The following is a 57,671-nucleotide window of genomic DNA, read 5'->3' as shown; positions in this document are numbered from 1 at the left end:
TCTGATGCATCATCTACAAGAAGTTCAATTAAGGCTTCAATCGTAATTCCTTGTTTTGATTTTTGATACACTAGCGTTAAAAGATCTGTTTTTCTTAGTGCTGCAATACTGTGTTCCCTTTTGGTTCCCTTATAACGATACTCCACATATCGGTAAAAAGACCCCACTTCATAAAGGCTTGTATTGGGTCTGTAACTCAAAGTGTTCTTGACTTCTTCTTGCTTCGCCAATTCTTGTAACAACGCAATCCAAAATTGCATATCTAATTGTGTATGACGTTTGAATAGCTCCTTATGGTCCATCACTATATTGGTGGTTTGGCCTCTTTCTCCAACAGTGCAACCCGCAAATAACCCAAATGGAGTACTACGAGACGCCATCCTAGCACCATATTTCAAGACACTAAAAGCCAAAGCAGTTGCCTTTTTATTAGAGAAGGATTGGGGATTTTCCCAATATTTTTCTACCATTACAACTAGTTCAGGAGAAGCCAATTGGAGCGCCTCGTATACTAAGGGATCTTGTAGAAGGTCAAACACGGTAATTACCGCTTCCTTTTCCATTATTTTAGTATAAAAAGAAAGCGGTAACAAAGGAGTTCTCAAAACATGTGAAAAAAAAGGACGAATTTGATAGTGGTGCATTATCGTTTCTTTTTACTCACTTTTTCAGCGAGTTGCATCGCGTTATAGACATTTAATACTTTTCCTGATTTAGAGAGTTCAGAAAATTTGGCTTTCTTACCTTGACCACCAGGGACCAAAACCTCAATATCATACGCCGTTCCCGATTCTAGAATAATCTCCTTGACTTGCTTAGCAGTAAGTTTTGGATAATACGACCAAATCAAAGCAGCTGTACCAGAAACCATAGGTGCAGAGAATGAAGTACCTGATTCAAACCCATAAGTATTATTCGATGCAGTGGTATAAATCTTTGCTCCGGGTGCAAATAAATCTACATTCTTTTTCCCATAATTTGAAAAAGAGGCTACAAACGTACTGTCTGCTTTTGCAGTAGTAGCTCCTACATTAATAAAATTCTCTACGACTTCATTTGGATTTTCATAATCAACATCATTTGGATAATAGGGGTTTTCATCTACATTAAAACTATTATTTCCTGAACTATGTACCAATAAAACATCATTCTTTTCTGCATATTTATAAGCATCTATTACCCATTTTTTATGCAATGAAAATTCTTTTCCAAATGACATATTAATAATTTTAGCTCCATTATCTACTGCATAACGTATAGCTAAAGCAATATCCTTATCGTGTTCATCTCCCGATGGTGAAATACTCAAAGGCATTATCTTAACATTACTCGTTATTCCTTTAACGCCAATTCCATTAAATCGATTGGCGGCTATTATACCTGAAACTCTAGTACTATGATTATTAATGGTTATCCCTGATAAATTAGAACTCACATTGTTATTTCCATATCCCTTCTTAAAAAGGTGTTCATTCAAGTCAAAAAAGTGCCTCTCGTTATACGACATATTTAAATTTCTATTTACAATAGAATCTATCTCTTCTTCCAAGTTTTTTATATCACTCAAGCTATTTTGGTTTACCTCTAATGCAGACATCAAAACTTCAATTAATGCCCCAAAATCGCTATCATTATCATCTCTTCTCTGTATGTATGACTTATCATTAATTTTATGTTTTTTATACATACTATCCAATTGCTGATAGGTGTAATTCTCTTTTGGAAAATACTTTTTAAGGCTGTCTTTAGCAATTGGAAACTTCGCAGTTTTATATTTTAATGATTTTAACCAATTCCCATAAAACTTTTTTTGTTGATTTTGTAAGTTAAATGCCCTAATAAACTCTTTATAATTATTTAAATCTCTATTCAATATTTCTGATTCCTTACTATTTTTGAATTGCTTTTCATATTCTCTTACAATACGAACATATTCAAAATTAGACCATACGATGCTCCCTCCTTTTGTTCCTATAAAGTTCCAACCATTACTATCATCTGTATAGCCATTGTTGTCATCGTCAATACCATTATTTGCAACTTCTTTTGTATTATTCCAGATTTGGCCTAACAAATCTTCATGTTTTAAATCGATTTGAGTATCAATAACCGCAACCACTATATTCTTATTTTTTGGCTTTTTTTTATCTAGACTATACCATTTATCTAACGAAATTCCGGGAATCGTATCTTGTTGATTATCTTTTTGATGCCAAAGTTTTACACTAGACTGCTGTATTTTATTTACTTCAAATTCAGATTTGTGTTCTCTCTTATTAAGGTGCTTAACCTTACAATTAGTAAAAAAAACAACCATTAATAAAAAAACAAAAAATCGCATATTTTTATAGATATTTAATTGGAGAGTTTGAACCACCACCACCGCAATCTTTTGATGAAGTCCCTTTATCTTTATCTGTAACTGTACCGGGATCATCTCCTTTATCAAATCCATAACTATCACCGCCATTTATCAGATACAAATTATCTAATTGGGCTACTTTCATTTTTTCTAAATTAAACTTTGGATGCGTTTTTGCTTGTTTTTTTTCTGTTTTCATGTGATAATAAATTTGGTTACTATTTTAATCCCAAAAGTATAAGGTTGCCCTGATAATAGCTAAAAAAAATTAAAAGTTATTGTCGGAATTCGCGGAATTCCGATAGCCACAAAAAACATAATTAACTCAAAACAAAATAGTTATGATTGTTTTTCGTTTCCTAATTCCTTTATGAAAAAAGTAGGTTTTATCTTGTGTTTTTTATAAAAAGCTGCAGAAAATGCTTCCGCAGAATTGAATCCAAACTCCTTCGCCAAGGAAGGCATAGTGTAATTTTGCAAAATAGATTGTGCTTGTAATTGATCTACCGCATACATAATTCTCAAATCGTTTATATATTGCACAAAGGTTTTTCCTTTTTGTTCATTAATGACCTTAGACAAATATTTAGTATTGGTATTCAATTGTAAGGCTACTTTTTGGATAGTAATTGTATGCTCTAAATATCCTTTAGTACGTTCGAAGTCAGCTAACTTCTCTAATAATTGCTTCACAACTTCTGCTGCTATACCAAATGATTCTTGTGGTTTATTTTCTTCTAAAGAACTATCTTCATTTTTTATAGTTCTTGAAGCTAGAACATCGGGTGAAACGGGATGAATAATCGCTTCAAATCGTTTGCGGTATTGTTTTTTTAAATAAAACTGATAGCCTCCAAAACCACCAACGCCTAACACTAAAATTCCTAATACTAAAATTCCTGCAGAAGAAACGGACTGCTTTTTCTGTAAAGATTGTATTAAAGCTTCTTTTTCAGCAAACAAATGAGGCGTATCGTATTCCGTGCGCAACACTTTATTCAAGTGTTTGTAATTTTTTTGTAACACACTATCGATTTCCATATATGTGGTTAAATATTTCAACTGCTTCTCTTTATCCCCGATTTGTTTATAATACTCAATCAAAAAGGCATAGCCGCCTACAAATTCTGGAGTAATTTTTTTTCTAATGCGGTACATGGAATCCACTTTTATAAAATTTTGAACCGCCAATAATTTATCCCCTAAACCTGCATAAGATCTGCCTAAATAAAAATACGAAGCTAAAACATTTCCTGTATTTTTTACTTTTATTAAACCTGGTAATGCTTTTTTGATACTGTCTAAAGCAGCTCTAAAATTTCTTTTATCGACTTGATTGGCCCCTTCATTCAAAGTAAACATCAGCTGATATCGTTTGTTTTTAGTAATCGTTGCTTCTTTGTAGCCTAAATTATTATAAAACGTAGTAGAGTCTGTTTGCTTCAAAGACTTATGACAATCTGCCAATCCAAATATGGTGTTTTGAAACCAATAGGAATAATAATTCCCTCGATAATCTTTAGTTTTGTAATATTTATAGTTTTCGTGATACAGTTGTAACGCTTCCTCCACTTCCCCCATTTCTTCGGATTTCGTGGTCCCAATATAGTCCCGAACCACATAATAATAATCAATATTAGTTTTTAAAGCGACTTGTTCAGCCAAGTTAAAATTAACTAGTGCTTCATCAAACTTACGTAGGTCTACCAACAGACCTGCTTTTTCGCAATAAGCCGCAGCAGGAAAGAATTTATTAGGGTCTATTTTGGAGTATTTGATAACACTATCTAGATATTGAATGGCTTTGAGCGGTTGATCTGCATAATAAAGAATAGCATACAAGTAATACCCTCTCGCTTTTCGAATTCCCTTATTATCTTTTTTAGCTTTGTCAAGATAGACTTTAGCCCATGCCAATTGCTTTTTTACATTTCCCTCGTCTTTAAAATAATTATCGTCAATTGTATTATAGGACAATGAAGATGTTGTTGTAACCGTTTGCGACCATAAAAAAAACGGACACAGTACCAAAAGCACTAGTTTAATCGATTGTAGGTTAGTCATTATAGTAGGGTTTTGCGCAAAAATAGGGTAACGTATCTAAATTAGTAGTAAAAAACTACGTTTTTTAACTTTTATTTAAATTACTCTATACCAATTAATTAAAAAACAACATTCTCGGAATTCGCGGAATTACGACACGGAATTCCGCGAATTCCGAGAACAACTGTTTGCACAACAACAATTACTGCCCTAGTTTTGACCTCAGGAAAGTGAAACGGTTTTGTAGTAAGACGTCACGCAAAGCCCTTTGCTTTTCAAAATCTATAGTAGCTACTATGAGGGAATACTTCAGCTGTACTGTAACCCTATAAAAAACAGAGCAAGGAGTTTATAAAGCTATGGTCTCCCAAAAAACAAGCCTAAAAGTTCTCGAGAAACTTTTTATTAAAATGAAATGTGTAATTTTAAAAACGTAAAAAAATGAATTTAAATAATTTGAATTTAGTAGAGCTGAATGCTCAAGAAGTACAAGAAGTTGAGGGTGGATACTGGGGACTTGCAGCAGCAGCAGTGGGCGGCTTAGCTTTAATTGCAGTAGCAGGTGGAATCTTTGCTTTGGGTGCTTACAACGGGTATCATTCAGCAGCAAAATAATAACTAAACAAAAACAATTATGGAAATTACTAATTATAATATAGAAGAATTAGAGAATAAAGAACTAATCAATATTGAAGGTGGATTCTTGCAATTTGTTTTGGCAGGGATAGCAATCGCTGGAGCGCTTTATGGAGCAGGCCATGCAGTTGGTGAAGCTTATTACCATTATACTCATAGTAAGTAATATTCTGCTTGTTAATAATATTAAATTTAATGACAATCTGAAATTAAAGTTTATTTCAGATTGTCACAATTAACTAAAAAAATAAAATTATGAAATTTTTCAAAGACATAAATGATACAACTAGTATGACTATTATTCTGATAATTGGTTTTTTTTTCTTTATCTATTTTTTAGGCCACGCCATTGGTGAGGCTTATTATAATTTTACCCATAATTAACTACTTGATATTTTAGTTTTGTGAAATTTACAATTGCGTTTTTAACCATAATAAAAACCACTCTCTACTTTCCGACATCTCTCGATTTAGTAAGAATTATTTTTTAATTTAAAACTAACCATCAGAAAACTTTAAACTCAAAATAATGAATCTTTCCAAAAACTTTTATTTATTCTTTGGAATTGCCTTTACTATCAACTTTATTTATTCCTTTTTTGAGACCAAAGACAGTTATGAATTATTCTCTGTCCCAGTAAATATTTGGATTTATAGAGGTTATCGGTTATTGATTGCAATGGTATTTATCAAAATATATTTAAGTAAGAGAGCTAGCGCTGCAAAAAATTAAACTCATGAACTTCAGTTCGGACCCCATCAATACCTTAGAAAATCTTATCGCCAAAAACAAAACCAAAAGCCTTTCTATTTACTTAGTAATAGTGATGGCTGTATTGGTTTTTATAGCGTTGCTTCCTGTTATCAAAATAGACATTAGCAGTCAGAGTCGCGGTATTATTCGTTCTAAAACAGATAATGTGCCAGTTACCGCCATTGTGAGCGGTCGTATACGTTGGTTGGCACTCAAAAATAATGCGGTAGTCAACAAAGGCGACACGCTTATCAAAATCGTAAAAGACGGTTTAACCACCGAAAAAACCACGCAAAGCGAATTATCAAGCACGCTTATAGCACTGCATGAAGATGTAACCGCTGTTTTGAGAGGTAAAACATCCAATCTAAAAACAGCTGCTGCTAGAGAGGATTTCTACAAATTTCAGTCCCAAAAAGACGAGTTGCAATCCAAAGTTTCGCAGGCACAAATCAACTACAATCGTAGCAAAACACTTTTCGACAAAGGTATCATTGCCACAGCAGAATATGAAAAACAATTGTATGAGTTGCGTTTTGCTAATCAAGCCCTGCGAAGTTTTATAAGCCAACAAAAAGCCAGTTGGGAAACTCAAAAAAGAGAATTAGAAGAACGATTGAAGAATATTCAAGGGAGCATTTCGAAAATTAAAATTGAAGAGAACAATTATGTAGTTGTAGCGCCTATATCAGGTACTATAGAAAGTTTTTCAGGACTTCAAGTAGGGTCCTTTATTAATGCTTCACAACCTATTGCTAACATTTCTGCCACAGATAGGTTGATAGTTGAAAGTACTATTTCTCCAAATGACATAGGATTGATTAAGAAAAATCAAGCGGTGAAATTCCAAATAGATGCCTTCAATTACAATCAATGGGGTTTACTGGAAGGAAAAGTAATCGATATTGATCGTAACATTACGATTCAAGGGGAACAAGCTTTTTTTAAAGTACGTTCTATAATGAATACCACAGAAATGCGTTTAGACTCGGGTTACAAAACCAAAGTGTCCAAAGGAATGACGTTGACCACGAGATACACCATTGCCCGACGCAGTTTGTATGATTTACTATTTGACAAGATGGATGATTGGCTCAACCCTAAACAAATGGCATCAAGATCTTAAACTAGTAAAATTTTATAAAATAACTTTCCTTTTTGAGAAAAGTCTAAAGTCTTTTTTCTATCATCTATACTCTTATAATGGCTTCTATAAAAATAAAACAACATGATATTAAAGATTGCGGTGCTGCTTGTCTCGCTTCTATTGGCAATCATTACAAGGTTAATTTACCAATAGCTCGAATTCGCCAGTACGCCAATACAGATAAACGCGGTACCAACGTACTAGGTATCATTGAAGCGGCTGATAAAATGGGCTTCACCGCCAAAGGAGTAAAAGGCGGCATAGATGCAATTGATAAAATTCCACTTCCTTCAATAGCACACGTAGTGGTCAAAGAACAATTGCATCATTATGTGGTGATTTATTCCGTAAGCAAAGACAAAATAGAAGTTATGGATCCCGCCTTTGGAAAAATGGAAACCTATACTTTTGAGGCTTTTCAAAAAATATGGTCTGGCGTATTAGTGCTTTTTGCTCCTAACGACGAGTTTAAAACCTATAACGAAAAAATAGCTCCTATACGACGCTTTTGGCATTTGGTACAACCTCATAAAATCATTTTAATTCAGGCTTTGGTGGGTGCCATCCTTTTTACGGTTTTAGGATTAGCAATGTCAATTTATATTCAAAAAATAACAGATTATGTTTTGGTAGAAGGCAATCGAAAACTACTAAATTTGTTAAGCTTTTCCATGATTGTTATTATTGTTTTACAAGCTTACATCGGCTCTAAAAAAACAATTTTTGTGATGAAAACAGGTCAATTAATCGATGCCAAACTAATCCTAGGATACTATAAACATTTATTACATCTACCCCAACGCTTTTTTGATACCATGCAAATTGGTGAAATAACCTCAAGAATCAATGATGCTGTTAAGATACGTTCTTTTATCAATGAAGTAGCTATCGAGATGATCGTCAATATTTTCATTGTACTGTTCTCATTTACTTTGATGTTTACGTATTATTGGAAATTGGCTTTAGTCATTTTATTAGTGATTCCGTTTTATGCTCTAATTTATTTTCTGCTAAATAAATTCAATAAAAAAGTAGAAAGAACCATCATGGAAAATGCGGCCGAATTACAAACTCAATTGGTCGAAAGTGTTACACATGTTAGAACGGTGAAGGAATTTGGCATAGTAGAATTTTCTAACTTAAAAACAGAAAACAAGTTTGTCAAGCTATTATTCACTACTTATAAATCTGGATTGAATAGTATTTTTGCTGGAACTTCTACACAGTTTTTGGCTTCTCTCTTTACTATAATTCTAATGTGGATAGGTTCTGGTTATGTAATTGACAGAGCCATTACACCAGGTGAATTGTTTTCGTTTTATGCCTTAATCGGCTACTTCACCTCTCCAGTTGCTTCCTTGATTGGAATGAATAAAACCGCTCAAAATGCTTTAATTGCTGCTGATCGTCTTTTCGAAATTATGGATTTAGAAAGAGAAGAAACTGAGAACAAAGTCGAATTACAAAAGGAAAATATCGGAGACATTAAATTTGAAAACGTAAGTTTTAGATATGGTTCCAGAACAGAAGTTTTTAAAAATTTTAATGCTATATTCAAAAAAAATGAAACCACAGCCATTGTTGGCGAAAGTGGAAGCGGTAAAACTACGTTAATTTCCCTTTTGCAAAATCTATACCCCATAAAAGAAGGTAAAATTTACATTGGGGATTATGACGCGCAATTTATTCACTACCAAAGTTTACGAAATGCAGTTGGAGTAATACCTCAACAACTCAATTTGTTTTCAGGAACAATTATAGATAATATTGCTTTAGGAGATTCATTTCCTAATATTCAACGTGTATTAGATTTATCCAAACAATTAGCCATAACTGAATTTGTAGAGAAATTACCCAATGGCTTTGAAACACAAATAGGAGAAAATGGAGCCATGCTTTCTGGTGGCCAAAAACAACGTATTGCAATAGCCAGAGCACTTTACAAAAATCCTGAAATTCTATTGATGGATGAAGCTACTTCATCCTTAGACACCCATTCAGAAAAAGTAGTAAAAGAAGTGATAAACAATTTTAAAGCACAAGGAAAAACAGTAATTGTAATTGCACATCGCTTAAGTACTATCGCTAATGCAGATACTATTTTGGTTTTAGAAAATGGAACTGTGGTAGAAAATGGAAACCACAATACACTACTAAAACAAAAAGGCAAATACTTTGACTTATGGCAAAAACAAGGTTTGGTTTAATCTTAAAAATTTGATGAAAATTCAAAAAAGTAAATTTAGTTCTCGGAATTCAAGGAATTTACTATCCGAATTCCCTGAATTCCGACAACAAGTGTTTACACAACTACAATAGTGAGACTAATTTTGAACTCAGAAAAGCAAAAGTTTTTTCTATTAAAATTTATTAAAATATAGTTACTGCTCTGAGGGATTGATGCAGCTGTCGTGTAACCCTATAAAAAACAGAGCAAGGAGTTTATAAAGCTATGGTCTCCAAAAACCAAGCACAAAAGTTCTCGAGAAACTTTTTTTAAAAAACTGGATTAAAAAAAATGAAAAATGAATTTAAAACAATTTTTAGGTCAACTAAATAGCACAAAAGTAAAAACTCTTAAAGGACCTACTTTTACTGCATTTTTAGTGCTTATTGCAGCGGCAATAGAGATAATTTCTGATTGGGCCAATTTTATGGCTGGACTAATGGGTACACTACCTAACAATCACTAACAAATGAAACTACCCAAAAACTTCTATTTTTTCTTTGGAATTACCTTTACCATAAACTTCATTTATTCCTTAATTGAAACCAAAGACACTTACGAATTATTCTCTTTCCCAGTAAATATTTGGGTATACAGAGGCTATAGATTGTTCATTGCCGTAGTATTTTTAAAGATATATTTAAAAATGAGAACCAACGATATGACACAACTCAATCAATAAATATGAATTCAGACTTCAGTATTCTAAAATCTAAAAAATTGTTTAAAAGTATATCTTTTCAGTTACAACTAGTTTACTGAAAATTAAAAGATACATCTAATGAAATACTTTATCTCTCAAACGATACAAAACATACTCTTAATTGTCTTTTTTTTTATTGTACTAAATATTTTTAGAGACCATAAAAAAAATACCCTATACAAACTCTTAGATTTAGAGCATATTCTCTTAATCCTAGTCTTTTCAGTAGCAAAAGCTACTTATGATACTTACAAAAAGAAGAAACAATAATCCAAAAAAACATGACTTCTCTTATTCTAAAAATTATAAACGAATGGATTATCCAAATTTTAAATCTAATTCTTACGGTTTTAAACTAAAAAAAAAGCCATTGGCACAATTTTAGTTACAGTACAGACAAACTAACCCAAAATTAACAATGCATAAAAAATTACTTTCTTTACTACTATTTTCCATACTTTCTACTTTAGCTTATTCACAAAAAAAAGGAAAGATGGCCTTACCCATCATAGAAGAAGAAATAGCAACTTCTCTATGGGAAAATAAAAAATCAAAATCTTATTCTTGGTTAGTCATTTATGACCAGAAAAAATTGGATTCTATTTTAGCAATAAAAAGGGTGGTTACGATAAATGAAAAACCAAAGCAAAAACAACAAGTATTAAAGTGGAATCATAAGAAATATTAAAAACAAAAAGAGCCAACGTCTGTTGGCTCTTTTTGTTTTTATGTATAGAACAACGGATTAAGCGTTCAAAGCTTCTGCTCCACCAACGATTTCTAAGATTTCGCTTGTAATTGCAGCTTGACGGGCTTTGTTATAAGTTAACTTCAATTGGTCACGTAATTCTGTAGCATTGTCTGTTGCTTTGTGCATAGCAGTCATACGAGCGCCATGTTCTGAAGCGAATGAATCTCTAATTCCTTTATATAATTGCGTTTTCAATGATTTAGGTATCAAAGTCAACACGATTTCTTCTTTTGAAGGCTCAAAAATATAATCTCCAGGAGTAACCGCTTTATCAGCTTTAATTGGTGCTAAAGGTAAAAATTGTTCCGTTTGAACGATTTGAGTTGCAGCATTTTTAAATTGGTTGTAAACCAATTCAATTCTGTCATAATTACCAGCAATAAATTGTTGTGTTAAATTATCAGCAATTGTTGCAACGTTCTCAAAACTTAAGGCATCAAAAACTTTACTCTCGTTACCAACTACTGCAAAACTTTTACCCAAAACGTCATTTCCTTTTTTACCAATAGCAAAAACATCCACTTGTTTTCCTGCATAATAGTCTGCACGTACTTTAACTTCCTTGATTACGTTAGAATTAAAAGCACCACACAAACCACGGTTAGAAGTAATAGCTACCAATAACACTTTTTTGATTTCTCTTTGTGTAGTATACTCACCTCCTACATCACCGTCTAAGGTAGCAGAAAGGTTTTGTAGTAACTCCGTTTGTTTTTCAGCATAAGGACGCATCGCAGTGATGGCATCTTGTGCTTTTTTCAACTTTGCAGCAGAAACCATTTTCATCGCCGATGTAATTTGCATCGTAGATGAAATGGAAACAATTCTATTACGGATTTCCTTTAAATTAGCCATTGTATTTTTAAGTAAATAGTAATAAGTAATTAGTGACTAGCTATTGACTAATCACTAATTACTATTCACTAGATTAGTTATATTTTGCTGAAATTTCTTTTGCTGCTGCTTCAATTACATCTGTAATTTCATCTGTAAATTTACCAGCTTTAAGAGCATCAAGAGTAGCTCTGTTTTTATTGTTCATGTACTCGATAAAATCTTTTTCGAATTCTTTCACTTTATTTACAGGAACATTTCTCAACAAGTTTTTAGAACCAGCATAAATAATTGCTACCTGGTCTTCAACAGTATAAGGATCATTCAAACCTTGTTTCAAGATTTCAACGTTTCTTTTTCCTTTTTCAATTACGTTTAAAGTAACTGCATCCAAATCAGAACCGAATTTAGCAAACGCTTCCAATTCACGGAATTGAGCTTGGTCTAATTTTAAAGTACCCGCTACTTTTTTCATTGATTTAATTTGAGCGTTACCACCCACACGAGATACAGAGATACCTACGTTAATCGCTGGACGAACCCCAGAGTTAAACAAATCTCCATCCAAGAAAATTTGACCATCTGTAATCGAAATTACGTTTGTTGGGATATACGCAGATACGTCACCCGCTTGTGTTTCGATAATTGGTAAAGCTGTTAATGAACCACCACCTTTAACGATTCCTTTTAATGAATCTGGTAAATCATTCATATTTTTAGCGATAGAGTCATCAGCAATTACTTTACAAGCTCTTTCTAGCAAACGAGAGTGTAGGTAGAAAACGTCACCTGGGTAAGCCTCACGTCCTGGAGGTCTTCTTAATAAAAGAGATACCTCACGGTAAGCAACCGCTTGTTTAGATAAGTCATCATAAACGATTAACGCTGGACGACCTGAATCTCTAAAATATTCACCAATTGCAGCACCTGCGAAAGGAGCATATACTTGCATTGGCGCTGGGTCAGAAGCATTAGCTGCAACAATCACTGTATAAGCCATTGCTCCTTTTTCTTCTAACATTTTTGCAATTCCAGCAACAGTAGAAGCTTTTTGACCAATAGCTACATAAATACAGAATACAGGTTGACCTGCATCGTAAAATTCTTTTTGATTTAAGATAGTATCGATACAAACTGTTGATTTACCAGTTTGACGGTCACCAATAACCAACTCACGTTGTCCACGTCCTACAGGAATCATAGCATCAACTGCTTTTACACCTGTTTGTAATGGTTCAGTTACTGGCTGACGGAAGATAACTCCAGGAGCTTTTCTTTCTAATGGCATTTCGTATAACTCACCTGTGATTGGTCCTTTACCATCAATTGGCTGACCTAAAGTGTTTACTACACGTCCTACCATTCCTTCTCCTGTTTTAAGAGAAGCAATACGTTGTGTTCTTTTGGCAGTAGAACCTTCTTTGATTCCAGTTGATGGTCCTAAAAGTACCACCCCTACGTTGTCTTCTTCTAGGTTCAAAACGATTGCTTCTAACCCATTTTCAAATTCAACTAACTCACCATATTGAACATTAGATAGCCCGTAAACACGAGCAATACCATCTCCAACATTAAGTACTGTTCCTACTTCTTCTAGTGTAGCACCAGATTCAAAACTTTCAACTTGCTTCTTTAATATTGCTGAAATTTCAGCAGGTTTGATTTCCGCCATCTTACTTTATAATTTAGACACTTAAATGTGTGATAAAACTAGTTATTTAATTCTCTTTTTAAAACTTGCAATTTGTTAGCAACAGAAGCATTGTATTGCTTGTCACCTATTCTTAAAATAAAACCTCCAATGATAGCAGGGTCTATTGTATTTTCAATTTGAATCTTTTTATCAGAAAGAGTGGCAATTTTAGCCAACACTTTAGCTTCTAAAGCAGCATCCATAGGAATTGCTGTAGTAACTTGTGCCACTTCAACACCATTCATGATATCAAATAATTTAGTGTATTCTGAAGCAATACCTTCTAGAATTTCGAATCTTTTGTTTTCGAATAATAGATGAAATAAACTTTTAGTTACACCATTTGCAGAAGCAAAAACTTCTAAAAGGGCTTGTTCTTTAACCTCTACTTTTAATGTTGGGTTTTGAATGAAAGTGCTTAATTCTAGATTAGAAGCAATAGTATCACCTATCAACTTCATGTCATTGTTCACTGCATCCGCTACTTGCTTTGCATTGGCAATGTCTAGAATTGCTTTCGAATATCGAATTGCTGCTCTTGTACCTGCCATGATTAGTTCAATTTAACGTCTCCTAACATTTTCTCAACTAATTTAGTTTGAGCTTCTTTGTTAGATAATTCGTCTTTTAATACTTTTTCTGCAATACTCAATGACAAAGTAGAAACTTGTAATTTCAACTCATTCATAGCCGCATTTTTTTCACTTTCGATTGCCGCTTTCGCTTGCTCGATCATTTTTTGACCTTGAGCTTGTGCTTCATTTTTGGCATCAGCAACGATTTTTTCTTTCATTTCACGAGCTTCTTTAAGCATACTGTCACGCTCTAATCTCGCTTCTTGTAAAATACGTTGGTTGTCTGCTTGCAAATCTTGCATTTCTTTCTTTGCATTTTCAGCAGATTCTAATGCATTTTTGATTCCTTCTTCTCTTTCGTTTACCGCATCAAGAATTGGTTTCCATGCAAATTTTTTCAACAAAAGAATCAATCCAACAAATATTACTATTTGCCAAATAAACAAACCAAACGAAAAATCATTTATTAACTTATCCATTTTTATCTCTATTATATAATTTTAATGTTTTAATTTTAAAACAATAGTCACAACCAACCGTTGTAACTATTGTTTTTTTAGTCTTTAATTAAGATGCGAACAACGCAGCGAAACCAATACCTTCAATAAGTGCAGCTGCAATAAGCATAGCTGTTTGGATTTTTCCAGAAGCTTCTGGTTGACGAGCAATAGCGTCCATTGCTGAACCACCAATTTTACCAATACCTAAACCTGCTCCGATTACAATTAATCCTGCTCCTACAATAGTTGGAATTTGCATAATATATATATTAAAAATTAAACATTCAATTTGAGGTTAGAGGTTAGAAATTCGAGATTAGAAAATTTCTAACTTCTCACTTCTAATTTCTAACTTTTAGTGGTGTGCTTCTTCGTGGTGGTGTTCTTCGTTACCAGCTCCAAAATAAAGAGCAGACAACATAGTGAAGATGTACGCTTGAAGAAACGCTACTAATATTTCTAGAATAGAAAGAGCAAATGCCAATCCGAATGACAAAGTACTTCCAATCCAGCTTTTGAAAATAAACATCAATCCAATGATACTCATCAATACTACGTGACCTGCTAAAATGTTAGCATACAAACGTATCATCAATGAAAATGGTTTAATGATTGTTCCTAATAATTCGATAGGCGCTAAGATAAATTTCATTGGGGTAGGTACTCCTGGCATCCAGAAAATGTGTGCCCAATAATTTTTGTTAGCGGTAAATGTTGTGATTAAATACGTCAAGATAGCTAATGAAAAAGTAATCGCAATATTACCTGTTACATTGAATCCAAATGGAGTTAATCCTAAAATGTTCAAGAAAAAGATGAAGAAGAAAATAGTCAATAAATAACTCATGTATTTTTTGTACCCTTTCTCACCAATGTTTGGGATAGCAATCTCGTCTCTTACATAGATTACTAATGGCTCAAAGAAACGTCCTGCTCCTTTGGCAATTCCTCCATTTTTAGCATATGATTTCGCTAAACTTGAGAACAATACCAACATTAAAATTGCCACAAACAAAATACCAACTACACTTTTAGTAATTGACAAATCTAATGGCTGAACATTTGTTGGATGACCGTGAGCTTCAGTAAGTGTACCTTTAGCATCGGTTTTATAAATTTTTTCGTGGTGTAATTTGTAGAAGTTTCCGTTGTGCTCTGCAACATCGGCTACAGGACCGTGGTGAAATTCAGCTGAAGAGAATACTTGCAAACCATTATCCCAAAGAATAATTGGCAATGAAAAACCGTAGTGCTCTCCTGTTTCTTTATTGGCATTGAAATTAAAAGAATGCGAGTCTAATAAGTGGTGATTGATGAATTCTTTGATTTCGGTCTTAACATCTTTTGGTTCAGCGTGAGCTCCTTCATGCGCTACAGCTCCTTCATGACCCTCTGCTACCACTTCTACTTTAGTACTATCAACCACAGGGTTTGCAGTGCTAAATAAAGGAAGGCAGGCTACTAAAATTGCTACTAAAAATCGAAGTGGTTTGTTTGAAATCACCATAACAGTTAATTATCTTAATTTATTACGTTTCTGAAATTTGGTGCAAAGGTACATTTTTTATTAATATCCAAAAGAATATAAAAAATAATTTTTTTGCGGATTTGGCTTTTTCAACCCCCTATTTTTGCTTTTCGTTTACTAAGCGAATAGTGAAAAGTGTCTCAATTAGCAAAAAGAGAATAAAAAGTGCAAAAAAGTTTATTTTTTCGGCAGAATTTTGAAGAGTTGCTACTTTTAATATAGGACGTAAAATTAGGTAACAAAAGACCATTTTTATACTCGTTACCAACAGAAAACTCATTCCTACATTATCCAAGCTTTTCCTCTTAACCAATAGCAAAACAAAAACCACTAGTAGTGTAAACAAAGTAAACCAAGCATAAAGTTCTGGTAAAGAATAAATAAAATTTTGAGTGTTAATTTTTAATACAAAAAACAGCCCTTCGTGTACTCCAAAGGAAATTAAAATGGCTAACAAAAGGGGAATTATTTTTTTAAAAAAAGAGGTATTCATTATTGATTTTTATTGATTTCATTTACTTGTCGGTACACATTGTACATTGCCAAAAAAACACCAACAATAACTAAAATTTTAACATAATACACTTTTGTACTCGGGTGATTCTCATCTAACCAATGGCCTAAATAAGCAAATAAAAAAATCAATACTCCCATTTGAATAGGGATATTGATTAAGGCTAACCACTTATTAGGTTTTCTTTTATTTGGATTGGGTTCCATCTACTTTGGTGTCTATTATTCGCATTACACAAGTGGCTGTAAAATGAGCACCAGGTTCAATTGCCAACTTTCCGATACACACTTCGCCTTCTACAGAAGCCGTTGCTTTGATATTAAGTAATTCGTGTACCGTTATTTTTCCATTAAAAACACCTTCGATATCTGCGTTTTTACAAACAATGTCGCCTATAACTTTTCCTGAAGGACCAATCACTAATTTACCATTCGAAGTAAAATTTCCAATCAATTCTCCGTCTAATCTAAAATCGGCTGGGGAAAAAATATCTCCCTTAATTTTAGTTGCTTCTACTATTCTATTGGTTTTACCTAATAAATCAGTATAGGGTTGTTTCTTTTTTTTGTCGAACATAGTTTAGGGCGTTTTTGGGGCTAAATAGGCGTCTAAATTCTTTTTCATTTGAACAATCTTGTAATTCTCCTCGCTTATAGTAATCGCCTTCTGCACCTCTGAAGGCGACCCTTTTTTATTAAAAATCACCGAGACATCATTCGCATATATTTCTGATTGGAATCCGTGTATACACAAGATGCGTTCTTTATCAGTATAATTATCACAAGTATAGTATAGATTTTCTAAATTTTCTTTAGCCATAAAATCCAAAACTTGCTTTTCGATAGCTCGTTCTTGTTTGTAATCATCGATAGGAATTCTAAAGATAATCTTCCACTTTTTGGTGTCTACTGTACTAAACGCCATTCGTTCCAAAATAGGAATTTGTGTGGTGATAATCTCTTCTGCTTTTTTTCCTTCTTCGGTATTGGCATAGGTGTCGGCAACGTATTGCATCGCCTCTTTGTAGGCTGGCAATCCTTTTGTTTTAGCCAAAGCATTTGCTTTGAGCAACTCAAACTTGGCTACAATTTCTTCTCCCGTCAACTGATTAATCATCGTGTTACAACGCGCAATTACAGCCGCAAATTTTTCGTCCTTAAACCATTCGTAACATTCCTTATATTTATTCTCAGGAGAATCTTTGTCTTTGGCTCCATCAAAAGTTGGGTCATTTATAATTTTGGCATATCTCGAATCAGGAAATTGAGCCGTAATCGCATTCTTAACGGCTGCTGCTTTGGCTTTATTTGTGATTTCGTATATTTTATACAAATTGTACTGAGTGGGAGGAATCAGTTTTTCATCGGGATGAAAGTTTAGTAATTGTTCCAGCTTACTACTAGCTAAATCGTACTCTTTGAATTTTTCTTTATAAACTACTCCCAATTGGTAATATGCTGTATTTCTTTCTTTGGTGATGCTGTCAATTGCCGAAGATTGAGTAGGTAATTGATTTAAATAATAAGCCAAAGTATAACGCGGTTCTTCAACAGCTTTTTCTTTAATAACATCATTATCAGCTGTTACTTCTTCTGTTGGTTCATTGGCTCCTTTTTTCACATTTGAATACAACCAGTTTTCGACCAAAGCACGATTTCCAAACATTTTTTTGAATTCTAACTTTCCAAAAGCCACCGTTTTTGGGTTGTAAAAATAAAAAGTGTTGGTAGCCTCCGTTTGTTGGTTATCACTTGGAGGTAAATAGGCTGCTTTGTTTTGCAAACCTGGGCCTGTCGCTACAGCTCCTGGGTCTGCACTAGAAGCCGATAAGTTGCGCTCTATATTCGCTAACTTTTGCTTTTGTAATTCTTCTTTAACTAGCTTTATAGAATCTTGCTTTTTAATGGCAACGATATGCTTTTCATAATAGGCATTTCGTTCCGAAGGAGACAAAGACAAAACTTTAAGAATACTATCGTTTCTTTTGGTGCTAGTTTCTAATCGAATGGCTTCGTCTAAATCTTTACGCTTTTTTTGAATTTTATAAAATTCTCTTGTTTTGGGATTAAGCTTTACTAAAGTACTATCATAGTATTTTGCCGCCAAAGGATAATTGGTTCCCTTGAAATAAATAGTCCCAATATTTCTATAATTGGATGCTTCTAAATAAGGGTCTTTAGGACGTGCTTCCAGAGAAGCTTTATAGAAAATGGTAGCAGAATCTGGTTTTTTATAATTGTCATAAAACAATCCCATATTGTGGTAGATAACATCTAAAAAAGGACGATTCTCACGATCCTCCATTAGTTCGTTATAAATGGCTACAAAAGCATTGGGGTCACCCGTTTCATAATCAAATAATTGGGCTTTTCGAGCGTAGGACTGAATAATGTACTCTCTCTTAGCACTGCGATTCATAGCAATTACTGCATCGTAGCAAAAAAGTGCGCTGTCTCTTTTCCCTAATTCTTGATACAATTGTCCCAAGATAAAGCGATAACGAGCTCTTTCTTCATTGATTTTAGTATAATCTACTGCTATTTTGAGTTTAGCTACTGCGCTGTCTTTTTGTTCTAAATTCAAAAAAGCTTCCGCCAAAAGTGCATTGGCATCCGCAAAAGGTTGGTCTTTGAATTCCTCGTCTTTGAGTAATTTATTGATGTTTTTTACCACTAAAGCATCGTTGCCCAAACGCATATTGGTTTTTTCACGCCAGACTTTAGCTTCGTATATTTTATCACTTTCGGGATATTTATATAGAATATAATTGAAAGCATCTAAGGCTGGCACAAAACGCTGGTCGTAATAACGTGCTTTTCCGAGCAAAAGATAGGCTTCGTCCATTTGATAATTGACCTCTCGCCCACCAATATTCATAGAGTGTTTTTGAATGGCTTTGGTGGCCTTGGTTTCGGCCAATTCAAAATCGGCATTTTTGGGTTTATCTTCAGCTGTAGTACTCTCTGAAAGTTGCATTCTTTCTATGGGTAACAACTCCCAAAAATTATCTTTATTACCCGATGTAAGCCCATTTACACCTTTATCTAAACCAATTTGTCCGTTGTACAAAATATTGTAACGCGTACTCAAAGCGTGCGAATTTCTGGCCAAAAAAGTGTTCTTCTTGGTAGAACAAGCTATCAAGAAAATGAATAAAAATAAGGGATAAAAAGGCTTACAACCGGTAGTCTTCAATAGGAAACGTTTTATCATTTAACTTGAAAAACATCATTTTAGTATAATGACTGGTAAAAATACGTTTCTTTTTGAAATATTCGAATTTAAACCGCAAAAAACGCTTCTAGCTCAGCCAAAGTCTCTGTTGATGTTTGAATATCTTTGACTACTTCTCCTTTGTTCAATGCGACAATTCGATTACAAACTTCAACGGTATGCAACAAATCGTGACTAGAAACTAAAACGGTTACGTCTGGATTTTGAGCCAATTCTTTGATGATTTTTTTCAATCGGTTTACGGTCGTTGGGTCTAAGTTGGCAAAAGGTTCGTCCAAAATAACGACTTCAGGGTTGCCTATTAAAGTTGCGATAATCCCAACTTTCTTTTGGTTTCCTTTAGACAAGTCTCTCAGGTATTTTTTGTTTTTTAGGATTTCGCCATTAAAAAACTCTTCGTGTTTTGCCAATAAAGCATCCACATCGGCTTTGTTTTGTCCACGTAAATCACCAATGAAATAAAAGTATTCCTCGGGGGTTAAATACCCAATCAAAAAGCTTTCATCCAAAAAGGAACCCGTAAAAGGTTTCCAACCTTCGCTAGTGTTAACTTGAACGCCATTATTTATAACGGCTCCTGTAGTTGGGTGAATTAAATCCAATAGCAAACTGAAAAAAGTAGTTTTTCCAGCGCCATTATTTCCGACCAATCCAAAACTTTCTCCTTTTGGAATTTCTAATTGGTCTATTTTTAAAACGGTGGTTCCGTTGTATGATTTTGAGAGGTTTTGTACTTGTATCATAATGAAAAGTCTGAAGTTAGAAATTAGAGGTTAGAAGGTATTCTTTTAAATTAGCTTTTTTGTTTGTAAGCCGCAATGGTTTTGTATTTTTCTCTTTTGTAAATTTTTTCAATTTGAAGGAACACCCAGTTTCTCATTGCAAAACCAATTACTCCCGCAAGAGCAACAAGGCCCAAACCTAATTCTTGTCCGCCAAAATATTTTCCCAAACCATACAAAAGCAAAGGCAAAACTAATTTTGGGATAGAGAGCAACATCGTGTTGACATTGAATGCTTTTTTGTCTCCAAAGGCACCTTGACTTTGAGTTAAATCGATTGGCGTTTTCGTAAAAGCACCTCCTAAGAGTACCAGATGTGAATTGATTCCAATATTGTAAATCGCGCCAGCCACAATGGTCAAATATACTTGCCATCCAAAATAAAGATAGAAACTAGCCAAAATCGTAGAAGCAAAAGTTGCTATTACAATTAACCACCATTTGGAATTCAAATAGCCACGATACGGGATGTTTTGCGTCATCATCAATTGATAATACGAACTGTCCCAACTCGGTACAAATTGACCAAATGTGAATAAAAATCCACCCGAAACAAAAATTCCTGCAAAAATGTACATCACTTGTGGCTGAGTTGGGTTGCCAAAGAAAATCAACCCATAAAACAAAAACAGCACACTCATAAGAACCGTTGTTTTGGAACGTTTGTTTCTTTTGATTAATTTAATGTCATTCTTCAAGAAAGTTCCTAAAGTACCAAATTGATTCAACCAAGTCAAATCTTCTGTCTTAGCAATTTCACCTTTTACCGCCAAACCAGCATCGAGATATAATTCGTTTTTGAAATAAACAAAGGTGTAATAGTACAACAATCCTAAGATTACAAGTGGAATAAGAAACACTCCTACAGTATGAAATAAAGCCTCAAAAAACGGAGCACTGTATAGCGTTACATCAAAATAACCGTAATATTGTAATCCACCAAGCACTGCAAGAATCGCAAGGAAAATACCAAATAATTGGTCTTTATTACTCAATATAATATTCAAAAAATTATTGATGTACACCAAGGCAAAAACACCCAAATGCCAAAACACTACAGATGCCACATCATACCCTTCATAAATCAAAACGACACTTAAAGGAATAAAAAGAAAAGCGTGCAAAATATTGAAAAAAGATAAGGCTGTCTTTCCTAGAGAAAAATGCACAATCGTAGGTCTCTTAATCGGTAAGACTAGTAAAGGACGAATATTGAGCACAGGGATTTTTTGAAGCATTAATCGAAAGGCCAAATCAAATAGAAAATAGTAGACCAAAAATTTATTGATGGTTACCAATGGGTCTAAATTCATTTTCTTAAGGGCGTAAAAACCCCCAATTCCTAGCACTAAAAACAACAAGGTAAAATAAGCAATCAAAAAGCCCATTAAAATTCGCATCGCCAAGCTCGTTCCAAAGGAAGCTGAACGCAAAAAGGCTTTCCACTCGAGGTAAATAAAACGTAAAAACATAGTTATTTGGGTTTAGTTGAAGAGTAAGTAAACAAAGAATATAAAACGTTACAAATTAGCCAAAGAATATTCTGGATAGGTTTGTAAAAGGTATTTTTTAGACTGTGAAGGAATTTCAAAAAAGATAACATACATCAAAATAGTCATCAGTACCAAAAAGAAACTGGCGAAAACTAAAAAATAGGTATTACTTATATAATGTTCTACTCGATTAAACAGTTGCATAAAGAGATTTAATGGAAAAATAATCGCGCCAGCGAAACCACCGTATTGATGCATAATATCCTCCATCAACCAGCGTTTTTGATGCTTTTGAATTTGCTTTTTGTGTTTCATACGATTTGAGATCATACCATACAAAGCAAAAAGCACCAATAATCCATAAAAAAGCAACACCCAATCGCCATTGTAATGACTTGATTTTAGTAACAAAAACAGTACCCCTGTAACTCCAATCGTTCCCATAATTTTGGGTAGCGTAAAAAAAGTCTTCACAATAGACCACACAATCTGATTGTATTTCTTTTGTAAAAATCGTTGTTTGCCTTCTACCACATCCATAAAGCCAAAAACGCCAAATTTTTTGAATTCGTTTTGTAAGGCTTGATCAAACGAAAGCTTTGGATTCTCTTGCCATTGTTCCTCAATAGCATTCGCCAAATGATCCACCAATTCGGTTTGGAGATCATACCATTCAACATAATGTTGACGCGTGAACCTATACAATTGATCGATTTGTTCGCTGGTTAGTTTCATAGAAATTTAGGAAAGTTGGTATTGCTTTTTGATGGTTTTGAGGATAGTTGTTTGAATATGAAGTCCCGTGATACAAATCAAAAAAAGCAAAACCCATATACTAATACTCGGAATTAGAAAATTGGAATTATAGTCAATACTTTGCTTGATAAAGTTCGCCAAACTTATACCCAACATTGGACCCGCTGATACCCTCCCTGAAGTAATTTCAATAGCTAAAAAACTTTTACCATTTATCTTTCTGTATTTTATCCAATTGTAAATCATCGGTACTGACAAAAAGAATAAAGATCCAAAAAGAATTCCAAGATATTTAGCAGGATTTTCAAAATAAAAAGAAACTTGATATGCTACAACACCTAATAAAATACTTGCAATAATTTTGGGAAATTTTAGAAACTCAGCAACCATTTTTCTTTGTTGTCTGTTGTATTCTTTTTGCAAAATAGCTTTTCGCTCTGCCACTATTGATTTAAAATAGCCTCTACCAAAACGCTGTTCCGCTTGGTGCTTTACCTGATGAAAAGTCAATTCCGGGTCTTGCTCCCAGATTTCTTCCATAATTGAAATCATATGGTCGGTCAGTTCCACTTGAATTTCGTACCATTTAATATCAAAGGATTGAATGTAATTCTCGATGTAGTTAATTTGTTCGGTGGTTAGTTTCATAATTACACTCTTTTAATTTTTTGTGCAAATTGATAATGTTGGTATAAAAATCGCGCTGAAGAAAAAAGGAAAAAACCATACAAAACAGTGGCTGCAACCGAACTTATTCTTATATCCTCAATGTTTTCAGTTCGGAAAAATGAAAAACCACCTAAGCTAATAATGACACAAAATGGTACAGATAATAAAAATGATTTATTAAACAACACTGAATAAGTTGTCTTCAATTTTGATTGATACAATAAGATTTTGGATACTAGTAGCACTATAATAGTTAACAAAAATGATTTTGGAATAATTAATTCAACATAATGCAGTACGGTTCTAAAAACTGGTATAGAACTCATACCATAAAACAGGAGTGTTACTATAAAACAAAACACGAGTCCTGTTAAAAGTTCTCTTTTCTTCAAAGAGGACAATCGATCGATTACAATTTTAGGAGCCACTAAATTTCGTCCTAAAAAAGCAGCACTTTGACTTGGCTTCAATTGCGCCTTCCAAGTATCGAAAACCCTATAAAAAGCGGGCATAAAAGACATTTCATCAATAGTCATTGTCACTTCAATTTCGGATGCAATATGATCAATCAATTCAAATTTAAGATCTTCAAAATCAAGACCATTTTTAACTAAAGTATGTTCTATATAATCAATTTGTTCGGTGGTTAGTTTCATAAAAAATAATTAAATACGGTTGGTTTTAAATTTCTGAATGGTAGAAAAAGCGTAACGACTGTAGACAAAAAACAAGGTTATGCTTATTGAAAGAGTTATAGCGTTTCCTTTAAAATCATCAAACCAACCATTAAGCATAGCATTTAAAAAATAAATTGTCATCAAGGCATAATTCAAATACTCTAAACGTAAGTATCGTTTTTTCATCACCAAAGAGAAATACATTCTTTGCGTTAATCCTAAACACAAAATCAAAAAATAACTTGCGTAATGAATTCCTTGAAACGATAAAATAGAATCAAAATACCAAACTAAGAAAAGCATCATACCACCAAAAATTAAGGTAATGGGATGCCATAGCGTGGGACAAAAACTAACAATAGCTTCTTTTAAGTAAGCAAAAGTTGCATTGTTTCTCTGTAACAACTGGGATTTATTGACTGCCATAAACACTTTAAAAGCTTCATAAAAATCCAGCGCTTCGTCTTGCATTTTATGCTCTACAGCTGTAGCGATATGGTCCGTTAATTCCGAACGCACATCAGCATAACGCACTTTTGAAACTTGTAAATAGTGGTCAATAAATTTTATTTGTTCTTGATTTAAAACTACCATAGCGCACTAAAATTCTAATTTTGGATTCACTAAACTTTGCATATTTCGGATAAAATCCTCCAACTCCGCTAATCGATTAACGGTTTCTGTGGTTCCTTTTTCGGTGAGTTTATAATACTTTCTCAAGCGGTTGTCTACTCGTTCTATCTCTACATCTAGCAATCCTTCGGCTTCCAATTTGTGCAACGCTGGATACAAGGCACCTTCGGTAATGGTCAATTCTCCTTGCGTCAACGCCTTTACTTTCTGGGTAATTTCGTACCCATACATTTTACCATTTTCTTCCAACAACTTCATAATAATGGTGTTGAGACTGCCTTTGTATAACTGTGAGTTTTTCATATTTTGAAGAATTAGAAAATCTATTTTTGAATCACAAATATACATAAGATTCTTATACATAACAAAATTAGGTATAAAAAATTCAATCGGTTGCGCAATCAAAGTTATGGTCTTTGCTATCTTTGTAAAAAAAATCAAATTATGCCTTCCTTTTTAAAACTCCTTATCAAAGAAGTAAAACGCGAAACCAAAGACGCCGTTTCCATACTTTTTAATGTCCCAGAAGAACTTACCTCTAATTATACTTTTACCGCAGGACAATACCTTAACTTGCGTTTAACCCTAGACAATCAAGAGATTCGCAGAGCCTATTCTATTTGTTCTGCTCCTGAAAGTGGGGAATTGCGCATTGCTGTAAAAGCGGTAAAAAATGGACTGTTTTCTCAATTTGCCACAAGCCGATTAAAAGCGGGAGACGTACTCGAAGTAGGACAACCCGAAGGAAAATTCACCTTCACTCCTGATGCCGAACGTCAAAGAAACTACGCCGCTTTTGTAGCAGGTAGCGGAATTACTCCTGTAATTTCTATCTTAAAATCGGTATTAAAAAGCGAACCAAAAAGTTCTTTTGTCTTGGTTTATGGTAATAAAACACCTGAAGAAACCATCTTTCATCAAGAATTACACGACTTGCAATTGCAATATGTTGGACGTCTTTTTGTACATTATGTTTATAGCAAAGTACACGCTGGAGAAGGCTTTTTTGGACGAATTGACAAATCGGTTGTGAATGCCGTACTTACGCAAAAACACGCCGCGCTGAATTTTGACAAGTACTTTTTGTGTGGTCCCGAAGAAATGATTACTACCGTTTCTACCATCTTAAAAGAGAAAAATGTAAAAGAATCGGCTATTAAGTTTGAATTGTTTACTTCTTCTACGCAAGAAAAAACGATTTCCGCAACTGTAGATGGTCATACTACTATTACCGTATTGGTAGACGACGAAGAAACCACTTTCGAAATGTCGGCCAAGCAAACCCTACTCGAAGCGACACTTAAACAAGGTATCGATGCTCCTTATTCATGTCAAGGCGGAATTTGCAGCAGCTGTTTATGTCGTATCACCGAAGGTACAGCCGAAATGAAGAAAAACTCTATTCTTTCTGATGATGAAATTGCCGAAGGTTTAATTCTAAGTTGTCAAGCCTATCCAACTTCTTCAACACTTCGTGTGGATTTTGATGATGTGTAATAGGTAGTATTCAGTGTTCAGTCCTTAGTCGTCAGTCGCTATTGTGAATACTATTATTGATTGTTGGAATTGAAATTAGCCGCGTTTTATGAAATCGATACGTGAAATTTTTAAAAACAAAGACTATCTTTTGGACGAACCTGAAGTGGTAGAATTGATGGACTATTGCGAAGCCTTGCAAGATGAAATTGTAGAATTCAAATTTCAACAAGCCAAGAACAAAGAATTAGCAATGCTCGATATGTTGAAAGAAGTGCTCAAAGGTTGCAATGCTATCGAAAAAGAACAAATGGAACACGAGCGTTTTGGCTATGAAGCGCCGAATTATCAAGCCACTATTTCGAATTTGAAAAGCTATATCCTAGAACGCTGTCGAGACGAGAAGATTTATTTATAATAAAATCCAAATTCCAATAACTATACTCTTGGAATTTGGATTTTTTCATGGTAGTGTCTCACTAACTGTGTAAGTTGAAAAGTTATTCTGAAAATTTGAGCTAATTCAAAAAGCTCAAAAATTTTCGGAAATAACTTTTTAACCTTTTATATATTTACATAGTTATGATTGACAGGTCAATGCCTATTCGAAATTGGGGAGTGGTTTTAAACCAATTTACCCTTATATTTGAAAAAAGGCTCCGATTATAAAAACCGAAGCCTTGACTTTTCAACTTACACACTTTTTGAGATAGTGTCTTTTTCATTGATTACTATAAAAAAGCATTCCACAAGAACATATTTTTTTGTCTTTTGTTTTCTTCTTTATCCTCACCATAGGTAAACCATTCCTTTGTTTTCTCTTCCATCAACGATTTTAAACCCTTTATGTCATATGTTTTTTTGGCTACAATGGGCTTTATAATGGTAGTATCTTTAACTGAAACATCTACTTTAGTAGCTACATAAGAAGTATATAACCTTGGAATTGTAAGCCCCAAAATCATACCTGGCAACCCACTTATTGAAACTGGACCACCAGAAATCGTAATTTCATCAGTGTAAAAAGCAAATACATAGACGTCATCAAAAATTTTACCAACCGCTTTTCTGCAATTATACCCCGCAATTTCTCTGTTTTCGTTCGTAATCTTCCATTCAATTTTTGGAATACTATCAGATACAACAAAATTAGTTCCTATAATTTGCTTTTGCATATTGAATATTCCTAAATTAAAATCAAAATACCAACTGTTTTCTTCATCTGAATCTTTTAGGTATTTTGGAATTCTTGTTTTTGGACTCCATCTATCAAATTTAAATACGCTTTTATTATCGGCAAAAGTGTAGTTGAAATAAGAAATTTTAAGGTCCGAAAGATTGTCCTTCATCATCTCATCCCAGCTATCGTTGCTCATCGTCTTTTTTAGATTGGTATTTACTTCGTATTCAATTACAGCTTTATCTACAAATTGCTGAGCAGTTGATGTTATTGTAAAAAAGAGTGCCGTTATAAAAAAAAGTATTGTTTTCATTGTTTTTAAGTTGTGAGTTAAGATTACAAATGATAGAATTTTTATTAAAATTTCTGTTTATTATAACCTAATTAGCCTTTAATCTATTTTTTTTCTGTTTCACCTTTATTTTTAAAATTCCAAGTAAAACCTATCATAGCATATCTTTTTAGCCTATCGTTTTGTTCCTGACTAATGGTGTTTCCAGAAATATTTCTTTGTATGCCTATGTTTTGATTCAAAATATCGCGTACCATAAAATAGGCCGTAAATTCGTCATTTTTAAAAGTACGTTGTAGTCTAGCATTCCACAATTGATTGGTTAGATTGTCTTGAAAATCAACCGTTTTTTGTCTTGTATTTAAACTATAATCTGTAGATAGTTTCCATTTTTCTGCAAAATAAACCCCCATATCTAAGCTCAACGTATTGGTGTTAAACGATTTAATTTCACTGTTTTGAGTAGTACTGTTTCGATTATATGTAAACCTATTACTTAAGTTTATATCATATTTCTTTTGTTTGGACTTACTTAAATAAACCGAAAGTCCTGTGTTTAAATTCTCCGAACTCCCCATTATAGTATTAATACTAAGTGCTGATTTAATGTAACCAAAAAATGGACTGAAATCAGCTCTCATATCTATTTTATTGAATTTTAATCCGTATCCTAAATAAAAATTTCCTGAGAAATTTCCATTGGTATTAATAGGTTTAGAAATGGTTTTAGCCGATTCTGGATCTATTATACTACTATAGATAATGGCATTAGTGGTTGTGTTAAAATAAATTCCTTGATAAAATTGAGTTTCTGTCAACATATCATAACTACTCTGAAAAATTTCTATTCTATTATTAAAAGATTGTTTTAAATCTGGATTCCCTAACGTTTGATTAAAAAAATCTTGATTATTTCTTAATGGTTGTAATTGATCTAGAGTAGGCTGAATGGTTCTCCCATAATAATTAACCCTTAAGTTACTATTACTTTTATATTTGTATGAGAAACTTGCCGATGGAAAAAAGTTAGTATAGCTACGTTTGTATTCTTTATTCATAGTTTTATCTAACAAATCAAAAGAAGTAAAACCAAAACCACTACCTATACTATAATTGATTTTTTTTGCATTGTAACTCAATTTTAAATTGGGTCTGTGCGTAATTATTGCTTGATCAAATTCATTCGACAATGAAGCCACCAATTGATCGTACTGTCCTGTATTTGCTGAATAATCATAAGTAAAATAGTTGTTTTTACCTTTATCAAAAGCAATTTGATAAGCAAACTGAAGTGAAAATTGTTTAGCTATAGGTTCAGAATAACTAAAACTAGCTGAAAAATTTTTAGTTGTTTTATCTCCTATTTTATTTTGATCTACATCATTTTTTGTATCAAAAACACCATTGACGTAACTCTCGTTAGAGGACTTTAAAAAATTATTCGAGTTGGTATTCATCATATTCCAACTACTATTTACGGTAAAAGTACGACGCGGTTTAGCAAATTTATGTTTAAACAAAACACTAGCAAACAACACTGCCTTATCTGAATTTGTGGTAAAAGCTCGCTGTTGTTTATTTTTCAATATTCCATCACTTCCTGTTGTAGTTCCGTTTGTAAATTCATCACTTTCTGTATCATAAAAATTTGAGTTCGCTGTAATTTTCAAGGAGTTTACTGAATCTAATTTTACATCATAAATAGCTTTGAGTTTAAAATTACTTCGATCTACATTTGTTACTGTCGTCTCATCTACATTCAATTGCGTATCTCCAACTTGTGATTGAGAAAGTCTACTATTATTATTAGTATAAATTTGCTTATTGAATTTTGGAGATACATTCAAATTTTGTTTTTCATTCCACTTATTAGAGTATTGTAATCCTGCATTGGTGTTCTTGATAAATCCATTTTGAGTATCTACGTATGGTTCACCATCGTTATTATCGCCTACCCATTCATAATTTACATTTCCATCATCATCCATATTCATACTAAAACTATCATCGCGAGATCCAAATTTCTCACTATCCTCCCAACCCAGTCCATCTTGACCAGTATTTCCGTTTAATAAAAATGCAGAAAGTTTTCTTTTGCCTTTAAAACTACTAAACATAAGATTGGTATTGTATCGGGAATCAGCAGCTGTAAATGGTTCGTTGGCACCGTCTATTTTACCAAAATATCCTTTCTTCTTGTCCTCTTTTAATTTTAAATTAATTGTTTTTTTAGTATTACCGTCATCTATTCCTGTAAATTCGGCTTGATCACTTTTCTTATCAAAAACTTGTACTTCTTTTACTGCATCGGCTCGTAAGTTTTTTACCGCCATACCTGGGTCATCTCCAAAAAATTCTTCACCATCTACCAAAACTTTTTGCACCGTCTCACCCATAGCTTTTATGGTTCCATTTTTATCTACTTGTATTCCAGGTAACTTTTTTAAAAGCTCTTCTACATTTGCGTTTTCACTAACAACAAAATCACTTGCTCTGTAACTGGTAGTATCCCCTTTGATTTTAATCGAACCTGTTTTGATAACCACTTCACGCAGCAGTTCTATCTTGCTTTTCAAAGCAATCGTTTCCAACTTATTTTCGTTTTCCTTAATGATTATAGGATCTATATAATCGGCATATTGATAATGTGAAGTCATCAGGATATAGTTTCCTGCTTTTACATTTTTAAAATTAAAATTTCCCTTTTTATCGGAACGGGTAAACTTATATAAAATAGAATCTACGGGAGTTAATAAAGCAACAACTGAATTGTAAACGGGTGTTTTTTCATTTCCATCGGTTAGAGTACCCGAGAGATGTACTTGTTGAGAAAAGACTGAAAATGAATATAAAAACAAAATTGTAATTAATCCTGTAATTCTTTGCATAAATAGTTTCTGTTTAATTGTATTAAAATTTCACGATAACAAAGCATCTCAAAAAATACTCTATTCTCTTAGATTTAACTTTTACTTGTAAGAGCAAACTCACAGGTAGCCAAAGTAGTATTTTTAATACGAATTAATTAAAAACTATTAGTTAAAAAATTGATAAAATTATTCTTTCAATAAAACACTAAGAAAATATTAGGTTTAACTAAGAATGCGGGATAGTTTCTTACTTATAACAATTATAAAACATTTATAATAGAATCAACAGCAATCGTTCTCATAGCGTCTTCGTAGCCTTCTACTTTTTTATTGCCATACACCGAAGTAGGTAACTTTGGAAACAGATTTCTATCCGCCACCAAGGCATTTTCTAACGGTTGATTAAATGGTGAAAAACCAGCGTAAGGATGGGTTGCTCCCCAAAGTGTAATGACTTTTACGCCCAACATCGCAGCTATATGTGCATTGCCTGAATCCATAGACAACATTACATCAAGGTTACTAATCAATTGTAGTTCTTGTGTAAACTTTATTTTTCCTGCTATGTTGATTACATTATCAAATGGTTTTGCCAAGGTATCCAATAGCTCCGTTTCTTTTTTCCCTCCACCAAAAAGCAAAATAGTTTGGTCTGGATTCGCTGCTAATTTTGAAATGACTTCCTGCATTAAATCCAAAGGATAGACTTTCGATTCATATTGTGCAAAAGGAGCAATTCCAATTAATTTTTGATTCGGATTACCAATGATTTTCAAGATTTCATCGGATAAAACTGCTTTTTCAGTAAAGATAGGATTGGACAAATCTAAAGTAAAACCCAGTGCTTCAAAAACTTGGCGATGTCTTTCAAACATTGTCGTCAGGGGCTTGAACACCTTATTTTCAGGACGCGTTAAGGCTTTTTTTCCATCTCTACCTTTGTCTACCGCTACCACTTTTTTACCTGACAACCTAAAAAGGGTACGCACGACCTGAGAACGAAGCACATTATGTAAATCTACAAAAGCGTCTATTTTCAGTGAATGCAACTCTCGAAAAAGACGTACTAGTCCTAAAAATCCTTTGTGATTCACTTTTTCGTCAAACGCAAAAAAAGTAAGATTTGGAATGCCATCAAAAAAAGGTTGAAAAAAAGGTCGAGAAACCATCGTAATTTTTACCTTGGGATATTGCTGAGCAAAGGCGCGAATTACGGGAACGGTCATCGCCACGTCTCCCATAGCCGAAAGTCGTATAATCGCGATATGTTGTATAGTACTAGACAATGAAGTGAGGTTTATAAAAAAAAGGAAATAAGAATTTTAAGTGGTACTTAACGCTCTTACTTCCTTTAATGAAGAATTAATATACTGTTTATTTTTTATTCTGATATAAAACTGGGTTCAATTCATCGTCGTTGTACATTTTCATTTGTTTGTACACTTTCATAAACTTGTCACCGTTTTCAATGTCTTGCAACAAATCGTCGATGGCTGTAGACAAATCGGTTCTTTGTTCCAAAAGGATATTTAACTTGGTTTGACAATTGTCTCTGTGTTCTTGAGAAGCTTCAACACGAGTAGCTTCTTCGTTCATATGATAAATTTTCAACGCCAAAATTGATAAACGGTCAAATGCCCAAGCTGGACTTTCAGAATTGATTTTTGCTGAATCTTTTACCGCTACACCGCTATATTTTTGAAGAAAATAACTATCGATGTATTCTACCATATCGGTACGTTCTTGATTCGATGCATCGATTTTTCTTTTTAAAGTCAACGCTGCTACTGGATCGATATTTGGATCACGGATGATGTCTTCATAATGCCATTGTACAGTATCTATCCAATTTTTCAAGTATAATAAATGCTCGAATTTTTCTTTTGGGTAAGGATTATTTATCGGTTGATCAACGCTATCAAATTGATGATAATCTTTGATGCTTTGCTCGAATACGGAATACGCTAATTTTGAAAACATATCTTTTAAATTTTAAAAAGACAAAGATACTTTTTATACTTTTATAGTATTCAAAATTTTACAAAAATTAAATTTCAAATTCGCTTATCATGCAAATCCATAATTTATCGGAATCAAATAGTGTTTTAAATCATTTTTTAGCACAAATCCGCGATGTATCCATTCAAAATGATAGCCTTCGTTTTCGCAGAAATATTGAACGCATTGGCGAAATTATGGCCTATGAATTAAGCAAAGTCGTGTCCTATGAAGACGTTAGCATTTCAACTCCTTTGGGAACAAAAGCTACCACAAAAATCAAAGATCCCCTAGTAATTTGCTCCATACTTCGAGCTGGATTAACCTTGCATCACGGTTTTTTGAACTACTTTGATGCTGCCGAAAATGGGTTTATTTCTGCCTATCGTCATCATCCGAATAATGATGATTACTTTGATATTTTAGTCGAATACCAAGCCGTAGCCGACATTGAAGGCAAAAACGTGCTTCTTGTTGACCCAATGCTAGCCACTGGACAATCTATCGTTGCGGTTTACAAAAAATTAGTGGAGAAGAAAACACCAGCCGCGCTTCACATTGCGGTGGTTATTGCTGCGCCAGAAGGAATCGCTTACCTAAAAGAACATTTGCCAAGCACTTGTCATTTATGGATTGGGGCCATCGACGATAAATTAAACGAAAAAAGCTATATCGTTCCTGGACTAGGAGATGCTGGCGATTTGGCTTACGGCACTAAATTATAGTTGTGTAAAAAAAGTAAACAAACTGCATACAATCAAAACACCCAAAATCAATTCTTGTTTTAACTGCTGTTGAAATACTTCTAAGGCATTGGTTCCCATGATGGCCAAAGGCGCAAACGCAAAAAGCAATAGGTCATTATTTTTATCAGGAGAAATAAAAAACACAGTTATCGCAATTACAAAAAAAGCAATCATTTTTTTATAAGAGCTATGCAAAAGCTGCGGTTTATTCGAATATGACAACAGCATAACGATTAGCAAGAAAAGAGACGCCGTCATAAAGATTGCAAATGCCCAATTTTGATAACTATTCGTAAAATAATTTAAGGATAAGTCAACATACAACTTATCTAACCAAAACTCTTGTAAGGTTGTGGTTTCAAAAGTCAGGAATACTAAAAAACCAATACTGACAACAAACAAGGCAATAAAAGGCAAAAACCAGTTTCTGTAATCACTAGAAACATGAAAAAGTACCGAAATAAATACCAAGGCAATAAACAAAACGCACCAAGGTTGTAAAATTGAGGCCAACAAAATCCATAATGCAGCATCAAATATCTTCTCTTTTGAGGCTTTCAAAGATTGTAAAGAAAGTAATCGTCGCAACGCTAAAAGCAAAAATAAATTAACGACAACGATTTTTAAATTATCAAATATCGAGGGGAAAAAAAGGAGGAACAAAAAGAAAAAGAAAACCGTGAAAGTACTGTCTTTGCTGAGTCCATTTTTTTTACAAATAAAATTAGTAATAAAAAGCGTCCCTACTAAAAGCAAAAAAATAAACACCTTTTGTGCAATCAAAAGCATCGATTTGAACCAAATCATTTCTTGAAATTGGTACATTAAAAAGAAAAACAACATCAAAATTACTACTAACGAATAATTTAATGGTGTAGATTTTTTAAAAACACTTGTAATCATAAGGATATTTTATACTTTTGTGACTGTAAATATAATACTTGTTTAAAAAGGAAATGCGCAAGTGCTAAAGATTATTCAATTTTTGATTGCTTTTACTCTTTCGCTACCCTGAAAAACACAACACATCCTTAATTTATATAAGTTATGAAAGCATTTTTCGAAGCAATACAATTTTTATTTGTAGACATTTTATTCAAGCCACTAGATTTATTGCGTGATTTGGAACTTTATTCTTGGTTTGCTGCTAATACCATCAACTGGATTTTTATGATTATCTGTTCAGCAGCTATCGTTTATTGGATCAAACAATTGCAGATTTTTGATGACGCAGGAACTGAAAACCAAGACACTACAGCACATTCTTTCTTAAAATAAGACGTAGCTCTATTGTAAGAATTAACAATAAAAAAGCCCAGTAGTTTAATTTTTTACTACTGGGCTTTCTTGTGCTTATAATTTACACCAAATCGAATCCGATGTCTTTTCTATAATTCATTTTTTCGAATTGAATTTTACTTACATTTTCGTAGGATTGCTGTAAGGCCTCTTCAAAATTGCTTCCGTAAGAAGTAATAGCCATCACTCGTCCACCATTAGTAACAACAGCTCCGTTGTCTAATTTGGTACCCGCGTGGAAAACAATAGAGTTTTCTACGTTTTCTAAACCTGAAATTACTTTCCCTTTCTCGAAATCTTCTGGATAACCTCCTGAAACTATCATTACGGTAGTAGCGCTTCTTTCATCAACTTCTAAATTGAATTCGTCTAGTTTTTCATTGGCTACTGCCAAAAACAACTCAACTATATCCGATTTTAAGCGAGGCACGACTACTTCGGTTTCTGGATCACCCATACGAACGTTATATTCAATCACAATCGGTTCGTTATTCACGTTAATCAAACCAATAAATACGAAACCTTTGTACGGAATGCCATCTTTTTGTAAACCAGCAATAGTAGGTTGTACAATTCGCGTTTCAATTTTTTCCATCAAAACAGCATCTACATAAGGCACAGGAGAAACCGCTCCCATTCCGCCAGTATTCAATCCAGTATCTCCTTCGCCAATTCGTTTGTAATCTTTGGCTGTAGGCAAAATTTTGTAACTTTTACCATCGGTTAGTACAAAACAGCTTAACTCGATTCCATCCAAAAATTCCTCGATAACTACTTTTGAACTCGCCGCACCAAACTTTTGACCTACCAACATATTGCGTAATTCAGTTTGTGCTTCGGCTAAATCCTGAATAATTAAAACACCTTTTCCAGCCGCTAATCCGTCTGCTTTTAAAACGTAAGGCGGTTGTAACGTCGCCAAGAACTCGCATCCTTTTTCTACTGTTTCGGCTGTAAAACTATCGTAAGCCGCAGTAGGAACTTGGTGATTCATCATGAATTCTTTAGCAAATTCCTTGCTTCCTTCAAGTTGTGCTCCCAATTTTGAAGGACCGATAACAGGGATATGTTTTAAATCTGCATCATTCAAAAAGAAATCATACACGCCTTTTACTAATGGGTCTTCTGGTCCTACGACTACCATCTCTATGTTTTCTTTTATCACCACGGCTTTGATGGCTTCAAAATCTGTAGCGCTAAAATCTAAATTGGTTGCTATCGTTGCTGTTCCTGCATTTCCAGGCGCTACAAATAGCGTGTCACAAAGTGGACTTTGAGTCATTTTCCAAGCAAAAGCATGTTCTCTTCCACCTGAACCTAATAGTAAAATATTCATGTTGTAGTTGTTTATTGTGTTGATTTTTCTCCTATTGAAGAAGTGGTGCAAAAATAATTGCTTTTGAACGTAAAAAATAATTTAATTGTAAAAAGTTCGTGTATATCTACCGATGCCCACTTAGATAGTTTATTTTTGATAAAATTTTATGCAATGTTTCGTCTTTTTGATTTAACCCTTCGACTCAATGGTTTCCCAATTCGTGAAGCAGAATTGGAATTGGATACCATTTTTAAATTATCCGATGCCGAACACCAGGCCTTTTTAGCCAAAAAAAAGAAGGAAATTGTGGCGTATCATTTAAAGAACAATACTTTTTATAAAACATTGGTTGGCAAAACAACCATTGAAAACTGGCACGATTTACCCGTTTTAAACAAACAACATCTTCAAAAACCATTGGCGGAACGTTTGTCGAAAGGTTATACAACCAAAAATGTTTATCTCAATAAAACCTCAGGCTCAAGCGGAACTCCTTTTGTTTTTGCCAAAGACAAATACACCCATGCATTAACTTGGGCATCGAATATCGCCCGATTTGGTTGGCACGGTATTGATTTTAACAGCTCCTATCAAGCCCGATTTTATGGCATTCCGATGGATTTTTTGGGCTATAGAAAAGAACGATTGAAAGACTTTTTGAGTCATCGATATCGCTTTCCTATTTTTGATTTGTCGGATAGGATTTTAGATGGTTTTTTGAAACAATTCGAGACCAAAAAATTTGATTACATCAATGGCTATACTTCTTCGATAGTTATGTTTGCCAAATTTTTGCAGCAAAAAAACAAGGTGCTCAAAACGATTTGTCCTACGCTGAAGGTTTGTGTCGTCACTTCAGAAATGCTTTTCCCAGAAGACAAGATACTCTTAGAAAAACAATTTGGCGTTCCGGTGGTTAATGAATACGGCGCGTCTGAGTTGGATTTGATTGCCTTTGAAAATCAAGTCGGAGAATGGCAAGTCAACGCTGAAACCTTGTTTGTAGAGATTTTGGACGAGAACAATCAAGCGGTTCCGAATGGTACTCCTGGGCGAATTGTGATTACTTCTCTCTTCAATAAAGCACATCCATTTATTCGCTATGACTTGGGTGATATTGGTATTTTGGATGAAAAAAGCACTCCAAAAAAACCTATTCTCAAACAACTAATTGGGCGAACCAATGATGTGGCGCAATTACCCAGTGGAAAAAAATCACCCGGATTGACTTTTTATTATGTGACCAAAAGCATCATTGAAGACGACGGTAATGTCAAGGAATTTATCATCAAACAAACCCAAATCAATACGTTTGAAATTGAATATGTAAGCCAAACCGAATTGAACGCAGCACAAATTCAAAAAATCGAAAGTGCTATTGCCTTGTATTTAGAAAATGGATTGATTTTTAGTTTCATTCGAAAAGAAAAACTCGAACGAAGTCATCGTGGGAAATTGAAGCAGTTTACTTCATTTTTAAAAAGTAAATAAAATCGTATATTAGTGTTTTCAAAAGAGAACATATGACTATCAATTCGCTACTTTCGGAAGAAACTATTGCTAACAAAATATACTTTATCCGTAACCAAAAAGTGATGCTGGATCGTGATTTAGCGATACTTTACGGAATTGAGACTAAAAGATTAAAAGAGCAAGTTAAACGTAATATTTCACGGTTTCCAGAAGATTTTATGTTTGAGCTTACTAAATCAGAATTTGAAAATTGGAGGTCGCAAATTGCGACCTCCAATTCGGATAAGATGGGCTTGCGCTATTTACCTATGGCTTTCACCGAACACGGCGTCTTGATGTTATCGAGCGTTTTAAAAAGCGATAAAGCCATTCAGGTGAATATCCAAATTATGCGCATATTTACGAAAGTACGACAAATGCTTTTGGACACCACAGACCTAAAAATCGACATCCTGCAGATTAAGAAAAAACTAGAAAATCACGACAAAAATATTGAATTGGTTTTCTCCTATTTGGATGAGTTGACTGAGAAGAAAGAGAACGAACCCAAGAGACCAACGATTGGGTATAAAAAATAAATCGTTTTTTGGTTACCAACAAATAGGCTAAATCTCTCCTTTTAGCCCCGGGAGGAGCGGCATCCTTTGTTTTTTTTCTTTAAAAAAATAAAGATATAGCGGATCACGGGACGATGATGACTGATAAAACCCATTGTTTCTGCTCCTAAACAGTAACTACATTTTTGATATATCTAGGCTTAACAACCAATTGTGTAAACAAAAAGCCGAGCATAATAAACAAAGCCACCACAAAATTATACCGATGAAATTGGCGATAAACGGCAAAGTTGTGTTGCAATAAGGCGACCTTTGAAGCCGAAAGCGAGTTGTTGCGAATGCGGTAATAGGCCAAACTTTCGGGAACGGGTTTGGCGCTTTTCAATTTCTTTAGAATGGTGAGCCAAAGCATCCAATCTTGACGTTTTCGAATGGAAGAAATGGCGATTTTTCCAAAAAAATCGGCGTCGTAAATGCCTGTTAAGTTGCCCACATAGTTGCAAAAAAACAACTGACGGTAGGATAGATTTTTGGGGGCTTCGACTAGTTTATGCAATGGATTTCCCGCTTCGTCTATGCATTCGTAAAAAGAAAAAGTAAATGGCTGCTGTTGTTCTTGCATAAATTGAAGCTGCCGTTCCAACTTATTGGGTTTCCATAAATCATCGGCGTCCAAAAAAGCGATGTAGTTGCCTTGGCAATGATGGAGGGCATTATTACGCGTAACACCTGTTCCGGAATTGGTTGGATTTTTGAAAATCCGAATGCGGTGGTCAGTTTGAGCGATATGTTGAGCGATGGCGAGCGTTGCATCTGTTGAACCATCGTCTACCAAAATTACTTCCCAATTTGGATAGGTTTGCTGTTGTACCGAAGCAAGCGTGTCAGCAATAAAATCGGCTGAATTGTAGGTTGGAATGATGATTGAAACTAGTTTTTCCATATTAATACGCTTTATCTTCACCTTTGATGGTGTTGAAAATCGTCATAAAAATGATTTTGATGTCCAACAAAATCGACCAGTTTTCCATATAAAAAATATCATATTTCACTCGGTTGATGATATCTGTTTCTTTTTCTACTTCGCCGCGATAGCCTTTGGTTTGCGCCAATCCTGTAATGCCTGGTTTTACAAAATGACGTACCATAAACTTATTGACGCGTTGCGCATACATTTCGGTATGGCTCACCATATGTGGCCTTGGTCCCACGACCGACATTTGTCCCAAAAAAACATTAATGAATTGCGGTAACTCGTCGATGCTGGTTTTTCGTAAAAATCGTCCCACTCGAGTAATTCTAGGGTCGTTTTTGGAAACTTGCTCAATATGGGCTTCTGGATTCAAATTCATAGAACGGAACTTGTAACAATCAAATTCGTGGTAGTTGAGTCCGTTTCTTTTTTGCACAAAAAACAAGGGGCCTTTAGACTCTAGTTTGATGATAATTGCTAAAATTGGGGTGAGCCAAGACAGAATCCCAATGATAACCAATAAAGAAAATAGTAGGTCAAAAACTCTTTTGATGCCTTTGTTCAATGCACTATCCAAAACAATGGTGCGCAACGAAATTACTGGAATGTAATCGTAATAATCGAAGGTAAAGTTTCGAGAAAGGATTTGTTTTTCGTTGGGAATAAACTTCAAGGTCTTCAAGTTATTGTCTGCAAAATCAACCAAGTCCGAGATTTGTCTCTGACTCAGGTCGTCCATCGCGCAGTACATCTCGTCGATTTTATGAGCTAAAACATACTCACAACTTTCTATAATATGATCTTTGCGATGATGTTCTAAGTCGAATACTTTTTCTAACACATAACCATAATCTGGGTTTTCGGTAAAAAAATGTTGCAAAGGCGCAATGTTTTTTGGACTACCCAAAAGGACCACTTTTCTAAAATTACCTCCAAAAAGCACTCTGAATTTTTGGAGAAAAAAGTAAATCGCCAACTTAAAAAACAACACAGCCGCAATAACAACAGAACTAAAAAAGAACGTCTTTTGAATACTGGCGCTTGAGTTATTGATAAAGATTACGGCTAACGAAAACAAGAAAAATAGCATCCACTGTTTGAAAGCGCAATTCAGTATAGCAATAACTTTGGTGTAACGATAGACTTCATAAAATCCTAAGGTCGATGCAATAACGAACCAAGCCATTATTAAAGCAAGAGGATCATACGACAACAAAGGCAAATCGGTACAATAAATAGCCGCTACTAAAATGATTGCACTATCCAAAACATAGGAAAAGGGCCGAATGTATCCTGAATATCTACCGGTTTTGGTCTTCACTGATGATGAGAATGAGCTTTGGGATTAAAAAATATACTTCGAAAAATCCTTATGTTCTTCCTTAGACAACTCTTCTTTGGATAGCGATTTAAAATAATCATAGGTAATTTTCATTCCTTCTGCACGATTCACTTTGGCCTCCCAACCCAATAATTCTTTGGCTTTGGTAGTATCTGGTTGACGCTGCAAAGGATCATTTATTGGTAATGGATGGTACACCACTTTTTGAGAAGTGCCCGTTAGCTTGATGATTTCTTCGGCAAAATCTTTAATCGTAATTTCGTCTGGGTTACCAATATTTACAGGATATGCATAATCCGAATGCAACAATCGAAAAATGCCTTCTACTTGGTCGTCTACATAACAAAAAGAACGCGTTTGCATCCCATCTCCAAAAATAGTCAAGTCTTCGCCACGAATGGCTTGTCCAATAAATGCTGGAATTACACGACCATCATTGAGACGCATTCTTGGTCCATAGGTATTAAATATTCTAACAATTCTGGTTTCTACTCCGTGAAAAGTGTGGTACGCCATCGTAATCGATTCCTGAAAACGTTTCGCTTCATCATACACCCCACGAGGTCCAATGGTATTGACATTTCCATAATATTCCTCCGTTTGTGGATGAACTAATGGATCTCCATATACCTCTGAAGTGGATGCGATAAGAATTCGGGCTTTTTTAACTCTCGCCAAACCCAATAAATTATGAGTGCCTAATGACCCAACTTTTAGGGTTTGAATTGGAATTTTTAAATAATCAATAGGACTCGCTGGTGATGCAAAATGCAAAATATAATCTAACTTTCCTGGAATATGCACAAACTTGGTAATATCATGATGGTAAAACTCAAAATGTTCTAATTTAAATAAATGCTCGATATTTTTTAAATCTCCAGTAATCAAGTTATCCATCCCAATTACGTGGTATCCTTCCTTAATAAAACGATCACACAAATGCGATCCCAAAAATCCTGCAGCTCCAGTGATAAGTATTCTTTTCATAGACATATGTTCTTGTGAACAAATATAGAAAGAATGAGGTTTGTAATAACTCCCTTTTGGAAGTTTTTATCACATAATTACTTGTTTGAAGTGCTATGTTCTTTATATTTTTCTTCCACAAAAGATTTAATTTCTCTTTCAAATCTTTCTTTAGAAAATTGCAAAGCATGTTGTCGAATTACATTTGGATCAAAAGATATTGTTTCGAAATGTAAGATAGCTTCTTTAACACTTTTAATGGTTTGTTCCTTAAAAAAAGTTCCCGTTTTATCTTCAAGTACCGTTTCGAGAGCGCCTCCTTTACCAAAAGCAATAACAGGAGTTCCACAAGCTTGAGCTTCTACGGGAATAATTCCAAAGTCTTCTTCTGCTGCAAAAACAAATCCTTTGGCTTTTTGCATGTACTTTTTTAAAAGTATGGCATCCACAAATCCAACAAGTTGAATGTTACTTTTGGCTATTTTTTGTATTTTTTGAAACTCTGGTCCATCGCCAGCTACAATTAATTGTAAGTGTGGTAATTCATTAAAAGTCTCAACAATTAATTGTGTTTTTTTATAGGAAACCATTCGTGAGGCGGTAAAATAATACGCTTCTTTTTGAGTTTCTAAACTAAAAAAATCAACATCTACAGGAGGGTAAATAACTGTTGCTTCTCGGTTATAAATCGCTTTTATTCGTTGGGCGATACATTTAGAATTGGCAATAAAAAAACTTACGTTGTGGGAATTAGCAATGTCCCATTTTTTAATTTTATTCAGAACAAATATTGCATACGCTCTTTTTAGTCCTTTCAACCCAGCATCGTCCAAATACTGCTCTTGTAAATCCCAAGCATAACGCATAGGGGAATGACAATAACAAATGTGCAACTGATTTTTGGTAGTACGAACTCCTTTTGCAATTGAAGACGATGAGCTCAATATTATTTCGTATTCCCTCAAATTAAATTGTTGAATAGCTAAGGGGAAAAGTTGTAAAAACTTTCGGTGATTGGACTTAACTGTTGGTAAATTTTGAATAAAGGTTGTTTTTGCCTTTTTCCCATTTAAAATAAAAGTTCTGTCGTTTTCATTCAGAAAATCGATTAATGCAAAATGATCAAAATCATCCCATATTTGATTCAAGGAATGGATTACTTTTTCTGCACCTCCGTTTACATAATACCAATCGTTAATTAATGCTTTTTTCATGAAAGTTTATTGGAAAATTTTTCGTGCAAAGTAATAAAAGTAATACGCGTTTTTACCAAAATTTAGATTTATAAAATACAGAAGTTTAGGAAACCAGTGATTGAATAGGCTCAGTTTTTCTAATTCTGTCTTAAGTTCAAATAAGATTTTTTTGGTTACTCCCACATTCATTTCAAAAATATGAAACGACTGTCGGATCATTAACTCATTTCTTAACTCTTGAGCTATTTTTACGTTATAAAATCTTTCGACATCATTACTTATATCTATTACTCCTTTCCACATTGATGCTCTACCTTTGGCAGAATATGCTCCTGAAATATGTGTTTTCCCATCCTTATCTGAATCCCCAAAAAGTGGTGGATTTCCTGCTCTTCCCGCTACAGAAGGCATAGACAAATATCCTATTCCATTTGTGCAAAAGGCATGAGCAGCAAGATAAATTTGATAATAAAGCGTGCCATCGTATTTATCAGTTGCCAACTCTTTAGCCCAAATTTTATTAATCACTAATCCGCCAACAAACCCACAGGCTCTAAATATTAATTTAGGAGAATCACCTTTCTTAATAATTGTTTCTTCTGACAAAATTCTAGAAATTCCTAAGGGTTTATTTATGTCTTTTTCAAAACGCACAAAAGGTCTTGAAATCATTGCAACAGAATTGTTTCGCTGACAAAAAGAATGAATCTCTTCTAATCCACTTTTTAGAAACAAATCATCATTACCAATAAGGATAACCCATTTATAAAGTGCTATATCAATTAATTTTCTAATATTAGCATCATACCCAAGGTTTTCTTCATTTTCAACATAAGTCAGAATAACGTTTTTTAATTCAAATAAGGGCTTAAACTGATTGGTTATTTGAGTAATTACTGATCGCTCTTTTGAAAAATCTTCACATATAACAACTTCATCTGGCATTCGATTCATATCAAGAATGGACTGCAATAATTCTTCATATTCTTTAGGTCTCCCATAAGCTGGAATGGCAATGCTGTATCCTTCTTTTATTTTGTGCATTAAAAAGTTCTTGTTTTCTGATTTTTCCAAAAATAAAATTTTAATTTGTAAAAAGTTTCAAAAAAGAAACTTTGCTTTACGATTACTTTTATAAACGCAATCTATCTGTAAATAGTGTTTAAAAATATTTCTCTGAGTTTTGGAATTAATATAGTCAATTTATTGTTTCCCCTTTTTTTAATTCCCTTTTACATCAAAACATTTGGAATTGAAAACTATGGGTTAATTGCCATTTCTATGGCGTTAATCAATTTGATATCTGTCATTTATGACTATTCCTGGTATGCTTTTGCACCAATTGAAATAAAGAAAATTGGTGATAATAGTAACTTTTTAAATCAGTATATTTCTAAAGTCATTACTACAAAAGTTTATATTTTTATCCCAACACTTTTATTTTTAGGAGCATTTGTTTTCTTTTTTGAAGATTTGAAAAACCAAATCGTATTTTCATTATCACTCTTGATTTTCTTGTTTTCCAGATCACAAAACAATCTTTGTTTCTTTATTGGCATGAATAAAGTAAACATTTATTTTATAATTAATACAGTAGTTAAAATTACTTGTATTGTATTAATTATTGTAACCTTAAGTAAACAAGAAGATTACCAATATGTTTTCTATTATTTAGGAATAACGGACATCTTACTATTTCTTTTATCAACCTTATATTTGATTATTAAATGTCGCTTTCGTTATAAAGTTTCGAACTTATCTGAGGTATATAATGAACTAAAGCTAGGTTTTAAATTATTCCTGACAAATGTAACGATTTGTGCTTTACTCAATTCAAGTACATTAATCCTTGGCTTGTTTTTAGACAATGCAACAGTGGGAATTTACAATGTTGCAGAAAAAATAATTATGCTTTGCAAACAATCAATAAGTGTTTTATTTCAGGGGGTCTACTATAAAGCTTGTTCCATTGGTATTGCTAATACTACACGACTTAACAGGTTTCTAAAATTCATTTTTATTTTTTACTTGGTTATCTATGGTTTGGGCACCATATTCATACTTTTTATTCCTTCGCAACTTATTCAAATTTTTAGTTACACCGCAACGGCAGAATCTAGCAAATACTTAATCATGCTTGCTCCATTACCCTTGATTGCAGCCTTGAATCAATCTGCCTATATAAGTTTGATTCTCCATCATAAGAAAAACAGCTATTTTTACTCCCATTTATTTGGCTTACTTCTTAATATTCTTTTAGCTACTGTGCTGTGCTATTTTTTTGCTGTATATGGAATTATAATTGCGTTGATTCTGACAGAAGTATTTATAACTCTTTATCTTAATTTTTCAATAATTCACGATAAAAAGTTGAATTTTTTTAAACCTCAAATAGACTAGATCAAATGAAACTAACAGCCAAACCTTTACTAGTCCCTTTGCTATACTTACTTATACTATCTTCCTTTTTTTATTATTTAGAAGCAATTCAATCACTACTTATGATTCTAATGAGTTTGCTTCTATTGTCTGTAGTAAAGTTTCGTGATTTTAAGTGTACTTATAAAAATGCTCCTTTTATAGGTTCGTTTGCTATTGCGACCTTCTACTATTTGCTTTATTTTAATAGTCCTTCATTAAAACTTATAGGAGAAAGTTTTTTGCTGTTCCTTGCTCCTCTATTCAGTTGCTATTTGTATGAAATAGATGCATTTATAAAAAACAAACAGAGGATTCAATTTGCGTATTGTGTCTCCATAAGCTTACTATGCTTATACTTTCTTGGTTTTTATGCCATTGACATTCCTAATCATCATTTCGATTGGTATTTGGCAAGATACAATCTTGAAATGCACAGCAAAATTCACGGCACCTATATGTGTCTTTGGATTGGAATTGCCCTTTTATTTTTAGTAGATTATAGTTTGGGTTATAAAAAATATTCAACTCTTTTAAAGTTTGCCCTTATATGTATGTTTGCATCTTTACTTTCTGGATTAATCATTTACAATTCTCGGAATATTATTTTAGGATTAGTACTCGTTTCTTTTCTTCTTATTCTAATTGTTAAAAAACAAAAAAATGCTATTCCTTTTTCAATCAAAATTGCCATTGGATGCAGTATTATATTGGTTGTTTTATTTTCTCAAAGATATATTGATGCCTTTCGTTTTTTTAGCACTGATTCTTATACAAATTCAACTCGTTATGCTAGTTGGTCATGCAGTTGGAAATTAATTTGTGAGTCTCATTTCTTAGGAATGGATTATAGTTTAATTCAAGAAAAATTAAATCAATGTTATGAGCCTATTGATAACTTTGAATTAAAAAAATTTAAAATAAACTCCCACAATCAATATTTAGATTTTTTACTAAAAGGTGGTTTAAGTTTATTTATTGCCTTTTTTTCTTCATTATTCATTAAAATAAAAGAAACACTACGACAGCAACAATATCTTTATTTTTCAATAACTGTGTTGTTTGTAATTTCATTTATTACAGAAAATATTTTGGTTAGACAATACGGTATCTATATATATTTTGTTTGTGACCTTTTGTTTTTAGGCAGTATTTTTAGGCATAAAAATCATAGTATTCACAAAATAGAAAAAAACTAAAGTGGGAATATACAGCATACAACCGTCACTAAAACAAACAAATAGATAAGTAATACTTCCTAGAAGATAGGTATGATTATTCCCTTTTGTAGTTAAAGCCAAATAAATTGGTAAAAAAAAAGAAATACAAAATAATAATAAACCTACAATCCCAAGTTGTTTAAAAATAGATAGATAAACAATTTCTTCAATAAAATCAAAAGTTTGACTTCCAAAGAAACTTAAGCCTGTAAACTGCCTTATTTGATTAATTCTCCCTCCCAAATTAGAATCCAAAACAAATCCAGAGAAAGAATGGTATTGAAAAAAACGATCCATTAACAACGTAGCGAAGAATAAAAAAATAATACCTAAGAGCGCATAAATCTTAATCAGCTTATAAATTCTATCACGATAAATTAGAATAAAATAAAAAAGTAACCCTAACCAAACCGTTCTAGAAAGCGTCAATAACAAAGCCAAAACAACTATAGCTAATTTTATTTTTGATTGATTTTGCTTGTGGAAAATTGGAAATAATAATAACATACAAACTCCAAAAATATTTCCATTATTATAAGTAGAAATTAACTTATACAATGATCCTCTCATATTATACTTATCTTCTAAAGTACCTAAATCGCCTGAGTTGACTGTGATATATGGAATCTCAATATAGTGACCCGTAAGTTGCTTAAAAAGGAATAAAAGAATACCATAAAAAGACACCCAAAAAACAGCTTTACTTATCAAAGTATCTAAATAGGAAGGATTAATTTTCTTTATGAATGGACTTAACAATAAAAAACATAAGGGAATAAACCCAAAACTGACATAAAAAGCAATTAAATTTCCTAAGGTCCCATCATAACCTCTAAAAAACAAGTTAATTGAAAAATATAAAACAAAAGGAAGAGTCGCTAAATAACTCAAAAAATGATTAGAAGAAACTAAGAACTTTTTCTTGTCTAAAATAATTAAAAGCGAAAGCAAAAACAGAAACCCTAAATACAAATAACCCCAAGTAATTGGAACACCTGCAAGTTTAAATCCTCCCTTGGGTATAAAAATTAAAAGTATAGTAGCTAGTAAAAAAAGATACTCTCTAATTTTTTCATTAGTATAGCTTATTTTGAAATTAAAAAGCATCTTGATTTTACGCTACAAATAAGATTAATAAAATTCTATTAAATAGTTACTCTTTTGGTGGAGTATTTATTTGCTCCAATTTACTAATTAACAGGTCATTCCCCATAAAGAAAGGGTCGTATGCGTTTCCTATTGAATTAAGTTTGTATCCATAATATTCAGGATCCCAAGAAATAAACTCATTAGGATAAAAGTAATCCGTAAAATTACCATTATTACCTTCTATAGTTTTCGTTTTGTAAAGAACCGAAATGTTCTTAATCGTTATATTGGACTGAAACTTGTTTTCACCAACATCAACTCTAATATTTATTGGAGAAACTTTTTCAGGAAGAGCAACTTCTATCTTTTGCATTTCAGAGGAAGCATAAACTGGCATAACAACAGAATTTTCATCATTCCACTCTGAATCTTTGGTGAGATAAAAAACCTGTAGTTTGTCATTTTTTCCAAAAACACCTTCTATAGTCACAGTAAAATTGTCCTTGGAAATTGTCGCTGATTCTTCTTTTTGATTACAAGAAGCCAAGGTCAAAAACAATACGAAATAGAGATAACACAATTTTGAATTCATTTTATTTATTATGATTGGGGTTTATTAATTTTTTCAATTTCAGAATGTCTTTGATAGAACTTTTTAAAATGATAGGTCAAAAGATAAATAAGGATAAACAATATTGGCAAAATAAATTTAAGCTTGCCTTCAATAGCTTCTTTTTTCAAAATGTTAATTACAACCGAATTCTCTTTTACAATTTTATCTGCTATAATTAATTCTAATTTAAGATTAGCATTCTCCCTCAATAGTCCGTCTTTGGTTTTAATAATATCATTCAATTGCGTGTTTTCATTATAATATACTAGTTTATCACTTTTTTGATAACCCGTAGATTGAGCATTTGAAAAATTATTCAAAACAGCATCAATTTGAGTAACTAATTGATTGTTTTCTTTAATTCTTTGCGCAATGTTAGCTAATTGTCTTTTTTGAATTTTAGAATAGTATGGACTAGTATTGAAATAATTTAATAATGCTTTTACTGTTTGTTCATCCTTTAAGACCCCATTCGTAGTAAAAACGATACTATAAAATGGATAATTTTTTACAGTTGTTTTTTCATTAACAATAGATTTTAAATCGCTATTAGCAGTTATTAACTTTAATACTTCTAAATTTTGTTCATTATTGTTAACGAACTTAAAAACATCAATAATAGGTTCAATCGAGATTTTAGTAATTTTTGGACTATTTGGTATGCCAATAGCCTTAAAAAATGCAGTATCGTTAGTTTGTATTTTTGATTGAATCAAATCAATTTTTGAATACAAATAATCCACACTTTCAAAATTTGGCTTTACGATTATTTCATTATTAAACTGTTTTTGTGTCTTATCAAAAAATAAACCCACACCAAATCCAATAACAACTAATAATGAAATGACTTTCAGATTATGGATAAAAAACTGAATTCCTCTAAAAATAGAAGTGCTTATCCCATCAAAAAATGCACTTATTTTTTTCGAAATCTGTACTAAATCAATTTCTTGTTCTCCTTGATTGTTTGGGGCTTGTGTATTCATTTTTTATTTATAGCGTATTCAAAATTTGTTCTAAAATTTTAATCGTAATCAAATACGTTGGTTTTACGCCAGTAGTTCCTAAACCTCCTGAAGCCAATGTACTTCCTGTTTCTAACGGATTATCCGAAGCGTAGTAAGCATAACGCACTTTGATGTCTTTTGGTACACTCTTTCTGATTTTAGAGGCCGATTGTATTGCTTTTTGGTAATAAGACCCTTCCATTTCTAGACCTATTACTCCCCAAGTCGATTCGTGGAAAAACTTCAATAAATCTCTATTTTGAAGCGATGTTCCCAAAACGGTAACCATTGGTCCTGCAAAAACAGCGATGTCATTACCTTCGAGCATCTCAGCGGTCAATTCATTTTCAAAGAAATAATTATCGGCTGTTCCTTCGTTGATATGGGCATTTGGAATCATAATATCGCCTTTGCCTCCTTCGAGAATTCCAGCTTTTCCCATAATAGAAACCGACTGTACATTAAGCAAGGTCTCTTTTTTGTAGGGTTTTAATAATTCATCAATGGTTTCATAGGCTTGTTCCCCAAAAGCATAATCCATAACGATCAAAACAGGCGCTTTGTCTCCTAATTTTGCCTTTGGAAAAGCGGTTTTGGACCAATCAATTTTGGCGGTATCAAACAATTGCACATCAATATTGGTTCCTGAAGTATCAGGTAAAAAAACCATTCCGTTTTTCTCGGCCACGGTTTCTACTTGCTTACGTAATTCTTTGGCGCCTGATTTACTCAATTCTTCATAAATCACAAAATCAGATTGATCCTTAAACTTCGATTTGAGTAGTGATGTGGCAAAAATAGAATTCATCACACTGTGCATATTCGCACTGATTACGTGAATAGGTCGGTCTAATAAGTTTTTGGATTGTAAAACTTCTTTGATATTATTCGCCCAAACTTCGCCATGAATATGGTGTCCCAAACGTTCTCTCAAAATAGGGCTAAACGTGATGGTTCTTTTATTGTTGTCTACCACTTCCTCGATGGCTAATTTTCCTAACCAATAGATCACATGCAGAAAACGATCAGGTGCATTCTCTGAACCAAAAGCATCATAAATGTCTAATACTTCTTCAAAAGTTCTTCCTAAAATATTAGACGCATGCGAAATCGCTTTTTCTTTTTCGATTTGTGTTAACTTATTCGTTTGGTTTACAGCTACTTCTAGCTTTAACCAATCTCTAGAAACTTCGCCAGTATCATCAAGTAAAACGCGGTCTTTGATTTTATGAGATTCGATAAAAATGAAGGTCAGATGCGTCAAAATATCATAAATATCGGAACGTCCGCGAGTGATTTCAACATTCATTTGCTCTTCGTCAATTCGGTAACAATTTCTTCTTCGCTTTGGCGGAACAATAGCTTGAAAATGCGATTTAGAATACCCTTCATCCGAAGTAAGATTAATAAATCGACATTCTTCAATCCCTACTGGAAGTCGTTCGATAACGTATAATAAACCATTCAATTCTACTTTTTCATCGGCAATAGAACCATAAATTTCTGGGCGTAAAGCCAATAAAGCTTCCCGTAAGGTATCTCCCGAAATTCCCATTGGTTTATAAAACCCACGGTTGAATAAATGGCGCATCGTAATGTACATTTTTTCTATAGCCGCAGAAGATTCTTGCGCTCTAGATCTTGATATATGTTTGGTTGTATTCATCTTCTTTGCTTTTTATCACTTTTCAAAGGTAAGTAAAAGTTTTTTTTAGTTGGTTAACGTTAATTTCATCGCTAATTCTAAATATTTGTCTTTGTAACGAGCTGATTCAGTCTGAGAATTTTTAAAATTATTATTTCGCCATTTTCCTTTGTAATATTCCCAAGTTGATGTTTCCTCACTAGGAATTATCCCTACTCTAGGATCGAAACCTATCCCATCAAATTTTTTAGAACCTTCGTTGACCTTTGTAAATTGATACTCATAACGATTGTCTTCGATGATCAACCACTCAACAGCAACGAAAAAACCGTTTGTAGGTACTTTTATTTTGTAAGATTCTAAATCAATTGAAGTATTCTTTTTTCCTTTTTTAATAGGAACTACAATATTTTGAGCGGTCAAATCATTTCCAGGACTTCCATCTGGATTAACCTCAAAGAAACGCAATACAAACTTGGCGTTTTCTTTTTCCGCTTTTGTTAAGACAAGTAAACTTTTTAGAAAAGAATGCTGTTCCATTTCTTTGGTAAATGGAAAAAATTTAGCCACAATAAAAGGAGAAGTACCGCAGGCGAAATAATGATTAATCGATCCCTTATTATAATTTCCAATTACAATTTCGGAATCGTGTTTTGGAGGTGCAATGATTACCTCATGCAATGCAATGGCTTCATTTTTGAGAACAACACTTTCAATTTTATCTGCTTTTATCTTTTTGGATGCAAATCCCAAAGCCGAAAAAACCAATACTTTATCCGACGTTGCATTGATAGTAAAAGTGCCATCTAGTTCTGAGGTGGTTCCAATGTTTTCATTCTCCACCCAAATATTTACATAAGGAATGGGCTGACCTGAAATACTATCTTTGACAACACCTTTTAATTGCGAAAAACTAAATTGAAATGCAAAAAGCAGCATCCAAAACCAATACTTATTTCTCATTCTAATTTTTATTTTCAAAAAAGGCAGCAATTTTTCGATCATTACTCAATCTCGGAATTTTATTTTGCCCACCCAATTTCCCGATGGATTTCATATAGTCTTGGAAACCGTTTTTGGCGACTTTGGTGATGACTACTTTTCGCAAAACGTTGCCAACAATCAAATCGTCATAATAGATATTTTGCTTGCGCATCGCTTGGTCAATAGCTTCGACAAAAGCAACCTCATCCTCTGGTTCGTTTTCAAATTCAATAAACCATTCGTGATAAGGTAATCCTTCTTTTGGTGTGATTTGCGGAGCCACCGTAAATTCATTGATGCGAATGTTAGTGCCTTGAATCGCTTCTTGCAACGCACTTTCTACTTCTTTGCCAATCACATGTTCCCCAAAAGCAGAAATGTAATGTTTGATTCTACCCGAAACAATAACGCGATAAGGTTTCAATGAAGTAAACTGTACTGTATCACCAATATTGTAGCCCCAAAGTCCCGCATTGGTCGAAATAATCAATACATAATTGACACCCAATTCGACTTCGCCTATGGTGTAACGCTTTGGATTCTCGGTAAAAAAGGCATCACTTTTGATGAACTCATAAAAAATTCCTGAATTCAAAAGCAACAACATTCCTTTCTCTTTTTGAGAATCTTGGTAGGCAAAAAAGCCTTCAGAAGCAGGAAAAAGTTCGATGCTATCTACTTTTCGACCAATTAAATTCTCGAATTTGGCGCGATACGGTTCAAAATTAACACCTCCATAAATGAATAAATTGAAGTTTTTGAACAATTCCCCAACTGGCTTTTGCGCCTTTTGTTGCAATTTTTCGAAATACATTTGTACCCAAGACGGAATTCCAGAAATCACCCGCATGTCTTCTTTTATGGTCTCTTCCACAATAGCATTGACTTTGGTTTCCCAATCTTCAATACAGTTGGTTTCCCAAGAAGGCATTCTGTTTTTTTGCAAATAGCCTGGAACAAAATGAGCAGCTATGCCCGATAATCTCCCTAATTTGATACCGTTTTTCTCGGTTAAAATTGGACTTCCTTGCAAGAAAATCATTTTTCCATCTACAAAATCAGCATTGCCAGTTTCATGAATGTAATGAAAAATGGCGTTTCGAGAGGCTTGAATATGTGTCGGCATCGACTCTTTGGTTAACGGAATGTACTTTGCACCCGATGTGGTTCCCGAGGTTTTGGCAAAATAAAGTGGTTTGCCTTTCCAAAGTACATTTTCTTCTCCATTCACCACACAGTCTACATACGATTTTAATCCTTCGTAATCTCTGATAGGAACATTTTGAACAAAATCGGCATACGATTGTATTTTCTCAAAATGATGGTCCTTCCCAAATTGAGTGTTTTTGGCTTCTTTTATCAATTTTTTAAAAACAGCCTCTTGAGTGGCAACAGGATGCTGTGCCCATTCTTGTGTCTTTCGGACTATTTTTTTAGCAAATAATTTTGCTGCAATTGCTTTTATTGACATTTATTTTTTGTTTAAAACGCAACGTTTTAGATGATGCTTATTGTTATTTTTTGCTAAATGAACCCTTAGTAGTGCCTCTTTTTTCTTCTTTGGCGACTTCTTTTCTTAAACTTAATTCTTCTTCCGAAGCTTTGAGGGCTTCAGGAGAAATTGTTGATTGAGTTTGAGCTAAAATCGAATCTTTATTAAAAGCCACATGTTCTAATTTGCCTGTTAAAACTTTTTGAATACCCTTGAGATAGGCCTCGTTTTTCTCCAAAGCCTGACTCAACGAATCGGCTTTTAATGCCAAAATCGTAGCTTCTTTTTTAAGCTGAGAAGATGAATATCCCGGAATGTACTCCCGTAACGGAGTAAAAGCGATTAGTAATGTAGTGCTTGTGATTAAAAAAATAGCACCCAAAGTACCCGCAACAAATACATTCAAAAGACTCAATTTGAACGAAAATAACTCCTCAAAGGTTTCTTCATTGATTAGAATCAACCGTTTTTTCATGAATACTACTCTCTTCAGATGATTCGGTAACAAACGATTTTTAAACATAATTCCTTTTTATTTGGGCAAATATAACGATTAATGCTTGTTAGCTTAAAGGCCCTTAGCCGTAATTATTACCATATAAACTCAAATTTATCATATATTTAACGCTAAGACGAATAAATAATTCTTGCAAAAACAAAACAGATTAAGGAATTCTGTATACATTTGCAGCATTAATTAGTACAAATTTGCTTCGGCAATAAAAAATACAATCATGGGAAGATTTGGAGTTACAGAAATCCTAGTTATACTAGCAGTTGTTTTATTACTTTTTGGAGGTAAAAAAATTCCAGAATTAATGAAAGGTTTAGGAAGCGGAATTAAAGAATTCAAAAACGCAGCCAAAGACGACCAACCTGCTAATTCGAAAAAAGAAGAAGAGACAAAAGAATAAACTTTTCAAAATTAAAAATAAAAAGACCAAACCCTTTACTTCAATAGATAAAGGGTTTGGTTTTTTTATGCTTGCTTTTTTATATTTTTTTACAGTACTTTACTAGTAAAAATAGTATGAAACTAACTCTAGTACAAAAGATTACAATTTCCTTGCTTGTGCTATATGTCATTTGGGAAATTATAGTACAAATATGGGCTCAATCCGAAGAAACGCCAGTATTAAGAGTTGATCTTATCTTTATTTACCCTGTTTTATTTTTTTTTATTTTGATTTCACTATATCACTATTTAAGAAAAAAATAATTTTAAGCCAAACCAATTGCCTATGAATTGTTTAAACTGTAATTCCGAAGCCACAGGTTCATTTTGTTATAATTGTGGCCAAAAAACAAGTACTTCTCGTTTTTCATTTAAGCATATTTTTCAAAATGATATTGCAAGTAAATATTATTCTTTTTTAAAAAATCCTGCATTTTATACAATAAAAGAATTATTTACAAGACCTGGACACTCTATTCGAGAATATTTATTAGGAAAAAGAGTCAATCATATGAATTATATGAGTTTGTTCTTGCTACTATCTGGAATTGGCATTTTTATAGACCAATATTCTCATTTTTCTCAAGCTGATATAACTACAGAAGACGTTGAAGGGAAAAAATTACTCGCCAATTATTTCAATTTTGTGCGTGACAATCCCAAAACCTACATAGCTATAACCATTCCTATTGTTGCTGTTTTTACCTTTTTGTTTTTCAAGAAAAGTAAATTCAACTTTTCAGAACATTTAATTTTAAATATATACAAAGCTTCGGCCTTATTGATTTTGACCAAAATAGTATCCGTTTTTTCTTTTATAACTAATAACTTAACTTTTTTAAAAGTGATAAATGAATTGGTACAAATAGGTGTTTTTGTCTATTCCTTTTGGTTCATTTATCAATTTTTTAATGATAAAACACTTTATAGCAAGTTGGGTATAATAACAAAATCCTCTCTTTCAGTGATACTAGGAATGATCATTTCAACGATATTTATGCTAATATATTGGATTTTAATATTTGCAATAAATGGAGGTAAAATTTAATCTATTAATTGTTCCTTTTTATCCGTTACTCTCGTTTTAGTAATTTTCATTATTATTTCTGCTACTACTATAACCAAAAGCGCATAAATAAAGGAAGAAATTGACTGTGATTCTGGGCTACTTGTCTCGCTGATTTTTGTAAACAAAGATAATTTGTGAATCTTTTCTAAATTACTACCCACAAACATTGTTATAAACCAATTATTTGCCATGTGTGCTCCTATACTCATCCATAAACTTCCGGATCTATAAGCTAGCCAGCCAAACATAACTCCCATTTCAATATAGGGCAATACTGCATATATACCGTTGGCTCCAGTAATATTGCCAAAATGTGGTAAGGAAAAAATTATTGATGATACCAATACAACTAGTAAGGGATTTTTGGTGATTCTGTATATAAATTGAGAAATGTAACCTCTATACACCATTTCTTCGGTGGCTGCTTGAATGAAAAAAGCTAAAAAAGCCAATAAAAATAAGGAAAACCACTCGTAAGTATTACATCCCGAATAAATGTATTGTGAAGGATCATAAAAATAACCAATGGCATTAAAAATAATATTAATGCTTAGTACTAAACAAAATCCAATAAAAAATTTTTTGAACTCAATTTTTTTTTCTGGCATAGCGATACTCCACCAAGGTCGTTTATGAAGTAATCCTATAAGTAGTGGTATACTAATAAATGAAAAAATAAAACTAAAAAAAGTAAATTTAAAAATTTTCAATCCAGGAGAATTAAAAGGCATAATTATTTCTCCAACAATAAAAAACATTTGACCCAAAATTAAACTTATGAAAATTACTAATATAAAACCAATGATGTATAATAGTATTGATTTTCTGCCTATTGTGGCCCAATCTAAATATGATTTTATAGTGCTATTTTGCATAATGAAATTTTAAGTTGATAAATTTTAAAAAAAACAAAAAAAGAGAGGGCAATTAATTTGCCCTCTCTTTTTTTATCCTCCGTAGATTACAGCATCCGGGATATAATATTTTTCATAATCATTCACTATTAATTCCCATTCATCAGCTCCTATTTTTGCAAAGGTCAATTTACAGTTTTCGGATTTACAAGACCATTCTCCTTGAGAAAAAACAAATACCCTACTCAAACCTCCTGAAATTTTAGTATGAACTTCCGCTTTTCCACCACTTGATCGAATAACTCCAAACGTTGCTGATGTACTATTGCCTCCTGTAGCTGCACGCAAATTTCCAGTAGCATTATAATTAGTTCCAGAAACTTTAGCATCCGAACTACTAGTTGAAGCCCCTCCTTTTGCACTTATCGAAAGAGAATAATTAGCCGATACTCCTTTTCGTGCTGCACTTCGGTATAGATAGACTCTTATTTTATAAGAACCTGATGTGTTTAAAGTTCTGCCGAATGAATTGCCCTCATTACTTCCAATAAAAATAGCTTCATCATTAGAACCAGGTGGCAAAACATTAAAATACAAAGAGGTGCTTTTGGTGGTTAACTTTACATTTAACACCTGACCTGCATTGGCAGTAACCACATAATCAATGGTTTGATCTCCCTTAATGGCAGCATTTATAGTGGTACTACTCTTTCCCGTTGGAAAAGTAACTTTCTTAGTGGTAATTTGTGAAAATCCTACAAAAGGAACACCTATTACAAAAAGAAAATGAATGATTTTTTTGAATGTTTTCATAATAAAATTTTAAAGTTTATTTTAAAAATTATTTTGCACTAATAGTCAACGTGTAGGATGATGGGGTTCCTTTCCTGGCAACACTTCTCATATTGTATACTTGAATTTTATAATCGCCTGGTGCAGTAACCGTTGCCTTAAATTTCTTTAAGTCTTCTCTTTCACCTGCTAATAAAAAATCTCCGTTAGGTGCAATTAAATTAAAATAGCAAGCATTCACATTCGTTTTCATATCTACCGCCAATGCTTGATTAGGCCCTAAGCTCAAAATGTATTCTATGGTTTGTTCACCTTTACAAACCCCTTTTATTGTGGTTCCTGATTTCCCTCTTGGAAAAACCACTTTCTTTGTCGTTACTTGAGAAATAGCAATCATAGGTACTAGCACTAATAATACCATTACAATACGTTTTAAATTTGTTTTCATATCTATTTTATTTTTATTGATTTACATACTAAAATTATATAAAAAAGGAATAGGTTATCACAAAGAGTAAAAATTTTTTTAATAAAATTGTATTTCATTATATTAAGATTCGTTTTATAATCTCTTGTTCTCAAAAAAATGACTTTCTGAATAAAGGCTATCCAATTCCTTTTTTATAAAACCACTTACCATTAAAAATCAGCAAATTACAAACTCTCTGTAGTTTTTGTATTATTATTTTTTTTACCTTTAAAAAAGTTTGGCAATCTATTAACATAAACTATAAAATTATGTTGGTGTGTTTTTTAAATAATTATGAAAAATTTCACTTTAAAAGAGTTTTTACTATTATTTATTTAATAATTCATTTCTCTTTCCCCTTGTCAATTTTTTTGAAATCATATTAAATAATACTTTATTGATTATGAAAAAACAATATCTATTAGTTACACTACTTACCCTATGTTACGCTTTTTCCTTTTCACAAGTAACTGAAGTTGAACCAAACAACAATTGCCAGCAAGCCGTGGCAATCAAAAATTTTATTGATAAAGGAACAACAACTTCCTATTCGGGAACGATTACAGGAAACGAATCCGATTTTTGGATTATTCCCATTTCAACAGCTTCGGGGAGTATGACAATTAATTTGACTGATCAATCTGGTGGTGTAGTAGGTGGAACCTATTATGTTGTTGAAGATGGATTTCCTGCTGGAAATACTAATCCCTGTTCCTTTAGGACGAGTGCAGCTTTAAATAGCCGAAATCCAACTCCATTTAATTGGCCAGAAGCTTCATCACAAGGGAAATTACTCTATATTGTTTTGGAAATCAATAACACAACAGGTGGTACCGCTGGAGGAGATATTAATTATACCATATCATT

At 33.2% G+C, this 57,671-nt stretch carries 60 protein-coding genes (2 of these 60 only partly in view); 19 read left to right on the top strand and 41 right to left on the bottom strand.

Annotated features, from left to right (window positions below; all coding sequences use genetic code 11):
- The 4 genes from FLAVO9AF_RS12165 to FLAVO9AF_RS12150 form a co-directional block, all read right to left on the bottom strand.
- Positions 1 to 644: the 5' portion of a lantibiotic dehydratase family protein gene (locus FLAVO9AF_RS12165; RefSeq protein ID WP_159689080.1), read on the bottom strand. 1,558 nt of this gene lie to the left of the window's left edge; only the first 644 of its 2,202 coding nucleotides appear in the window; it begins with the start codon at positions 642 to 644; its stop codon lies beyond the left edge, outside the window.
- Positions 644 to 2,341, bottom strand: a complete 1,698-nt coding sequence (locus FLAVO9AF_RS12160; RefSeq protein WP_159689076.1) for a S8 family peptidase — start codon at positions 2,339 to 2,341, stop codon at positions 644 to 646. The genes FLAVO9AF_RS12165 and FLAVO9AF_RS12160 overlap by 1 nt, the downstream gene beginning before the upstream one ends.
- 4 nt (positions 2,342 to 2,345) lie before the next feature.
- Positions 2,346 to 2,561, bottom strand: coding sequence for a hypothetical protein (locus FLAVO9AF_RS12155; protein ID WP_159689073.1), 216 nt, complete (start codon positions 2,559 to 2,561; stop codon positions 2,346 to 2,348).
- A gap of 140 nt (positions 2,562 to 2,701) precedes the next feature.
- Positions 2,702 to 4,426 (bottom strand): AraC family transcriptional regulator, encoded by a 1,725-nt coding sequence (locus FLAVO9AF_RS12150; protein ID WP_159689070.1) that lies wholly within the window; start codon positions 4,424 to 4,426, stop codon positions 2,702 to 2,704.
- A gap of 420 nt (positions 4,427 to 4,846) precedes the next feature.
- On the opposite strand from FLAVO9AF_RS12150, the gene FLAVO9AF_RS12145 reads away from it, so the two are divergent.
- The 8 genes from FLAVO9AF_RS12145 (at position 4,847) to FLAVO9AF_RS12110 (ending at position 10,560) form a co-directional block, all read left to right on the top strand.
- Positions 4,847 to 5,020, top strand: coding sequence for a class IIb bacteriocin, lactobin A/cerein 7B family (locus FLAVO9AF_RS12145; protein WP_159689065.1), 174 nt, complete (start codon positions 4,847 to 4,849; stop codon positions 5,018 to 5,020).
- Between the two features lie 19 nt (positions 5,021 to 5,039).
- Positions 5,040 to 5,207 (top strand): class IIb bacteriocin, lactobin A/cerein 7B family, encoded by a 168-nt coding sequence (locus FLAVO9AF_RS12140; protein ID WP_159689062.1) that lies wholly within the window; start codon positions 5,040 to 5,042, stop codon positions 5,205 to 5,207.
- Between the two features lie 363 nt (positions 5,208 to 5,570).
- Positions 5,571 to 5,774: a hypothetical protein gene (locus tag FLAVO9AF_RS12135; RefSeq protein WP_159689059.1), complete on the top strand. Its 204-nt coding sequence runs from the start codon at positions 5,571 to 5,573 to the stop codon at positions 5,772 to 5,774.
- A 4-nt stretch (positions 5,775 to 5,778) separates the two neighbouring features.
- The gene (locus FLAVO9AF_RS12130) at positions 5,779 to 6,921 is read left to right on the top strand and encodes an HlyD family secretion protein (protein WP_159689056.1); all 1,143 of its coding nucleotides are present in this window, start codon (positions 5,779 to 5,781) and stop codon (positions 6,919 to 6,921) included.
- Between the two features lie 77 nt (positions 6,922 to 6,998).
- Entirely contained in the window at positions 6,999 to 9,149 is a 2,151-nt protein-coding gene (locus FLAVO9AF_RS12125) for a peptidase domain-containing ABC transporter (protein WP_159689053.1), read from the top strand.
- 318 nt (positions 9,150 to 9,467) lie between these two features.
- Entirely contained in the window at positions 9,468 to 9,635 is a 168-nt protein-coding gene (locus tag FLAVO9AF_RS12120; RefSeq protein WP_159689049.1) for a hypothetical protein, read from the top strand.
- A gap of 3 nt (positions 9,636 to 9,638) precedes the next feature.
- The gene (locus FLAVO9AF_RS12115; protein ID WP_159689046.1) at positions 9,639 to 9,851 is read left to right on the top strand and encodes a hypothetical protein; all 213 of its coding nucleotides are present in this window, start codon (positions 9,639 to 9,641) and stop codon (positions 9,849 to 9,851) included.
- Between the two features lie 439 nt (positions 9,852 to 10,290).
- A complete protein-coding gene (locus FLAVO9AF_RS12110) occupies positions 10,291 to 10,560 on the top strand; it encodes a hypothetical protein (RefSeq protein WP_159689041.1) in 270 nt (89 codons plus the stop codon).
- A gap of 57 nt (positions 10,561 to 10,617) precedes the next feature.
- Here FLAVO9AF_RS12110 and atpG read toward each other — a convergent pair whose 3' ends face one another.
- The 16 genes from atpG to FLAVO9AF_RS12030 all read right to left on the bottom strand — a co-directional run bounded on the left by atpG (position 10,618) and on the right by FLAVO9AF_RS12030 (position 24,814).
- A complete protein-coding gene (atpG, locus tag FLAVO9AF_RS12105) occupies positions 10,618 to 11,478 on the bottom strand; it encodes an ATP synthase F1 subunit gamma (RefSeq protein ID WP_159689037.1) in 861 nt (286 codons plus the stop codon).
- A 73-nt stretch (positions 11,479 to 11,551) separates the two neighbouring features.
- Positions 11,552 to 13,129 (bottom strand): F0F1 ATP synthase subunit alpha, encoded by a 1,578-nt coding sequence (gene atpA, locus FLAVO9AF_RS12100; protein WP_159689034.1) that lies wholly within the window; start codon positions 13,127 to 13,129, stop codon positions 11,552 to 11,554.
- 38 nt (positions 13,130 to 13,167) lie between these two features.
- Entirely contained in the window at positions 13,168 to 13,701 is a 534-nt protein-coding gene (gene atpH / locus FLAVO9AF_RS12095) for an ATP synthase F1 subunit delta (protein WP_159689031.1), read from the bottom strand.
- Between the two features lie 2 nt (positions 13,702 to 13,703).
- Complete coding sequence (locus tag FLAVO9AF_RS12090; RefSeq protein WP_159689028.1) at positions 13,704 to 14,204, bottom strand: F0F1 ATP synthase subunit B; 501 nt, start codon at positions 14,202 to 14,204, stop codon at positions 13,704 to 13,706.
- Between the two features lie 88 nt (positions 14,205 to 14,292).
- Positions 14,293 to 14,484: an ATP synthase F0 subunit C gene (atpE, locus tag FLAVO9AF_RS12085; protein WP_078212011.1), complete on the bottom strand. Its 192-nt coding sequence runs from the start codon at positions 14,482 to 14,484 to the stop codon at positions 14,293 to 14,295.
- A 96-nt stretch (positions 14,485 to 14,580) separates the two neighbouring features.
- Complete coding sequence (gene atpB, locus FLAVO9AF_RS12080; protein ID WP_159689025.1) at positions 14,581 to 15,732, bottom strand: F0F1 ATP synthase subunit A; 1,152 nt, start codon at positions 15,730 to 15,732, stop codon at positions 14,581 to 14,583.
- Positions 15,733 to 16,245: 513 nt separating this feature from the next.
- Positions 16,246 to 16,473 (bottom strand): AtpZ/AtpI family protein, encoded by a 228-nt coding sequence (locus FLAVO9AF_RS12075; RefSeq protein WP_159689022.1) that lies wholly within the window; start codon positions 16,471 to 16,473, stop codon positions 16,246 to 16,248.
- A complete protein-coding gene (locus FLAVO9AF_RS12070) occupies positions 16,454 to 16,843 on the bottom strand; it encodes a polymer-forming cytoskeletal protein (protein WP_159689019.1) in 390 nt (129 codons plus the stop codon). Before FLAVO9AF_RS12070 ends, FLAVO9AF_RS12075 begins: the two co-directional genes overlap by 20 nt.
- Positions 16,844 to 16,846: 3 nt before the next feature.
- Positions 16,847 to 19,462: a lipopolysaccharide assembly protein LapB gene (locus FLAVO9AF_RS12065; protein ID WP_236552318.1), complete on the bottom strand. Its 2,616-nt coding sequence runs from the start codon at positions 19,460 to 19,462 to the stop codon at positions 16,847 to 16,849.
- Between the two features lie 86 nt (positions 19,463 to 19,548).
- Positions 19,549 to 20,244, bottom strand: coding sequence for an ABC transporter ATP-binding protein (locus FLAVO9AF_RS12060; RefSeq protein ID WP_064715907.1), 696 nt, complete (start codon positions 20,242 to 20,244; stop codon positions 19,549 to 19,551).
- 50 nt (positions 20,245 to 20,294) lie between these two features.
- The gene (locus FLAVO9AF_RS12055; protein WP_159689013.1) at positions 20,295 to 21,755 is read right to left on the bottom strand and encodes a DUF5687 family protein; all 1,461 of its coding nucleotides are present in this window, start codon (positions 21,753 to 21,755) and stop codon (positions 20,295 to 20,297) included.
- A 48-nt stretch (positions 21,756 to 21,803) separates the two neighbouring features.
- On the bottom strand, positions 21,804 to 22,511 hold the full coding sequence (locus FLAVO9AF_RS12050) for a hypothetical protein (RefSeq protein WP_159689010.1): 708 nt from the start codon (positions 22,509 to 22,511) through the stop codon (positions 21,804 to 21,806).
- Between the two features lie 6 nt (positions 22,512 to 22,517).
- On the bottom strand, positions 22,518 to 23,180 hold the full coding sequence (locus tag FLAVO9AF_RS12045; RefSeq protein WP_159689007.1) for a hypothetical protein: 663 nt from the start codon (positions 23,178 to 23,180) through the stop codon (positions 22,518 to 22,520).
- Between the two features lie 2 nt (positions 23,181 to 23,182).
- Entirely contained in the window at positions 23,183 to 23,857 is a 675-nt protein-coding gene (locus FLAVO9AF_RS12040; RefSeq protein ID WP_159689004.1) for a hypothetical protein, read from the bottom strand.
- Between the two features lie 9 nt (positions 23,858 to 23,866).
- Positions 23,867 to 24,472 carry a hypothetical protein gene (locus tag FLAVO9AF_RS12035; RefSeq protein WP_159689001.1) on the bottom strand — a complete coding sequence of 202 codons (606 nt, stop codon included), beginning with the start codon at positions 24,470 to 24,472 and terminating at the stop codon, positions 23,867 to 23,869.
- Positions 24,473 to 24,478: 6 nt separating this feature from the next.
- Positions 24,479 to 24,814: a PadR family transcriptional regulator gene (locus tag FLAVO9AF_RS12030; RefSeq protein WP_024980561.1), complete on the bottom strand. Its 336-nt coding sequence runs from the start codon at positions 24,812 to 24,814 to the stop codon at positions 24,479 to 24,481.
- Positions 24,815 to 24,955: 141 nt separating this feature from the next.
- Here FLAVO9AF_RS12030 and FLAVO9AF_RS12025 point away from each other — a divergent pair, with 141 nt between their 5' ends.
- Positions 24,956 to 26,008 carry a ferredoxin--NADP reductase gene (locus FLAVO9AF_RS12025; RefSeq protein ID WP_159688998.1) on the top strand — a complete coding sequence of 351 codons (1,053 nt, stop codon included), beginning with the start codon at positions 24,956 to 24,958 and terminating at the stop codon, positions 26,006 to 26,008.
- Between the two features lie 88 nt (positions 26,009 to 26,096).
- Entirely contained in the window at positions 26,097 to 26,405 is a 309-nt protein-coding gene (locus FLAVO9AF_RS12020) for a hypothetical protein (RefSeq protein WP_159688993.1), read from the top strand.
- A gap of 313 nt (positions 26,406 to 26,718) precedes the next feature.
- Here FLAVO9AF_RS12020 and FLAVO9AF_RS12015 read toward each other — a convergent pair whose 3' ends face one another.
- From FLAVO9AF_RS12015 to FLAVO9AF_RS12000, 4 genes are all read right to left on the bottom strand, one after another.
- The gene (locus tag FLAVO9AF_RS12015) at positions 26,719 to 27,480 is read right to left on the bottom strand and encodes a GLPGLI family protein (protein ID WP_159688990.1); all 762 of its coding nucleotides are present in this window, start codon (positions 27,478 to 27,480) and stop codon (positions 26,719 to 26,721) included.
- Positions 27,481 to 27,563: 83 nt separating this feature from the next.
- Positions 27,564 to 30,347, bottom strand: coding sequence for an outer membrane beta-barrel protein (locus tag FLAVO9AF_RS12010; protein ID WP_159688987.1), 2,784 nt, complete (start codon positions 30,345 to 30,347; stop codon positions 27,564 to 27,566).
- Positions 30,348 to 30,589: 242 nt separating this feature from the next.
- Positions 30,590 to 31,570 carry a glycosyltransferase family 9 protein gene (locus FLAVO9AF_RS12005; protein ID WP_159691085.1) on the bottom strand — a complete coding sequence of 327 codons (981 nt, stop codon included), beginning with the start codon at positions 31,568 to 31,570 and terminating at the stop codon, positions 30,590 to 30,592.
- 133 nt (positions 31,571 to 31,703) lie between these two features.
- Positions 31,704 to 32,309 carry a DUF4254 domain-containing protein gene (locus FLAVO9AF_RS12000; RefSeq protein WP_159688985.1) on the bottom strand — a complete coding sequence of 202 codons (606 nt, stop codon included), beginning with the start codon at positions 32,307 to 32,309 and terminating at the stop codon, positions 31,704 to 31,706.
- A gap of 89 nt (positions 32,310 to 32,398) precedes the next feature.
- Here FLAVO9AF_RS12000 and upp point away from each other — a divergent pair, with 89 nt between their 5' ends.
- A complete protein-coding gene (gene upp, locus FLAVO9AF_RS11995; protein WP_159688982.1) occupies positions 32,399 to 33,052 on the top strand; it encodes a uracil phosphoribosyltransferase in 654 nt (217 codons plus the stop codon).
- Here the strand turns inward: upp and FLAVO9AF_RS11990 are convergent.
- A complete protein-coding gene (locus FLAVO9AF_RS11990; protein ID WP_159688979.1) occupies positions 33,047 to 33,976 on the bottom strand; it encodes a DUF6427 family protein in 930 nt (309 codons plus the stop codon). The genes upp and FLAVO9AF_RS11990 overlap by 6 nt on opposite strands.
- 144 nt (positions 33,977 to 34,120) lie before the next feature.
- Between FLAVO9AF_RS11990 and FLAVO9AF_RS11985 the strand changes: the two genes are divergently transcribed.
- Positions 34,121 to 34,351: a uracil phosphoribosyltransferase gene (locus tag FLAVO9AF_RS11985; RefSeq protein ID WP_159688976.1), complete on the top strand. Its 231-nt coding sequence runs from the start codon at positions 34,121 to 34,123 to the stop codon at positions 34,349 to 34,351.
- 82 nt (positions 34,352 to 34,433) lie between these two features.
- Here FLAVO9AF_RS11985 and purD read toward each other — a convergent pair whose 3' ends face one another.
- Positions 34,434 to 35,708 carry a phosphoribosylamine--glycine ligase gene (gene purD, locus FLAVO9AF_RS11980; protein WP_159688974.1) on the bottom strand — a complete coding sequence of 425 codons (1,275 nt, stop codon included), beginning with the start codon at positions 35,706 to 35,708 and terminating at the stop codon, positions 34,434 to 34,436.
- Between the two features lie 153 nt (positions 35,709 to 35,861).
- On the opposite strand from purD, the gene FLAVO9AF_RS11975 reads away from it, so the two are divergent.
- Together FLAVO9AF_RS11975 and FLAVO9AF_RS11970 are read left to right on the top strand one after the other, a co-directional pair.
- Positions 35,862 to 37,181, top strand: coding sequence for a phenylacetate--CoA ligase family protein (locus tag FLAVO9AF_RS11975; RefSeq protein WP_159688971.1), 1,320 nt, complete (start codon positions 35,862 to 35,864; stop codon positions 37,179 to 37,181).
- A 32-nt stretch (positions 37,182 to 37,213) separates the two neighbouring features.
- Positions 37,214 to 37,741, top strand: a complete 528-nt coding sequence (locus FLAVO9AF_RS11970) for an ORF6N domain-containing protein (protein WP_159688969.1) — start codon at positions 37,214 to 37,216, stop codon at positions 37,739 to 37,741.
- A 145-nt stretch (positions 37,742 to 37,886) separates the two neighbouring features.
- On the opposite strand, the gene FLAVO9AF_RS11965 is transcribed toward FLAVO9AF_RS11970, so the two are convergent.
- The 5 genes from FLAVO9AF_RS11965 to FLAVO9AF_RS11945 form a co-directional block, all read right to left on the bottom strand.
- Positions 37,887 to 38,663, bottom strand: a complete 777-nt coding sequence (locus FLAVO9AF_RS11965) for a glycosyltransferase family 2 protein (RefSeq protein ID WP_159688966.1) — start codon at positions 38,661 to 38,663, stop codon at positions 37,887 to 37,889.
- Position 38,664: 1 nt separating this feature from the next.
- Complete coding sequence (locus tag FLAVO9AF_RS11960) at positions 38,665 to 40,014, bottom strand: exopolysaccharide biosynthesis polyprenyl glycosylphosphotransferase (RefSeq protein ID WP_159688963.1); 1,350 nt, start codon at positions 40,012 to 40,014, stop codon at positions 38,665 to 38,667.
- Positions 40,015 to 40,038: 24 nt separating this feature from the next.
- Entirely contained in the window at positions 40,039 to 41,022 is a 984-nt protein-coding gene (locus FLAVO9AF_RS11955) for a UDP-glucuronic acid decarboxylase family protein (RefSeq protein WP_159688960.1), read from the bottom strand.
- 77 nt (positions 41,023 to 41,099) lie between these two features.
- Positions 41,100 to 42,215, bottom strand: coding sequence for a glycosyltransferase (locus FLAVO9AF_RS11950; RefSeq protein ID WP_159688957.1), 1,116 nt, complete (start codon positions 42,213 to 42,215; stop codon positions 41,100 to 41,102).
- Positions 42,216 to 42,221: 6 nt separating this feature from the next.
- On the bottom strand, positions 42,222 to 43,271 hold the full coding sequence (locus tag FLAVO9AF_RS11945; protein ID WP_159688954.1) for a glycosyltransferase: 1,050 nt from the start codon (positions 43,269 to 43,271) through the stop codon (positions 42,222 to 42,224).
- Positions 43,272 to 43,355: 84 nt separating this feature from the next.
- On the opposite strand from FLAVO9AF_RS11945, the gene FLAVO9AF_RS11940 reads away from it, so the two are divergent.
- The gene (locus FLAVO9AF_RS11940) at positions 43,356 to 44,597 is read left to right on the top strand and encodes an oligosaccharide flippase family protein (RefSeq protein ID WP_159688951.1); all 1,242 of its coding nucleotides are present in this window, start codon (positions 43,356 to 43,358) and stop codon (positions 44,595 to 44,597) included.
- Between the two features lie 5 nt (positions 44,598 to 44,602).
- Positions 44,603 to 45,814 carry an O-antigen ligase gene (locus tag FLAVO9AF_RS11935; RefSeq protein ID WP_159688948.1) on the top strand — a complete coding sequence of 404 codons (1,212 nt, stop codon included), beginning with the start codon at positions 44,603 to 44,605 and terminating at the stop codon, positions 45,812 to 45,814.
- Here FLAVO9AF_RS11935 and FLAVO9AF_RS11930 read toward each other — a convergent pair.
- The 7 genes from FLAVO9AF_RS11930 to FLAVO9AF_RS11900 are packed head-to-tail and all read right to left on the bottom strand — an operon-like array spanning position 45,758 to position 53,140.
- The gene (locus FLAVO9AF_RS11930; RefSeq protein ID WP_159688945.1) at positions 45,758 to 46,942 is read right to left on the bottom strand and encodes a hypothetical protein; all 1,185 of its coding nucleotides are present in this window, start codon (positions 46,940 to 46,942) and stop codon (positions 45,758 to 45,760) included. The two genes, FLAVO9AF_RS11935 and FLAVO9AF_RS11930, sit on opposite strands and share 57 nt — an antisense overlap.
- A 46-nt stretch (positions 46,943 to 46,988) precedes the next feature.
- Positions 46,989 to 47,516, bottom strand: coding sequence for a hypothetical protein (locus FLAVO9AF_RS11925; RefSeq protein WP_159688942.1), 528 nt, complete (start codon positions 47,514 to 47,516; stop codon positions 46,989 to 46,991).
- Between the two features lie 8 nt (positions 47,517 to 47,524).
- Entirely contained in the window at positions 47,525 to 48,523 is a 999-nt protein-coding gene (locus FLAVO9AF_RS11920; protein WP_159688939.1) for a hypothetical protein, read from the bottom strand.
- Between the two features lie 7 nt (positions 48,524 to 48,530).
- Positions 48,531 to 50,210 (bottom strand): hypothetical protein, encoded by a 1,680-nt coding sequence (locus tag FLAVO9AF_RS11915; protein ID WP_159688936.1) that lies wholly within the window; start codon positions 50,208 to 50,210, stop codon positions 48,531 to 48,533.
- A gap of 45 nt (positions 50,211 to 50,255) precedes the next feature.
- Positions 50,256 to 51,152, bottom strand: a complete 897-nt coding sequence (locus tag FLAVO9AF_RS11910) for a carboxypeptidase-like regulatory domain-containing protein (protein WP_159688934.1) — start codon at positions 51,150 to 51,152, stop codon at positions 50,256 to 50,258.
- Position 51,153: 1 nt separating this feature from the next.
- Positions 51,154 to 52,644 carry a GH3 auxin-responsive promoter family protein gene (locus FLAVO9AF_RS11905; RefSeq protein WP_159688931.1) on the bottom strand — a complete coding sequence of 497 codons (1,491 nt, stop codon included), beginning with the start codon at positions 52,642 to 52,644 and terminating at the stop codon, positions 51,154 to 51,156.
- Positions 52,645 to 52,687: 43 nt separating this feature from the next.
- On the bottom strand, positions 52,688 to 53,140 hold the full coding sequence (locus FLAVO9AF_RS11900) for a peptidase (protein ID WP_236552317.1): 453 nt from the start codon (positions 53,138 to 53,140) through the stop codon (positions 52,688 to 52,690).
- Between the two features lie 259 nt (positions 53,141 to 53,399).
- Between FLAVO9AF_RS11900 and tatA the strand changes: the two genes are divergently transcribed.
- Positions 53,400 to 53,579 (top strand): twin-arginine translocase TatA/TatE family subunit, encoded by a 180-nt coding sequence (gene tatA / locus FLAVO9AF_RS11895; RefSeq protein WP_159688925.1) that lies wholly within the window; start codon positions 53,400 to 53,402, stop codon positions 53,577 to 53,579.
- A 327-nt stretch (positions 53,580 to 53,906) separates the two neighbouring features.
- Complete coding sequence (locus FLAVO9AF_RS11890) at positions 53,907 to 54,668, top strand: DUF3667 domain-containing protein (protein ID WP_159688923.1); 762 nt, start codon at positions 53,907 to 53,909, stop codon at positions 54,666 to 54,668.
- On the opposite strand, the gene FLAVO9AF_RS11885 is transcribed toward FLAVO9AF_RS11890, so the two are convergent.
- The 3 genes from FLAVO9AF_RS11885 to FLAVO9AF_RS11875 all read right to left on the bottom strand — a co-directional run bounded on the left by FLAVO9AF_RS11885 (position 54,665) and on the right by FLAVO9AF_RS11875 (position 56,783).
- A complete protein-coding gene (locus FLAVO9AF_RS11885) occupies positions 54,665 to 55,564 on the bottom strand; it encodes a CPBP family intramembrane glutamic endopeptidase (RefSeq protein WP_236552316.1) in 900 nt (299 codons plus the stop codon). The two genes, FLAVO9AF_RS11890 and FLAVO9AF_RS11885, sit on opposite strands and share 4 nt — an antisense overlap.
- A 72-nt stretch (positions 55,565 to 55,636) precedes the next feature.
- The gene (locus FLAVO9AF_RS11880) at positions 55,637 to 56,356 is read right to left on the bottom strand and encodes a hypothetical protein (RefSeq protein WP_159688918.1); all 720 of its coding nucleotides are present in this window, start codon (positions 56,354 to 56,356) and stop codon (positions 55,637 to 55,639) included.
- 28 nt (positions 56,357 to 56,384) lie between these two features.
- Positions 56,385 to 56,783 carry a hypothetical protein gene (locus FLAVO9AF_RS11875; protein WP_159688915.1) on the bottom strand — a complete coding sequence of 133 codons (399 nt, stop codon included), beginning with the start codon at positions 56,781 to 56,783 and terminating at the stop codon, positions 56,385 to 56,387.
- 424 nt (positions 56,784 to 57,207) lie between these two features.
- Here FLAVO9AF_RS11875 and FLAVO9AF_RS11870 point away from each other — a divergent pair, with 424 nt between their 5' ends.
- Positions 57,208 to 57,671: the 5' portion of an Ig-like domain-containing protein gene (locus FLAVO9AF_RS11870; protein WP_159688912.1), read on the top strand. Its footprint extends 9,103 nt past the window's final position; only the first 464 of its 9,567 coding nucleotides appear in the window; the start codon lies at positions 57,208 to 57,210; its stop codon lies beyond the right edge, outside the window.

The sequence above is a fragment of the Flavobacterium sp. 9R genome, assembly GCF_902506345.1.
Taxonomy (GTDB): Bacteria; Bacteroidota; Bacteroidia; order Flavobacteriales; family Flavobacteriaceae; genus Flavobacterium.
This window is presented reverse-complemented; position numbering and strand designations above follow the sequence as displayed.

Coding starts and splice junctions, on each gene's coding strand:
- FLAVO9AF_RS12160 (WP_159689076.1), bottom strand. CDS start 2,341: ATGCGATTTTTTGTTTTTTTATTAATGGTTGTTTTTTTTACTAATTGT.
- FLAVO9AF_RS12155 (WP_159689073.1), bottom strand. CDS start 2,561: ATGAAAACAGAAAAAAAACAAGCAAAAACGCATCCAAAGTTTAATTTA.
- FLAVO9AF_RS12150 (WP_159689070.1), bottom strand. CDS start 4,426: ATGACTAACCTACAATCGATTAAACTAGTGCTTTTGGTACTGTGTCCG.
- FLAVO9AF_RS12145 (WP_159689065.1), top strand. CDS start 4,847: ATGAATTTAAATAATTTGAATTTAGTAGAGCTGAATGCTCAAGAAGTA.
- FLAVO9AF_RS12140 (WP_159689062.1), top strand. CDS start 5,040: ATGGAAATTACTAATTATAATATAGAAGAATTAGAGAATAAAGAACTA.
- FLAVO9AF_RS12135 (WP_159689059.1), top strand. CDS start 5,571: ATGAATCTTTCCAAAAACTTTTATTTATTCTTTGGAATTGCCTTTACT.
- FLAVO9AF_RS12130 (WP_159689056.1), top strand. CDS start 5,779: ATGAACTTCAGTTCGGACCCCATCAATACCTTAGAAAATCTTATCGCC.
- FLAVO9AF_RS12125 (WP_159689053.1), top strand. CDS start 6,999: ATGGCTTCTATAAAAATAAAACAACATGATATTAAAGATTGCGGTGCT.
- FLAVO9AF_RS12120 (WP_159689049.1), top strand. CDS start 9,468: ATGAATTTAAAACAATTTTTAGGTCAACTAAATAGCACAAAAGTAAAA.
- FLAVO9AF_RS12115 (WP_159689046.1), top strand. CDS start 9,639: ATGAAACTACCCAAAAACTTCTATTTTTTCTTTGGAATTACCTTTACC.
- FLAVO9AF_RS12110 (WP_159689041.1), top strand. CDS start 10,291: ATGCATAAAAAATTACTTTCTTTACTACTATTTTCCATACTTTCTACT.
- atpG (WP_159689037.1), bottom strand. CDS start 11,478: ATGGCTAATTTAAAGGAAATCCGTAATAGAATTGTTTCCATTTCATCT.
- atpA (WP_159689034.1), bottom strand. CDS start 13,129: ATGGCGGAAATCAAACCTGCTGAAATTTCAGCAATATTAAAGAAGCAA.
- atpH (WP_159689031.1), bottom strand. CDS start 13,701: ATGGCAGGTACAAGAGCAGCAATTCGATATTCGAAAGCAATTCTAGAC.
- FLAVO9AF_RS12090 (WP_159689028.1), bottom strand. CDS start 14,204: ATGGATAAGTTAATAAATGATTTTTCGTTTGGTTTGTTTATTTGGCAA.
- atpE (WP_078212011.1), bottom strand. CDS start 14,484: ATGCAAATTCCAACTATTGTAGGAGCAGGATTAATTGTAATCGGAGCA.
- atpB (WP_159689025.1), bottom strand. CDS start 15,732: ATGGTGATTTCAAACAAACCACTTCGATTTTTAGTAGCAATTTTAGTA.
- FLAVO9AF_RS12075 (WP_159689022.1), bottom strand. CDS start 16,473: ATGGAACCCAATCCAAATAAAAGAAAACCTAATAAGTGGTTAGCCTTA.
- FLAVO9AF_RS12070 (WP_159689019.1), bottom strand. CDS start 16,843: ATGTTCGACAAAAAAAAGAAACAACCCTATACTGATTTATTAGGTAAA.
- FLAVO9AF_RS12060 (WP_064715907.1), bottom strand. CDS start 20,244: ATGATACAAGTACAAAACCTCTCAAAATCATACAACGGAACCACCGTT.
- FLAVO9AF_RS12055 (WP_159689013.1), bottom strand. CDS start 21,755: ATGTTTTTACGTTTTATTTACCTCGAGTGGAAAGCCTTTTTGCGTTCA.
- FLAVO9AF_RS12050 (WP_159689010.1), bottom strand. CDS start 22,511: ATGAAACTAACCAGCGAACAAATCGATCAATTGTATAGGTTCACGCGT.
- FLAVO9AF_RS12045 (WP_159689007.1), bottom strand. CDS start 23,180: ATGAAACTAACCACCGAACAAATTAACTACATCGAGAATTACATTCAA.
- FLAVO9AF_RS12040 (WP_159689004.1), bottom strand. CDS start 23,857: ATGAAACTAACCACCGAACAAATTGATTATATAGAACATACTTTAGTT.
- FLAVO9AF_RS12035 (WP_159689001.1), bottom strand. CDS start 24,472: ATGGTAGTTTTAAATCAAGAACAAATAAAATTTATTGACCACTATTTA.
- FLAVO9AF_RS12030 (WP_024980561.1), bottom strand. CDS start 24,814: ATGAAAAACTCACAGTTATACAAAGGCAGTCTCAACACCATTATTATG.
- FLAVO9AF_RS12025 (WP_159688998.1), top strand. CDS start 24,956: ATGCCTTCCTTTTTAAAACTCCTTATCAAAGAAGTAAAACGCGAAACC.
- FLAVO9AF_RS12020 (WP_159688993.1), top strand. CDS start 26,097: ATGAAATCGATACGTGAAATTTTTAAAAACAAAGACTATCTTTTGGAC.
- FLAVO9AF_RS12015 (WP_159688990.1), bottom strand. CDS start 27,480: ATGAAAACAATACTTTTTTTTATAACGGCACTCTTTTTTACAATAACA.
- FLAVO9AF_RS12010 (WP_159688987.1), bottom strand. CDS start 30,347: ATGCAAAGAATTACAGGATTAATTACAATTTTGTTTTTATATTCATTT.
- FLAVO9AF_RS12005 (WP_159691085.1), bottom strand. CDS start 31,570: ATGGGAGACGTGGCGATGACCGTTCCCGTAATTCGCGCCTTTGCTCAG.
- FLAVO9AF_RS12000 (WP_159688985.1), bottom strand. CDS start 32,309: ATGTTTTCAAAATTAGCGTATTCCGTATTCGAGCAAAGCATCAAAGAT.
- upp (WP_159688982.1), top strand. CDS start 32,399: ATGCAAATCCATAATTTATCGGAATCAAATAGTGTTTTAAATCATTTT.
- FLAVO9AF_RS11990 (WP_159688979.1), bottom strand. CDS start 33,976: ATGATTACAAGTGTTTTTAAAAAATCTACACCATTAAATTATTCGTTA.
- FLAVO9AF_RS11985 (WP_159688976.1), top strand. CDS start 34,121: ATGAAAGCATTTTTCGAAGCAATACAATTTTTATTTGTAGACATTTTA.
- purD (WP_159688974.1), bottom strand. CDS start 35,708: ATGAATATTTTACTATTAGGTTCAGGTGGAAGAGAACATGCTTTTGCT.
- FLAVO9AF_RS11975 (WP_159688971.1), top strand. CDS start 35,862: ATGTTTCGTCTTTTTGATTTAACCCTTCGACTCAATGGTTTCCCAATT.
- FLAVO9AF_RS11970 (WP_159688969.1), top strand. CDS start 37,214: ATGACTATCAATTCGCTACTTTCGGAAGAAACTATTGCTAACAAAATA.
- FLAVO9AF_RS11965 (WP_159688966.1), bottom strand. CDS start 38,663: ATGGAAAAACTAGTTTCAATCATCATTCCAACCTACAATTCAGCCGAT.
- FLAVO9AF_RS11955 (WP_159688960.1), bottom strand. CDS start 41,022: ATGAAAAGAATACTTATCACTGGAGCTGCAGGATTTTTGGGATCGCAT.
- FLAVO9AF_RS11950 (WP_159688957.1), bottom strand. CDS start 42,215: ATGAAAAAAGCATTAATTAACGATTGGTATTATGTAAACGGAGGTGCA.
- FLAVO9AF_RS11935 (WP_159688948.1), top strand. CDS start 44,603: ATGAAACTAACAGCCAAACCTTTACTAGTCCCTTTGCTATACTTACTT.
- FLAVO9AF_RS11930 (WP_159688945.1), bottom strand. CDS start 46,942: ATGCTTTTTAATTTCAAAATAAGCTATACTAATGAAAAAATTAGAGAG.
- FLAVO9AF_RS11925 (WP_159688942.1), bottom strand. CDS start 47,516: ATGAATTCAAAATTGTGTTATCTCTATTTCGTATTGTTTTTGACCTTG.
- FLAVO9AF_RS11920 (WP_159688939.1), bottom strand. CDS start 48,523: ATGAATACACAAGCCCCAAACAATCAAGGAGAACAAGAAATTGATTTA.
- FLAVO9AF_RS11915 (WP_159688936.1), bottom strand. CDS start 50,210: ATGAATACAACCAAACATATATCAAGATCTAGAGCGCAAGAATCTTCT.
- FLAVO9AF_RS11910 (WP_159688934.1), bottom strand. CDS start 51,152: ATGAGAAATAAGTATTGGTTTTGGATGCTGCTTTTTGCATTTCAATTT.
- FLAVO9AF_RS11905 (WP_159688931.1), bottom strand. CDS start 52,644: ATGTCAATAAAAGCAATTGCAGCAAAATTATTTGCTAAAAAAATAGTC.
- FLAVO9AF_RS11900 (WP_236552317.1), bottom strand. CDS start 53,140: ATGAAAAAACGGTTGATTCTAATCAATGAAGAAACCTTTGAGGAGTTA.
- tatA (WP_159688925.1), top strand. CDS start 53,400: ATGGGAAGATTTGGAGTTACAGAAATCCTAGTTATACTAGCAGTTGTT.
- FLAVO9AF_RS11890 (WP_159688923.1), top strand. CDS start 53,907: ATGAATTGTTTAAACTGTAATTCCGAAGCCACAGGTTCATTTTGTTAT.
- FLAVO9AF_RS11885 (WP_236552316.1), bottom strand. CDS start 55,564: ATGCAAAATAGCACTATAAAATCATATTTAGATTGGGCCACAATAGGC.
- FLAVO9AF_RS11880 (WP_159688918.1), bottom strand. CDS start 56,356: ATGAAAACATTCAAAAAAATCATTCATTTTCTTTTTGTAATAGGTGTT.
- FLAVO9AF_RS11875 (WP_159688915.1), bottom strand. CDS start 56,783: ATGAAAACAAATTTAAAACGTATTGTAATGGTATTATTAGTGCTAGTA.